A 54,473-nucleotide genomic window follows, 5' to 3' on the forward strand; every position below is an offset into this window, starting at 1 on the left:
GCCCGTGTTTGGGCACGTCAATTTGGGCATCATACTGGGGCTGGCACAGTTCGTGACCACGTTCGCGATCACCATGTGGTACGTCTCGTTCGCCAACCGCAAGCTTGACCCGGACTCGGAGCACCTGCGTGCAGAGCTGACCGCCGCGGAGCAGACCGTCACCGCAGGCAAGGGGGAGTAGAACATGACCGATGTGCTGATTCAGAGCAATGCGGTGACCGAGAACAACCCGATTCTCAACATCATCATCTTCATGCTGTTCGTCGGCGTCACGATGTTCATCGTGATCCGTGTGAGCCGTAGAGGCAACAAGTCGGCTGACGACTTCTACGCCGGAGGCCGCGGATTCAGCGGCACTCAGAACGGTACGGCCATCGCCGGCGACTACCTGTCGGCGGCCTCGTTCCTGGGCATCACCGGTGCGATCGCCGTGAGCGGCTACGACGGGTTCCTGTATTCGATCGGGTTCCTGGTGGCGTGGCTGGTCGCGCTGCTGCTCGTCGCCGAGCTGATGCGCAACACCGGCAAGTTCACGATGGCAGATGTGCTGTCGTTCCGCCTGAAGCAGCGCCCCGTGCGCATGGCTGCGGCGATCAGCACGCTGGCGGTGACGTTCTTCTACCTGCTGGCGCAGATGGCTGGAGCGGGTGGCCTGGTGTCACTGCTGCTCGGCATCAGCGACAAGCTCGGTCAGTCGATCGTTATCACCATCGTCGGCGTGCTGATGATCGTCTATGTGCTGATCGGCGGCATGAAGGGCACCACTTGGGTGCAGATCATCAAGGCGATCCTGCTGATCGCTGGTGCCGGCGCGATGACGATCTGGGTGTTGGCGCTCAACGGATTCAGCCTCGACCTGCTGCTGGGTCGTGCCGTCGAGGCGGCGAACGGCAACGAAGCCATTCTCGCACCCGGTCTGAAGTACAAGAACCCGGCCGACTTTATCTCTCTGGGTGCCGCACTGGTGCTGGGCACCGCTGGTCTGCCACACGTGCTGATGCGCTTCTACACGGTTCCCACCGCCAAAGAGGCCCGCAAATCCGTGGTCTGGGCGATCTGGCTGATCGGCCTGTTCTACGTCTTCACCCTGGTGCTCGGCTACGGTGCCGGCTACCTGATCGGCCCTGACACCATCAAGGCTGCGCCCGGCGGTGTCAACTCCGCAGCTCCGCTGCTCGCCATGCAGCTCGGCGGGCCTCTGCTGATGGGCTTCATCTCGGCGGTGGCGTTCGCGACAATCCTGGCGGTGGTGGCCGGCCTGGCGATCACTGCGGCGGCCTCGTTCGCGCACGACATCTACTCCAACGTGCTCAAGAAGGGGCAGCACGTCCCGCCTGAGACCGAAGTCAAGATCGGTCGCAACACAGTCGTGGTGATTGGTGTGCTCGCAATCTTGGGCGGCATCGGCGCACAGGGGCAGAACGTGGCGTTCCTCGTCGCGCTCGCCTTCGCTGTGGCGGCCAGCGCCAACCTGCCGACGATCGTGTTCTCGCTCTTCTGGAAGGGCTTCACCACCCGGGGCGCGGTCTGGAGCATGTACGGCGGTCTCATCGTCACGCTGCTGCTGATCATCTTCTCTCCGGTGATGAGCGGAACGTCCACGTCGATGCTGGGAGACGGCGTGAACTTCGCCTGGTTCCCGCTTGAGAACCCAGGCATCATCTCGATCCCAGCGGGCTTCTTCCTCGGCTGGCTAGGATCCGTCATCCCGGCCAAAGAGAAAGAAGATCCCAAGCTCGAGGCCGAGATGGACGTGCGATCCCTCACCGGCTTCGGTGCTGAGGGCGCGGTCGAACACTGATCGCAGGCGCGTGATCGCATGATCGCGTGAGACACCAGGGGCGCAGCATCCGTGCAAGACGGGTGTTGCGCCCCTGCTGCGTGCCTGCCGGGTTCGGTGTATGCAGGCGAGGCAGGTTCTCGTTCGCGTGAGGCCTCGGCGTCAGTGGGAGAGGCGACGGCGTCGATCGACTCGGCGCCAGACGAAGAATCCCGTCAGGGTGAATGCTCCATAGAAGATGTACATCACTGCGGTCGCATAGTATCCGGCGCTCAGCAGCAGGGGTACGCCGACGACGTCGACCGCGACCCAGATCAGCCAGAACTCGACCCATCGGCGAGCCATCCCGTAGGTCGCCAGCAGAGACCCGACGAACGTCCAGGCATCTGCCCACACCGGCTCATACGACCCAAGCAGCCGGAACAGCGGAGTCAGTGCGATCGTGCCCACCACCATCAGGGTCACCAAGGCGGCGCGCTGACGTGCGGTGGCCCATACCGGCGACACCCCGGCCTCGCCGTGGGACTTTGTGCTGTGCTCGGCCTCGGCTCCAGTCGGCGTGCTGACGCGCAGTCGGTCGGTCGCCACTGCCTGTCCGACCAGACTCGCCGCCTCCGCAGCACTGGTCCCGTCGGGCCCGGTCTCCGCACTCGCCGAGGCCGGTCTGCGCTGGCGCGAACTCTGATGCCACTGCCGCCAGCCCCAGATCGAGACGGCGATGAACATGATCTGCCGTCCAGCCTGCCCCAGCAGGGTCGCTGCCTCACCGTGCGACAGAATTGCACCGAGAAAGACCGAGAAGAGCAGGGCATTGCCGATGATGCCCACCGGCCATGCCCACACTCTGCGACGCATGCCTCCGAGGGCGCTGGCCAGACCGAACACGTTGCCCACGACCTCGCGCAGCACCAGGGGTTTGAGATCGCCCAGTGGAATCGTCGCGTTGTAGAGCCAAGAGATGCTGTCGATGAGAGACACTGTCGCCTTTCCGAGCCGAATGCCGAGCGCCATGCTACACCGGGCGGCTCGCGGCAGATCGACTGCTACCGTGAGTTCCATGTTCGCTCATTCCGCTGGCTGCGGCCGCTATGCGCCGAGTCCCAGCGGAGACCTGCACATCGGCAACCTGCGCACCGCCGTGCTCGCGTGGCTCTTCGCGCGCTCGACCGGCCGCCGTTTCGTGCTGCGTGTCGAAGACCTCGACCGTCAGCGCTCGCGTGACCCTCAGCCTCAGATCGACGATCTCGGCCGCCTCGGCCTGGACTGGGACGGGCCGATCTCAGTGCAGTCCGAACACCTCGATCGGTTCGATGCGGCACTTGACGACCTGCAGCGCCGCGGGCTGGTCTACGAGTGCTTCTGCACCCGTCGTGAGATCGCCGACGCCGTGCGGGCACCGCATGGCATCCCCGGTCAGTACCCGGGAACCTGCCGAGAGCTCAGTGAGGCCGAACGCATCCGTCGACGTCGAGACCGGCCGCCTGCGCTGCGTCTGCGTGCCGACACCGACGCCGCGAGCGTGCACGATCTGCTGCACGGTGACGTCACCGGAGCGGTCGACGATTTCGTGCTGCGTCGCGCCGACGGCGCCTACGCCTACAATTTCGCGGTGGTCGTCGACGATGGATGGTCGGGTGTCGACCAAGTGGTGCGCGGCGACGACCTGCTGACCTCGGCACCGAGACAGGCGATGCTGGCGAGGATGCTCGGGCAGCGCCCGCCCGAATACGCGCATGTGCCGCTGGTCGTCAATGCCGCAGGGCAGCGACTGGCCAAGCGGGACGGCGCGGTCACCCTCCGTCGGCTGGAGGCGGCCGGTCACACGAGCGGTGAGGTGCTCTGCTGGATCGCAGGCTCTCTTGGCACGGCGGTCGATGTCGGCGAGAGCGCAGCCGCGATCAGACGAGAGGCCCCTGACCAGGAGCCCGCGGCTCTGCTGCGACGCATGCTCGAGACTTTCGACCCGGGCGCACTGCCTCTGCAGCCGTGGACGTTCGTCAGCCCCGACGCAGCCTGACCGCGTGGCAAGATGGAGGCGCAAGCACCGCATCCGTCTGCGAACAGGAGAGCACGTGTCAGAACAGAGCCATGAGCCCATCGACCTCGAGGCGGCCCTCGGTCTGCCGCAGGCGACGATCAGCGCGCTGATCGCCGCGGTTCGAGCCCAGCAGCCACGGGCGCTCGCCGAGCTCGGCGAGCTGGTGGCCTTTCCCTCGGTCGCCGACCCGGCGCAGTTCGACTGGCAGCACTCACGTGATGCGGCACAGTGGCTGCTCGCCCAGCTGCGCGAGGCGGGCATCGACGACGCACACACCGTCGACACCGTCGACGGCAGCCAGACCGTCGTCGGGCACGCCCCAGCACCGGCCGGAGCTCCGACGGTGCTGCTCTACGGACACTACGATGTGCAGCCGCCGCTTGACGAGGGGCTGTGGCAGACACCGCCCTTCGTGCTCACCGAACGCGACGACGGACGGCTCTACGGGCGTGGCGCGGCCGACTGCAAAGGCAACCTGGTCGCACATCTGGCCGTGCTCCGTGCGCTGCGCGAGCAGTTCGACGGGCTGCCCATCGGCGTGCGGGTGATCTTCGAGGGGTCGGAGGAGCAAGGCGGCAGCGGACTCGCCGACTACCTGAACCAGCACCCCGAAGACTTCGCCGCAGACGTGATGATCATCCTCGATTCGGGCAATGCGGCAACCGGTGAGCCGACGCTGACGGTGTCGCTGCGCGGAGTCGCCGACCTCACAGTGAGCGTCGACACCTTCCCGGTCGCTCTGCATTCCGGGCAGTTCGGCGGCGCTGCGCCAGATGCGCTGCAGGCGCTGATACGCATGCTCGACTCACTGCGAGACGAGCACGGAGACCTCACTGTCGAAGGCATCGACGCGACACAGCACTGGAACGGCGTCGCCTACCACGAACAGCGGTTCCGCACAGACGCCGGGCTCGAGCCGGGCGTCGAAGTGGTCGGCTCGGGCAGTGTCGCCGACCAGCTCTGGGCCCGCCCGACAGTGACGGTGCTCGGTGTCGATGCGCCCTCGGTCGTCGGCTCGACGGCCGCGGTGCAGGGTCACGCGGCCGCCCGTCTGAACCTGCGCGTGCCGCCGGGCATGTCGGCGTCAGCGGCGCAGGATGCACTGGTCGCGCACCTCTACGCGGTCGCGCCGTGGGGTGTGCAGGTGAACGTGACCTCAGGCGGAACCGGTGAGGGCTTCGCGGCAGACACGACGACGCCCGCCTATGGCATGCTCGGAGCCGCGCTCAGCCGAGCCTTCGAACGCGACGTGGTCTTCGCAGGCAGCGGCGGCGCGATCCCGCTGACCAACGAGCTCAGCGAACGCTTTCCCGACGCCGAGATCGCGCTGTTCGGCGTCGAGGATCCGGCGGCCGCGATTCACGCACCGAACGAGAGCGTCGCTCCCAGCGAGATCGAAGGGGTGTCGATCGCCGAGGCGCTCTTTCTCGCCGGTCTCGCGTCGCGACCTGTCGCCGCTGCCTGAGCCGTCGCTCGTCGCCTGCGGGTAGTATGCCCGGTCACGGGTCTGCGCGCGCTCGTCCCGCCGCCCGATAGACTGAGCCGGTGCGCGCCTGCAGCAGGCGTGGGGAAGGATCGCTGTGCCCACTCCGGAGGACTCACTCTGGCTGAACAACACCGTCACGATCGCCGCCGGGCAGTTCGGCCCGACGACCGACAAACAGGAGAACCTGCGGCAGATCACGATGTATGTGCAGGAGGCCGCCGACCGTGACGCCTCACTGATCGTCTTTCCCGAGTACGCCTCGTACTTCAACGGGCGTCTGGGCGCAGACTACGTCGCCAACGCAGAACCGCTCGACGGACCCTTCGTCACGACTCTGGGGCGCCTTGCTCGCGAACATCGAATGCACATCGTGGCGGGACTCGTCGCCGAGAGCGGGGTCGCCGACAAGTTCTCGAACACCGTCGTGGCCGTCGGCCCAGACGGAGACATCGAGTGTTCGTACAGCAAGGTGCACCTGTTCGACGCGTTCGGGCACAGAGAGTCCGACTGGGTGGTGCGCGGTTCGCTGGAGGGCAGCGCTCCGGTGTTCGAAGTCGACGGCGTCTCAGTGGGGCTGCAGACCTGTTATGACCTGCGGTTCCCGGAGCTGACTCGACGCATCGTCGATGCCGGCGTCGAGTTGGTGGCGATCCCCTCGCAGTGGGTGGGCGGCCCGCTGAAAGAGCATCACTGGAACACGCTGGTGCAGGCCCGTGCCATCGAGAACACTGTCTATGTGCTGGCAGCAGGGCAGTCGATCCCACACGGCATCGGTCGCTCGCTGATCGTCGATCCCATGGGCGTCGTGCTTTCGGCCACCGGCGCGGAGAGCGCCTTTCTCAGCACCGAGATCAGCTTGGAACGCATCGCCCAGGTGCGTGCGAACAACCCTGCACTGCAGATGCGCCGCCTCGACGTCATCGTTCCAGACGACGGCTCAGCCGCGCAGTCGCTCTAGGCGCTCGGCGGCATCCTGCAGCACGGCATCCCGCTTGCTGAATGCGAACCGCAGATACGGTCGGTACAGCTCCGCGTTCTCGGGCGCTGCGAAGGCAGTGAGCGGAATCGCGACGACCCCGCAGCGTTCGGGCATGACGCGCGCCAGTTCGGTCGCGTCGTCGAAGCCCAAGGGACTCCCGTCGGCGACGCAGAAGTACGATGCGGCGGCGGGGCTGCTGTCGAACCCAGCTGCGACGAGCCCGCCATGCAGGATGTCGCGGCCGTGCTGCAGCCCGCAACGTATCTGCTCGTAGTCGCTGTCGGGCAGCCGCAGCCCGGTCGCGACAGCAGGCTGGAACGGTGCGCCGGTGGTGAACGTCAGGAACTGTTTCACCGTCTGCACCGCTTGACGCAGACGAGCGGGAGCGGTCAGCCAGCCGATCTTCCACCCAGTCACCGAGAAGGTCTTGCCCGCAGATGAGACCGTGATCGAACGGTCGGAGGCCCCTGGAATCTGCGCGATGCTGGTGTGCCGGGCATCGTCGAAGACCAGGTGTTCGTAGACCTCGTCGGTGACGATCAAAGCGTCGAAGCGCTCGGCCAGCTCGACGATGCGGGTCAGCGCGGCACGACCGATCACGGTGCCGGTCGGGTTGTGGGGGTTGTTCAACAGGATGATGCGGGTGCGTTCGGAGAACGCCTGTTCGAGTCGGTCGAGATCGAGATCGAATGTGGGCGGCGTCAGGGGCACGCGCACTTGACGTGCGCCGGCCATGGCGATGAGAGCGGTGTACGCGTCGTAGCAGGGCTCGAGCGTGATGACCTCGTCACCGGGGCCGGTCAGTGCGAGCAGCGTCGCTGCGAGCGCCTCGGTGGCGCCTGTGGTGATCAGCACCTCGCTGTCGGGGTCGACGTCGAGACCGTAGAAGCGTTGTTGATGCTCTGCGACGGCCAGACGAAGATCGGCGAGGCCTGGGCCCGGCGCGTACTGGTTCACACCATCGGCGATCGCCTGCCGGGCCACGTCGAGCACGATCTGCGGGCCAGAAGCATCGGGGAAGCCCTGACCGAGGTTGACGGAGCCGGTCTCGATTGCGAGATTGGTCATCTCTGCGAAGACCGTCGGAGCTGATTGGCCTTTGTCGTTCAGCAGACCGACCGCTGCCGCAACGTGTCGCCAGGGCTGTGTGCGCTCCTCGTGCGGGGCGCAATCCTCGTGTGAAGTCATGGCCATAACTCTAGACTCGGTCGCAACAGGTTTTTGCTCAGCTTTGACACAGGCGCTTCATAACATGCAGGTGCACGGTGGGTATGTACGAGAGGAACGATTCTTATGACTCCGGAAGATCAGGACGCTCGGTCGCCCCAGGCCGAGCCCGCACGCCAAGAGGCCGCAGCGTCGCAGCAGGTTCCCCCTCGCCAGCCGTTCCACGAGCAGCCGACCACTCCGCTGCCCCCGGTCTATGCTGCGCCGCCGACTTCGGCACCGGCCTTCGCGTCGAGCCAGTCAGACTCTGCCGGCGCACCGGCGCAGCCGACGGCTCAGACGCCCCAATACCCCGGGCAGCAGACGCAGCGGTTTCCGACCGATGCGTACCCGACCCAGCAGTTGAACGATCCGAGCGCGTCTGCCGGTGGCGGATTCGGCGGCGGAGACGGTCCCAGCGGCGGCTCTGCCGACGGTACAGGCGACCAATCCGGCACAGCGAAGCGCAGCGGCGGTTCGATCGCCAAAGTGGTCGGCATCGCGGCGCTCGTCTCGGCGCTGGTCGGCGGCGGCGCAGGTGCCGCCATCGGCTGGCAGGTCTCGAATCATGGCGAGCCTTCGGTGAGTGCCAGCTCGGGCAGCTCGAACGTCACGATCAACAACCCGCAGAGTGTGACGCAGATCACCGCCGCAGCCGCGAAGGCGAGCCCCTCAGTGGTTACGATCTCGGCCACCACCGGCAGCGAGTCCGGCACCGGCTCGGGGGTCGTGCTCGACAACTCCGGCCACATCGTGACGAACACGCACGTGGTCACCCTCGACGGCGCGTCGTCGAAGGCGCAGCTCAGCGTCACCCTGAGCGACGGCAGCATCTACGAGGCGTCAGTCGTGGGGCTCGATCCGACCACTGACCTCGCCGTCATCCAGATCAAGAACCCGCCGGCACTGACCCCGATCACCATCGCCGACTCGGCCAAGCTCAACGTCGGCGACACGGCGGTGGCCATCGGCGCCCCACAGGGGCTGCAGAACACCGTCACCAGCGGTATCGTCTCGGCGCTCAATCGTGCGATCTCGCTGAGCTCGTCAGCCGCTCAGGACGGAAACGAGGGCGAAGACGGCAGCACCGATCAGGGAAACGGCTTCGACTTCTGGAACAACTTCGGCTCAGGCGGCGGCAGTCAGCAGCAGCAGCCTCGCTCGCAGAGCGGCAGCTCGTCGGCGGCAGACAACTCGATCTATCTGTCCGTGATCCAGACCGATGCGGCGATCAACCCCGGCAACTCGGGTGGGCCGCTGGTGAACGATGCCGGCGAGCTGATCGGGCTCAACGTGGCGATCGCCACCGCCACGAGTTCGTCCGGGCAGTCGAGCTCGTCAGGCAGCATCGGTCTGGGCTTCGCAATTCCGGCCAACGTCGTCAAGCGTGTGACCGGCGAGCTCATGGAGAGCGGCAAGGCGGAGCACGGGCAGCTGGGCGCGACGGTCAGCAGCGCCACGGCCCAGGACGGCGCCACCGGCGCTCTGATCAAGGATGTGACCAGTGGAGGGCCTGCAGATCAGGCCGGTCTGCGTGCGGGCGACATCATCACCAAGGTCGACGACGTGCGCATCACGAGTTCATCGCACCTCATCGGCACTGTGCGTCAGAACGGTCCCGGCACTAAGATCACGGTTGAGTACGTGCGCAACGGCCAGACGCAGAGCACCGAGATCACCCTTGAGGCTTCGGCGCAATGACGAAGTCCGGCCGAGGCGAGCACGGCTCGGACGGAAGGAACCGATCATGACGTCGATCACGGATCACTCTGGAGACGACGATCCGCTGCGCGAGCTCGAGCGTGAGTTCGATTCGGGCAGCGTCGCCGTGCTCGAGCGTGAGATGCAGGAGCTCGAAGAAGACGGCGACCACGATCGCTTTGCACACTATGTGCAGAAAGAGAAGATCATGGAGTCGGCCGTCAACGGCACTCCAGTGCGCGCGCTGTGCGGCAAGATCTGGACGCCCGGGCGCGACCCGAGCAAGTTTCCGGTCTGCCCTGAGTGCAAAGAGATCTACGAGCGCATGCGCGACGAGTGACCGCTGACCTCTGTCGCGTCAGCGGTCGCTCGTAGAGACCGGTCGCTCGATAAGACGGGTCACTCGAAAAGGCTGGGGATGGCCGGGTCGCCCTTCGAGAGACGGCGACCGTTGGCCGGCAGCTCCTGCAGCACCTCTTGGTGGTGTTCGCGCGCAGCGCGTGTGCCGTTCACCCCGACGTACGCCTGATTGGCCTCGCCCTTCGTGATCAGCGGCACCAGCAGCGAACGGTCGTTCGCGTCGCGGGCCGCAGACTTCTCGACCGCGATGATCTCGGCTGTTGCGCGCCCTCGCGCGCTGATCCGACGTGCGGCATCCTTGCGCCCGCCTTGGTGCGCCTTGCCGGCACTGGTCTTCTGTACCGGTGTCCAGGAGCCGTCGGCGTTCTGTCGGCTGGTCAGTTTGTAGACCATGCCTGCCGTGGGATGCCCTGAACCGGTCAGCACCGACGTGCCCACGCCGTAGCTGTCAACCGGGCACGCCTGCAGCGCGGCGAGCGCGTATTCGTCCAGATCGTTCGTGACGGTGATCTTCGTCTCGGTGGCGCCGAGGCTGTCGAGCTGCTGACGAACCGCGGCGACCGTGCTGGAGAGGTCTCCGGAGTCGATGCGCACCCCGCCGAGCTTCGGTCCGGCGACGCGCACCGCGGTCTCGACGCCCTGTGCGATGTCGTAGGTGTCGACGAGCAGCGTCGTATCGACGCCCATCGCTTCGATCTGGGCACGGAACGCCGCCTCCTCGCTGTCGTGCAGCAGCGTCCAGGCGTGGGCAGCGGTGCCCATCGTGGGGATGCCCCAGCGGCGTCCTGCCTCGAGGTTGGAGCTGGCCGCGAAACCGGCGATGTAGGCGGCACGAGTGCCGGCGACGGCCGCGATCTCGTTCATGCGTCGCGAGCCCATCTCGGCGAGTGGGCGCCCGTGGGCTGCGGTGAACATGCGGCTGGCGGCGCTCGCGACGGCGGAGTCGTAGTTGTACACGCTCAGCGCCAGAGTCTCGAGCACGACGCCGTGAGCGAAGTCGGTCTCGAAGGTCAGCAGGGGGGAGTGGTTGAAGTAGAGCTCGCCCTCGCAATAGCCGAAGGCGTTGCCGTCGAAACGGTAGTCGGCCAGCCAGTCGACGGTATCGGGGCGCACCACTTTGCCGTCGCGCAGAAAGCGCAGCTGGTCGTCGGTGAAGCGGAAGTCACGCACCGCCTCGAGCAGGCGGCCGGTGCCGGCGACCACGCCGTATCGTCGCCCGTTCGGCAGGCGGCGCGCGAAGAGCTCGAACAGACTCGGGACGTCTGCGGTGCCGTCGTGCAGGGCTGCGTCGAGCATGGTGAGCTCGTAACGGTCGGTGAGCAGAGCGGTCGATGCCGCTGTGGTGATGGAAGACACGTTCGTGGTGTGCATGAAGTCACTCTACACGCAAGTGCACCTGTTCAGACATGTATTCTAGAGTGCGTTCTCGTCGTGCCTCGACATCGGCCCGTGAGACAATTGGCCGCATGGGCCAGTCATTGATTCTCGCCAGTCACAACGCGCACAAGCTCACAGAGTTTCGCCGCATCGTCGCTCAGGCACTGCCTGGCGCCGAAGTCGAGTCGTACGAGGGGCCTGAACCCGTCGAGAGCGGGGTCACCTTCGAAGAGAACGCGCTGATCAAAGCCCGGGCCGCCGCCCGTCACGACGGGAGACCCACGTTCGCCGACGACAGCGGCATCGCCGTCGACGTGCTGGGCGGGTCGCCCGGCATTTTCTCTGCGCGCTGGGGAGGAGCACAGGCCGGCGACGAGTTCAACCGTCGACTCCTGCTGCAGCAGCTCGCCGACGTTCCCGACGAGCATCGTGCAGCCGAGTTCGTCTGCGCCATCGCGCTGGTGATTCCCTCCGAAGCAGGGCTGCCCCAGCGGGAGCACACCGTCGTCGGGCGCTGGCCGGGCAGTCTGCTGCGTGACGAGCGCGGCGACGGCGGCTTCGGCTACGATCCAATCTTCCTGCCGCGCGGCGAGCACCGCTCGTCGGCAGAGCTCAGCGCCGACGAGAAGAACTCGCTCTCGCATCGCGCCCGTGCCTTTCGGGCGCTGGTGCCGATTCTGCGTGACGAGTTCGGAGCCTGAGCCCGACCGCTCAGCTCACTGCGGGGGTGCTCGTTGCGAACAGCTGCTCGCGCACCGCACGGCGCAGCACCTTGCCGAGCATCGAGGTCGGCAGAGACTCGACCACGACGAACGCGCGCGGCACCTTGTACCGCGCCAGCGTGCGCCGACAGTGCTCCGCCAGCGTCTCGCGGTCGAGAGCGGCCCCGTCGCGCAGCACCAGAGCTGCGGTGACCCGTTCGTTGCCGCTCTCAAGTCGCTCTCCGACGACGGCGGCGGCACGAACGTCTTGATGGGTGCACAGCACCGCCTCGACCTCTGAAGGCGAGACGTTGAAGCCGCCGGTCACGATGAGCTCTTTGCTGCGGTCGACGATGCTGAGGTAGCCGTCTTCGGCCTGCACCACGATGTCGCCGGTGCGCAGCCACTCGCCGTCGATCAGTGTCTCTGCGGTGAGCTCCGGGCGCTGCCAGTAGCCGGCGAAGACCTGCGGGCCGCGCACCAGCAGCTCGCCCTCGCTGCCCGGCGCGGCATCCGCGTGCGGGTCGTCAATCTCGGCGATGCGGATGTCGGTGCTCGGAAACGGCACGCCCACGGTGCCCGGGCGGCGGCTCGGGCCGATCGGATTGCCTGCGATGATCGGCGACGCCTCGGTCATGCCGTAGCCCTCGACGAGCAGCCCGCCGCTGAGACGCTCCCAGCGGTCGACCAGATCGGCGTGCAGCGTCATGGCGCCGCTGATCGAGAATCGCACCGAGTGCAGATCGACGCGACCGGCTTCGGCCGCCGAACAGAGGCGATCGTAGATCGGCGGCACTGCAGGCAGAAAGGTGATGGGTCGTCGACGCTGTGCGGCGATCAGCAAGTCGAGGTCGAACTTGGGCTGCAGCGCCAGCGTCGCGCCCATGGCGATGCCGTAGGCGAGGCAGAGGGTGAGCCCGTAGGCGTGGAAGAAGGGGAGCACGCAGGCGAAGACCTCCTGGCCGCGTCGCAGGCCCGGCACCCAGGCCTCGCCCATCAGCTCGTTCGAACGCAGATTGCGGTGAGTCAGCATGGCCGCCTTCGGACGGCCTGTGGTGCCAGAGGTGTACTGCAGGGCGGCGAGATCGCCGAGTGCCGGCATCGGCCAGTCAGCAGGGATCGGCGCGGTGAGCTCGGTGAGGTCGTGAAAGCTCAGCACGGCCGCCTCACCTGGAGATGACAAGGCGGCGCGCATCGTGCGCGCCCGGCTGATCGGCAGGCGCAGTGCGAGGCGGGAGCGCAGCGGCAGCGCTTCGATGAGGTTGACCGCGATCAGATGCTCAGGGCGACGGTCGGCCGGGAAACCGGCGACGAGGTCGGCGACGGAATCCCACACGATCGCCACTCGGGCGCCGTGGTCGGCGAACTGTGCGCCGAGCTCTGCCTCGGTGTACTGCGGGTTGTGCTCGACCACGACCGCACCGATGCGCAGTACGGCATAGAACGCGACGACGTGCTGCGGGCAGTTCGGCATCACGAGGGCCACGCGGTCTCCGCGCTCCACTCCGAGGTCGAGCAGGGCCTGTGCGAGCCCATGCACCTGGGCGCCGAGGTCGGCATAGGTGAGCGTGCCGCCGAGGAAGTCTGTGGCGACTCGTTGGGAATATGCCGTGACGCTGCGCTCGAAGGCGTGCGAGAGCGTGTCATAGCGCTCGGGAATGTCAGCGGGGACGCCCTCAGCGTAGGAATCGATCCACGGGCGAGATGTCATGGTCACGGATACCTCCAGATGTGCGTGTCGAAGAGGCGGGGACTCGGCCGTCTCCGCTGACGTCGACCTGCTTTCAGAGTATCGGGGCACAACTTGTGAGATTCCTGTCTTTGCACAGAAACTCCGGTCTGTGTTCGGAGATTACCTCCAAAGTCGTCCTGTGAGGAGCCTTCGGCGAATCAGAGCCGGAAGATCGCAACGACCGCGCCGACGAGCAGCGGCAGCGCGAGCAGCCCAAGCATCGTGACGTTGAGCGCCAGACTGTCGCGCAGCACGGCGATGAACTCACGGATCGTGGCGCTGGGGCGATAGTAGCGAGCTGTGTGGCCGCCGACCGCCTGCCCTGGGATGCCCAGACGGCGCAGCAGCATTGCGGCACGAAACGCGTGGTAGTCGCTGGTGGTCGCCACGATGGGGCCGCGTACGTCGCGTGCCTGCAGCAGATCTTGAGAGAACCGCAGGTTCTGCTCTGTGGTGCGGGAACGGTCTTCGATCGCGACCTGATCATCAGGCACGCCGAGCGCCCGCAGCCGCTCAGCCATGGCATCCGCCTCGCTGCGCGGCTCGTCAGGCCCCTGCCCGCCCGACGCCACCATCAGCGGGGCCCGCCCATCGTGCTTCAGGCAGCGCTCGCGCACCCTGAGGCCGGCCCGAATGCGCTGTTCGATCAGGGGAGTGACCTCGCCGTCGCGCAGACCGGCGCCCAAGACGATCACCGCGGCCGCACGCTCGGAGCGATGCCACGCCACGGAGGCGTAGACCAGCGAGTAGAGCAGATAGGCGGTGAATGCGAAGGCCACGTAGCCGATCGGCGGCAGCAGCAGAATCAGCCAGATCATCGTCCACTGGCTCTGAGCCAGAACGGCAGCGACGCAGGCTGCGATGTATGCCAGCATCGCGAGGCCGGTCGCCAGCGACAGCAGATTGGCGAGTGTGCGCTGCTCGCGTCGCAGCATGGTGAGACCGTTGACGATGAGGTAGAGGGTCAGCACCAGCACCATCAGCAGCATCGCTCCCAGCAGAGAGAGCATGACCCAGCCGAGAATCGGAGAGCCGCTGTCGCTCTCGCCTGCGGGGCGCACCAGAGCGATTGCGGCGGGCACGGTCATCGCGAGAGCCGCGAGCCAGAGCACCCCGGTGCGCAGCATCCGGGCATCGCGCACGAAGCAGAACACGCCACTGGCAGCGAGCACGATGGGAACGATCATGATGAGCCTCTCTGTGGAACGCCCCTCAGCGTATGGTCTGGGGCACACGGACGGATCGTTCTCAAGGATGAGACGCAGAGATCAGTCTGCAGGCCGATGTGCCGCTGAGCGCGACGGCGGATTCTGGAACCATGCATGATACGAATTCGCAACCAGCCGGCGACGCGCGGCTGACCGCACTGAACTTGGTGAAGATCTATCACGACCCCGAGCACCCGGAGACACAGACCCCAGCACTCAACGGTGTGTCTCTGGTCGTGCGGCCAGGGGAGTCTCTGGCGATCATGGGGGCCTCGGGGTCGGGCAAGACGACTCTGCTGCATGTGCTCGCCGGCATCCTGACGCCGGACAGCGGGCAGGTGCTGCTGCATCTGCCGCAGACCGACGCATCGATCGAGGTCAGCGGACTGAACGAGCGAGACCGCACGCGGCTGCGACGCGAGCGCTTCGGCTTCGTCTTTCAGCAGGGGCTGCTGCTGCCCGAGCTCACTGCGGTCGAGAACGTGGCGATGCCGCTGATGCTTGACGGGGTCGGTCGACGCGAGGCTGAGTCGCTCGCAGCCCAGTGGCTCGTCTACCTCGGCCTCGCCGGCATGGAGCAACGGCGCATCGGGCAGCTCAGCGGCGGCCAGGCCCAGCGCGTCGCCATCGCCCGTGCACAGGTCACCGGTGCGGCCGTGATCTTCGCGGACGAGCCGACCGGCGCGCTCGACTCAGAGACCTCGGCCGAGGTGCTCGCCGCATTGCTCGACTCGACAGTGGCACAGGGGCGCACGCTCGTCATGGTGACGCACGATGCCGCTGTTGCGAGCAGATGCTCGCGCACCGTGCACATGCACGACGGCCGGCTGGTCAGCGAGCAGGTGGTGTCATGAGCGGGACAGACGTCGCACCGGCGCTGGCCTCTCCTCTGCCTGCACGCCGTCGTCGCGCCCGACTCTTCACCATCTGCTGGGTGCTGTGCCGGCCTGCTCGCAGCGACTGGGCCTCGCTGCTGCTGCCGGCGGTCGCGTTCGCAGTGACCACGGCGCTGGGGCTGACCGTGTTGGGCGGCACGCTGATGTTCTGGAGCTGGCAGACCGAGATCGCGCCGGTGTATCAGATGCTCAGTCTGCTGGCCGTGGTGCTGCTCGCCGTGCCGCTGGTGAGCCTGGGCGCTGCGGCCGCACGTCTCTCGGCTCGGCGACGCGACGAGCGGCTCTCATCGCTGCGACTGATCGGGGCGCCTGGCTCGACCGTCACGCTGCTGACTGTGTTGGAGTCGACGGTGACCGCCATGGTGGGCGCACTGGCGGGCTGCGTGCTCTCGACGGCGTGGCTGCCTCTGGTGGGGCTGCTGCGCTTCGGCGGTGCGCCCATTGGGGCCGCCTCGCTGTGGGTCGGGCCCGGACGGCTGGTGATCGCAGTCGGCGTCGTGGGCGCGATCGCGGCGATCAGTGCCGTGGTCGGCCTGCGTCGAGTGATCATCTCACCGCTTGGCGTGCGGATGCGACAGACCGCTCCGAGAATGCGCACCCGCCGGCTGGTGATCAGCCTGATCGTGCTGGCCGCCGCCGCGCTGGCCGCAAAGCTGGCCGGTGCGGCGACAAGCGTCGCGATCGTCGTCGCCGTGGCGCTCGGCTCGTTGATGATCGGGCTCATGATCCTCAACCTGCTCGGCCCATGGCTGCTGTCTGCCACCGCTCGACGCGGTGTGCGGCGCGCCACGACGGCCGACCGGTTGATCGCAGCGCGAGACACCCTGGAGTCTCCGGCGGCGGCCTGGCGGCAGGTCGGTGGTCTTGCGTCGATCACGTTCGTGGCGGTCATCGCCGGTGCGGGGCTGGCGATGGCAGGTGCTGCCAGCGCCGATGCCGGTGCAGAGGATGCCATGCTCATCACCGACATGCGCACCGGCGTGCTGCTGACGCTCGCGATCGCCTTCATGATGGTGGCCTGCTCGGTCGGTGTGAACCAGGCGGCTGCCGTGCTGGACCGTCGTGACCTGTACCAGGCGATGTCTGCGATGGGCATGGATCGTTCGACGATGGAGGCTGCCCGCCGCCGTGCGGTGTTCTCTCCGCTGACGACCGTGGTGGTGGTCTCAGCCCTCTGTGCTGTCGTGGTCGCGGGGCCGATCGTCGGCGTCGGCCTGTTCCTGCAGCCATTGGCGGTGCTCACCGTCGCACTGACCTTCGGGCTCGGGTTTGCGATCGTGTGGCTCGCGCTCGCGGCCACCCGGCCGCTGCTGCGGCAGGTGCTCGTTCGCGAATAGAGGTGCGTCAGCTGCGCCAGAGCGTGCCAGCGGGCTCTGATATCATGAGTGCGGAAGGCGGGACTTGAACCCGCACGCTCGAAAGCACAGGAACCTAAATCCTGCGTGTCTGCCAATTTCACCACTCCCGCGTGGCAGCGGGTGTGGTGAAACAGAGAACTGAGCCACCACTCCCGCGATGCAGCGGTTTCGGGCCGCTGAGACGTGGTGATTCTAGCAAAGCACCGTGGCCGCTGCCGCTGGGAGCACCGGACGTCTGGAGGTATTGACTGCCTGGTCAGCGTACTATCGAGAGCAGGTCAGCCTGCCGCCGATCGGCCGGCAGAGATGGGGTCACAGATGGTGTCGCGCAGAATCTACGCAGATCGAACCGAGCAGTCGTTCGAGAGCGCCGAGGAACGTCGGGCTCAGGGCAAGGCGTATCGAAAAGAACTGCCGATCGAAGAGCTGGGGCGGTACGTTCGCAGCGATCGAGACCCCGTCGCCATTTTGAAGAAGCAGGACGAAACGCGACTGCCCGATCTGGTGCCGCTTCGACATGAGCGCATGTCGGCATCCCCGTTCACCTTCTATCGCGGTTCGGCGCGCCTGATGGCCTTCGACCTGGCCCAGCAGCCGAACACCGGTCAGCAGGTCGTGGCCTGCGGCGATGCGCACATCAGCAACTTCGGCTTCTTCGCGTCGCCCGAGCGACGTCTCGTCTTCGATCTCAACGACTTCGACGAGGCCGCGCCAGGCCCGTGGGAGTGGGATGTGCGGCGCATGGTGGCGAGCGTGGTGCTTGGCGCGAAGGATGCCAACTACAGCGACGAAGACGTGCAGCATCTTGCCCAGCAGACTGCGCATGCCTATCGAATCGCCATTCGCAGTCTCTCTCAGCAGTCTGCGCTGGAGCGCTACTACCAGTCGATCGACGAACAGCTGATCGTCGACCGTCTCGATGCCTCGTCGCTGCCCGCCTTTCAGAAGGTGGCTGCGAAGGCACGGCGGCGCACCTCGGTGCAGGCTGTGACCAAGATGACCGAGCTCGACGAGAACGGTCGACTGCAGTTTCGAGAGGACGCGCCGGTGCTCACGCACCTCATCGATGCGCCTGCCCGCGATCTGCGCAAGCTCTATCGGGAGTATCTCGCCTCGGCCTCTCCCGACATCCGACTGCTGCTCGAGAAGTATCGACTCATCGACGGGGCCAGGCGTGTGGTCGGCGTCGGCAGCGTTGGCACTCGCTGCTACGTCGTGCTGCTGCAGGACGCCGTCGGCCAGCCGCTCGTGCTGCAGATCAAAGAGGCGGTCACTTCGGTCGTCACGGAGTTCAACAAGCCGAACGCGTCGACTCCCGACACGCTGCAGCGCCGAGAGCATAACGGCAAGCGCGTCGTCGATCATCAGCGCATCCTGCAGGCGGTGTCCGATCCGTTCCTCGGCTGGGGATCCGCAGGCGGGCATGACTTCTATATTCGTCAGTTCCGCGACATGAAAGGGTCGATCGACCTGTCGAAGCTCAACGCCCGCGGATTCGAAGAGTACGTCACAGGTTGTGGTCTGCTGCTGGCCCGCGCGCATTCGCAGAGCCCGGCTCTGCACTGGATCGCCGGATACCTGACGAAGGGTGTCAAATTCGACAAAGCGATGACTCGATGGTCGATGGCATACGCCGAGCAGGTGGACGAGGACTACAAGCGGTTCGTGGCCTGAGCATTGCCTGAGCAAGCCGCTCGCAGAGGGGATCAATCGCACAGGAGTGAGTCGACCCCGGTAGAGTAGTGGGGATATGGCTGACCTCGAAATCTCTGAACGCATTGACGCACTCCGTTCCACATACGGCGACATTCGCCAGGTGGTCGACCCCGAATCGCTGTCCCGGCGCATCGAGGAACTCAACGAGCAGGCTGCTGCGCCTGGGCTCTGGGACGACTCCGAACGCGCCCAGAAGGTGACGAGTCAGCTGTCGCACGCGAAGTCGCAGCTGCACAAAGTCGAGTCGGTCGGCCAGCGCATCGATGACCTGGAGGTCTTGGTCGAGCTCGCCAACGAAGAGAACGACGAGGCTTCGAAGCGTGAGGCAGAGCACGAGCTCGAGCAGTTGCAGAAGTCGGTCGACGACCTCGAGGTGCAGACGCTGCTGAACGGCGAGTACGACGAGCGTGGTGCCGTCGTGACGATTCGCGCCGGTGCCGGGGGTGTGGATGCGGCAGACTTCGCCGAGATGCTGCTGCGGCAGTACACGCGGTGGGCTGAGCATCACGGCCTCAAGCCCACGATTCTCGATACGTCGTATGCCGAAGAGGCGGGCATTAAGTCGGCCACCTTCGAGATCGATGATCCATACCTGTTCGGCAAGCTCTCGGTCGAGGCCGGTACGCACCGGCTGGTGCGCATGAGCCCGTTCAACTCGGCGGGCAAGAGGCAGACCTCGTTCGCCGCCGTCGAGGTGGTTCCGCTCGTCGCACCGACCGAGCACATCGACATTCCCGACGCCGACATCCGCGTCGACGTCTTCCGCTCGTCCGGTCCAGGCGGGCAGTCGGTCAACACGACCGACTCCGCTGTGCGCATCACCCACCTGCCCACCGGCATCGTGGTGAGCTGCCAGAACGAGAAGAGCCAGATTCAGAACCGCGCCGCCGCGCTGCGTGTGCTGCAGTCGCGCCTGCTCGAGATCCGCCGACAGGAAGAAGAGGCCACGAAGAAGGGCCTCGCCGGTGACATCAAGGCCAGCTGGGGCGACCAGATGCGCTCCTACGTGCTGGCTCCGTACCAGATGGTCAAAGACCTGCGAACCGGCTATGAGGTGAACAACCCCGACGACGTCTTCGACGGCGATCTCGACGGGTTCATCTCAGCCGGCATCCGCTGGCGCAAGGGAAGTGCACGGCAAGACTCATGATGATCAGTTTCGAGAACGTCTCCAAACGGTACAAGAAAGCCGACCGACCGGCCCTCGAAGACATCACCCTCGACATCGACAAGGGCGACTTCGTCTTCATCGTGGGTGCGAGCGGCTCAGGCAAGTCGACGATGATTCGACTCATTCTGAAAGAGGAGAAGGTCAGTGCCGGCGACATTCACGTGCTCGGCTACGATCTGCGTGCGATCTCGTCGCGGCGTATTCCGTTCTACCGCCGCAACCTCGGCGTCGTCTTCCAGGACTTCCGTCTGCTGCCGAGCAAGACGGCCTACGAGAACATCTCGTTCGCTCTGGAGGTGACCGGCAAGTCGGCCGGCTACATCCAAGAGGCCGTGCCAGACGTGCTGCGCCTGGTCGGGCTCGACGACAAAGGCGATGCCATGCCGCACGAGCTCTCCGGTGGCGAGCAGCAGCGTGTCGCGATCGCTCGCGCAGTGGTGACCAAGCCTGCGATTCTGCTGGCGGACGAGCCGACCGGCAACCTCGACCCTGACACCAGCGCAGGCATCATGAGCGTGCTCGAACGCATCAACGCCGGCGGAACGACCGTGCTGATGGCCACCCACGACACGACGATCGTCAACCGCATGCGCCGTCGCGTCATCCAGCTTGAGAACGGGCACCTGGTGCGCGACGAGCGGGACGCAGGCTACCTCGAAGAGAGCCCGGTCGTGGCTGCGGCTCAGGCGTCTGCTGCGGCTCGTGCCGCACATCCAGAGACACCCGCCGCCGCCGAACCGCAGCGCCGACGGTCGGCAGCGCCGACGTTCACCGCCGCATCGCTGCAGAGCGAGACGAAGCCCGCCGCCCGCGGCCCGCAGCAGGCCGACCGAGGCGCCGACGCATCCTCAGAGCGTGCCCAGCAGCCGCCGAAGACTCAGACGAGCAGCCAGCTGCCCGCCCAGTCTGGCAACCCGCTGCCCGCCCAGTCTGGCAACCCGGTCGAAGAGGCGCGGCAGTTCACGACCGAACGCATCGTCATCGAGACCGAACCCGTACTCGACGGGTCGGCACCTCCGCAGCAGGTCGACCACCTGCCGCCGCGCGTGCGGATGCCTCATCAGCCCACGTCGAACGGCACGACGGCGACTCCGCAAACGGATCGGCCGGCCACGCAGCCGACGACCGCGCCACGAGCCGCAGAGCCAGCACAGCCTGAGACCGGGCGCCTCGAGCTCGACGCCGAGGAGGACATCCAGGTGATCGCCTACGAATCGCAGCCGCTGACCGAGCGTCTGGGGCTTGTGGGCGGCAGCCAGCCCGCACCGGCACCCGCCGAGCGTGGGGCGCAGCAGGCGAACGATGCGCGATCAGCAGACGGGCGCGTCGATGACCAGCCCCGCGGCGCGCAGGGCGATGAGAGCGAGGAGCGTCGGTGAACTTCCGTCGAATTCTGGCTGAGACGCGAACCGGACTCAGCCGCAACATGTCGATGGTCGTCTCGATCATCCTCGTCACCTTCATCTCGCTGACCTTCGTCGGTGCGGCCGTGGTGCTGCAGCAGCAGATCAACTCGATGAAGACGTTCTGGTACGACAAGGCTCAGGTAGCGATCTACCTGTGCTCTGACACCTCGTCGGTCGATCGCTGCCCGCAGGGTGCCGTGACCGACGACCAGAAGCAGGCCATCGAGCAGAAGCTCGACTCGCCGCTGTTCTCGGAGTACGTCGACCGACACTACTTCGAAGACCAGCACCAGGCCTACGAGAACTTCAAGCAGCAGTTCTCGGACAACCAGGCGCTGAGCTTCGTCACCGAAGATCAGCTGTGGAGCACGTATTGGATCAACCTGAAAGATCCCACCCAGTCGCAGGTGATCATCGACGCATTCACGCAGGAGCCCGGCGTCGACCAGGTGCAGGATCAGAAGGCCTATCTCGACCAGATCTTCTCGGTGCTGAACGTCGGGTCGCTGACTGCGCTCGTGATCGCCGGCCTGATGCTCGTCGCCGCCATTCTGCTGATCACCACAACGATTCGTCTGTCGGCGTTCTCGAGACGAAGAGAACTCGGCATCATGCGACTGGTGGGCGCCTCGAACTTCTTCATACAGACGCCGTTCGTGCTCGAAGGTGTGGTCTCTGCTCTGATCGGCTCGGTGCTCGCCAGCGGCGCGCTGGCGGCCATTGTGAAGTTCTTCGTGCAGGGGTATCTCGCCAACGCGATGCCGTACACGGCGTTCGTGTCGCTGCACACCATCTGGCCGGTGTTCCCGATCGTCATCGGGGTCGGCGTGGTGCTCGCCGCACTTGCCTCGGGCTTCGCGATCAGACGCTATCTGCGAGTGTGACCTGATGTCGAGAGATCAGGGCGAGCAGCTCATCGCCAGCAACAAGAAGGCGCGACACGACTACACGATTCTCGACACCTATGAGGCGGGGATGGTGCTGACTGGCAGCGAGGTGAAGTCGCTTCGCGAGGGTCGCGCGACCCTCGCTGACGGCTACGCGTACATCGATCGCGGCGAGATGTGGATCGACAACGTGCACATTCCGCAGTATCTGAACGGCACCTGGACGAATCATGCGCCCAAACGCAAACGGAAGCTGCTGCTGCATCGTCAGGAGATCATCCGCATCGGGCGCGGGCTTGACTCGGCTGGCACGACGCTGGTGCCACTCAAGCTCTACTTCAAAGACGGTCGGGTCAAGGTCGAGATCGCTCTGGCGAAGGGCAAGCGAGAGTACGACAAACGCCAGACGCTGCGCGAGCGCCAGGACCAGATGGATGCCAAGCGTGCGATGGCGAGGATCAACCGGCGGAACGATCCCCGCTGAGCCGCGTGTTGTCGGTGTGCTGCGCGTGAGTTCGCGGTGCCCTCTCATCGGGTTCTCGGTGGCCTCGCGTTCTACGCGGCACTGGCCGCAGACATGGGGGCTCTTCCTGTCTGGTCTCGATGCCCTCCCACGAGATCGGGTGGTCCGCGAGAAAGTCACTGCAACTGCTTGATTGTCTGCCTTAGGTGAGGGTAGCCTTATTCGTGGTAGTGACGAAGTCTTCGACCAGATCGCCTCACACTTTGATCTGGCTCGGTGGCCAACTCTCGTGATCGGCGCGGTTCTTCAGATGCGCTGCCGATGCCACAATTGAATACTGGACGCACGTGAGGCCCCGCGAGAGCGGGGCCTCGCCATTTAAGGCGGTGTTGCCGGTAGATCGTTGTGGGTTGTGGGTTGTGGGTTGTGGGCTGTTGTGGGCTGTCGGCTGTGGGGTGTGGGGTGTGGGGTGTGGGGTGTGGACTGTTGACTGTGGCGTCGCGGTGGTCTCGCCGCGGGTGGATTCTAGTGGCGGATTCTTGTGGTGGATTCGTAGCCGCCGGGCCAGCTGTCGCCTCTGGGCTGTATCCATCCTTGCCCAGTGTCTTTCTGGTTCGTCGAGCCGTGCCATGTTCTTTCAACGCATCGAGTCATGCCAAATGCTCTCCCAATGCATCGAGTCATGCCAAGTTCCATGTCTGGATGGGCTGTGGCGGCATTTCTCATGTCTGGATGCGGGCGGGTCGCGAGAAGCTGGCTGTGCTGGAGCCGGCATGGGAATGCAACGGCCGATCTGGCGTTGTAAGATGATGAGTCCACCGTTCGGAAGCGATTTCGCACGGCGGCCAGTTGAAAACTGAAGAGGGGCCGATCGGTTTCGACACTGTCTTGATGATTGTGAGAAGCGGGCCGAGAAGGCGTGGATGATCTCGTAAACCAAGTCACGCAACCCAATAGGTGCCAACAACAAACGCACCGATTTCGCCCTCGCTGCGTAAAGCGAGCTAGAAATCCGTTCAACTGAGCATGCCTTCGCCTCAGACCTGAACGTCATTTAGAAGGCTTGCCGCCGCACCAAGTGGGAGGGTGCGTCGGGACTCTTCAAACCCACTGGGCTCGTCAGCCAGGCGTCTGTCACGACGGCTGGGGCCAAGTAGAACGCTAGACAGACTACGCCCGTAGAAGTCGCATGAAATGAGCAGTGGACCCGGGTTCGATTCCCGGCGGCTCCACTAGAAAACACTGGGCTCTCTTGCCTGATGTTGAAAAACTAGCCACCTGCGTTGAAAAACGTCGGTGGCTAGTTCCATGATTAGGGCATGGCATCCATTCGCGAGTACACGCGCAAAGACGGCTCCCGCACCTGGCGGGTGCTCTGGCGTGACCCCGACGACGGCGGCCAGCACTCGACCAGCTTCACCCGCGAAGCAGACGCGAAGCGGTTCAAGATCGTGCTCGAGCAGCACGGCGGCTCTTTCGAATCGGCGGGGCTCGCGATCGACCGAGCTCAGCGCGAAGGCGTCACCATGGGGCAGCTCTTCGACGCCTACATCAAGTCGCTGACCGCCCCGAGCGAGGACACGGTCGCTGGGTATCGGTCGATCCGCAAAGTGCATTTGCAGGAGCAGCTCGGCGCTATCCCGGTCGTCGACCTGAGCGCTGACGACCTGGTCTCCTGGATCCGGTGGATGCAGGGGCGTGCGAAGAGCGTGAAGACCATCTCGAACGCTTGGGGGAGTGTGCTCTCGCCGGCGCTGCGCTTCGCGGTGCAGCGAGGCATGCGCGAGGACAATCCATGCGACACGGTGCGACTGCCGAAAGAGCATGCGCGCACCACGCGTCGCATCAGGCCTCTCACGAAAGCCGAATATGACCGGCTCGAACAGGCGATGTGCCCGCAGTACCGGCTCTTCACCCGATTCCTCCTCGAGACAGGGATGCGATTCGGGGAGGCGACCGCGCTCACCTGGGAAGACATCGACCTCGACCCCGAGGTCGGGCAGCCGGTCGTGCGTGTCACGAAAGCATGGAAGGGCAGCTACGGGCATCAGGTGATCGGAGCGCCGAAGAGCGAGCACGGTGTGCGTGACATCGCGATCCCGCGCAGTCTCGCTGCGAAGTTGAACGCGCTGCCGCGGCCGCACCGCTCCGAGTTCGTCTTTACTAACCGCGCGGGAGGACACCTGACATCGTCGCTTTATCACCGGTTCGGGTGGAAGCAGGCGATCGAGACTGCTCGGCTGCCTGATGTGCGGCCGCATGACCTGCGGCACACGCATGCGTCGTGGCTGCTGCAGGCGGGGGTGGAGTTGTTCAAGGTGTCGAGGCGGCTCGGGCATGCGTCGGTGTCGATCACGGAGAAGGTCTACGGGCATCTAATGCCGCAGGCTCAGCAGGATGCGGTGGATGCTCTTGAGCGGATTATGGGTGCCTGACGATTCCCCTTGTCTACAAGGGGATCCTGCGAGCGCTGCTGCGCGATGCTGACTGCATGATGATTGATCCTGCTGTGGAGGCCGCGCACACTGATGATGAGATCGCGGAGCTCGAGGAGCGGCTGGCCTGGCTGAGGCGGTACCGGGCGCTGTGTGTCGGCGGGCCGGTGACGGTGGAGGTGTGGGGGCGGCGGGTGACGACGCTCGAGCAGGCGGTCGAGACCGTCACGCTCATGCCGAAGCGGTGAGGGTCAGTGATCTATGTCGTCAGTGATGATGGGCGTCCAGCCGCCGAGTGCCTCGACGGAGAGGCAAGTCTGGCAGCAGACGAGCCCGAAGCTCAGCGCCTCGAGCAGCAGATCGCGGTCGTGCCCCGTGTGCCAGTCGCCGGTTCGGGCGTCAGGTCCGGGGATCGCGCCGCAGTACGGCAGCAGGTCGCCGGGATTGCTGTAGAAGTGATGCACGACGTCGGTGGTGTGGTCGGTGGGAAGCATGTCTCCATCGTCTCACCGGGGTCTGACAACGTGTCAGACGCGGGAGGACACGCCGATGTGCGGCGCTTTGAAGGCAAGGCTAAAGTTAGACGGAGTCCGCGTTGCGCGCTTGCGCTGCCAGCGTGGACTTCTTTCGGACAAGCAAAGGATGGAGATGTCGCGTCTATCGGACCTGCTCCACATCGCGAGCAAGCTTGACCCGCAACTCGCGAAGGATTTGGAGAGGGAGATCGAGCCGCTCCAGAAGCGCCTCCCCTTCGGTCTGAACTTCGAGCGCCATGCGCCCGAGGCAGTCGAGCTGGCGGGCCATCGCATCCGCAAGGGAAACAAGGTCCGTGTGCTCCCTCCCAGGGGCTCGACGGAGCGGGGCGATCAGCGCCTCTGGCACGTCGACTCGATCAGTAGCGGCATAGCCGAGATCTCGACGCCGAACGGCGAGGAACGCGAGACGCAGTCCGTGCCTGTCGAGGACCTGGTCCTCGTCGCGGAGTTCCGCGACCGCATCTACCCCGGCCTCCGGCCCGACGGTTCCGTGGAGCGTGGCGGCGACAAGCCTTTCCACACGGTGATCAACGGCGAGAACTTCCACGTTCTTGAGCTGCTTACGTTCACGCATGAGCACTCGGTGGACGCGATCTACATCGACCCGCCCTACAACACCGGCTCCCGCGACTGGAAGTACAACAACGACTACGTCGAGGGTGATGACCTCTACCGGCACTCAAAGTGGCTGGCGTTCATGGAGCGTCGTCTGAGGCTCGCGAAGCGGCTGCTGAAACCCGAGGACTCTGTCCTGATCGTCACCATCGACGAGAAGGAGTACCTTAGGCTTGGATTACTGCTGGGGCAGGTGTTTCCGGGCGTCCCAACACAGATGCTATCTACGGTAATCAACCCCAAGGGAGCATCGCTAGGTCGAGATTTCGCCAGGGTGGACGAGTATGTCTTTATTCTGTACATCGGTAGAGCCGGCGTCCATGCAGAAACTCGCGACATGCTCGATGAGGGAAAGAACAATGCGCCCAGCACTTCGGTGAAGTGGTCGAGTCTCATTCGCGGAGGAGCTCAGGGGATCAGAACTGATAGTCCTGGCGCGTACTACCCTGTATTCGTTGATCCCTCAAGGAAACGCATCCATTCTTTCGGCGAGGCTTTGCCTTGGGATCGAAAGAGAAGCCAAGTCAAAGCCCCGCCTGGGACTGTCGCGGTGTGGCCGCCGAATCATCCGAGCGGAGTGGAAGGTCGATGGGGTATCGGCCCAAGCAAGGCCGCAGAGCTCTACGCAATAGGGGCGCTGCGCCTCGGAAGGATTGATCTGGAGAATCAGCGGTTCCCGCTTTCCTACCTGTCCTCAGGAATCATGGCGAAGGTGGAGAGCGGAGAGATTATCACCGAAGGCCGATCTAGTGATGGAACGCTAATCGTTCGCTACCCTGCCGGCAGCAAGACAACCCAGCCGAAGAGCGTTTGGAAGATGCCCAGCCATAACGCTGGTGAGTACGGCAGTAAACTGCTCTCAGCTATGCTTCCACAGCGCAAGTTCCCGTTTCCCAAGGCGCTATATGCCGTCGAAGATTTACTTCGCTTTTTTGTTTCTGAGAAGCCAAATGCTGTCATCCTCGACTTTTTTGCGGGATCTGGAACAACAGCACACGCCGTGATGCGTATCAACAAGCAAGATAGCGGACGGCGCCAATGCATTTCTGTGACGAACAACGAAGTGTCCGCCGACGAGCAAATCAGATTGAGAAGCCAGGGCCTACGTCCAGGTGACCTGGAGTGGGAGAAACTCGGTATCTGCGAGTACATCACCAAACCGCGCATCCGTGCGGCGATTACGGGCCTCACGCCGGAGGGAAGGTTCATCGAAGACAACTACAAGTTTGTCGATGAGTTCCCGATGGCTGAGGGGTTCGAGGAGAACGCCGCCTTCTTCACTCTGACGTACGAGTCGAAGTGGCTCGTCGGCGTGGACCGCGCGTTCGCGGCGATTGCTCCGATGCTGTGGCTACGCGCCGGTGCGGTCGGCTCTCGCATCGACTCGATCGAAGGCGGATGGGCGATCGCTGACAGCTACGGCATCCTTCGCGACCTTGACCAGGCCGCCGACTTTGTCGAGGCGCTGCGCGGGAGAGGCGGCATTCGGATCGTGTACGTCGTCACGGACGACGAGGGGCGGTACCAGCAGGTCGCCGACGAGATCCGCGGCGTCGAAACCGTCCGCCTATATGAAGACTACCTCCGCAACTGCGAGATGACGGGGGACTTCTGATGCGCTTCACGCTGAAGGACTACCAAGCGGACGCTGTCGGTGACACGCTGCGCGAACTGACCTCTGCGCGGGACTTCTACCGCAGCGCGAGCAGGCGAGTCTCGTCGGTGGCGCTGACGGCTACGACGGGCGCCGGTAAGACGGTCATGGCTGCGGCCGTGATCGAGTCGCTGTTCTGGGGCAGCGACGACTTCGACGTCGTGCCCGACGAGGGCGCCGTGGTGCTGTGGTTCAGCGACGATCCCGCCCTGAACCAGCAGACTCGGCACCGGCTTGAGCAGGCCTCGGACCGCCTGCGGAACAAGCTCGTCACCGTGGAGCATCCGTTCCGGTACCCGAAGCTGCTTCCGGGCCGCGTATACTTCCTGAACACGTCGAAGCTTTCGCGCAACAGCCTACTCGTGCGCGGGCACGACGACTCGAACACGCTCGACGGCATGCAGTCGCACCCTGACACCGTGCCGTTCACGTTCTGGGACACGCTGCGGAGCACCATCGAGGATGACGACCTCACGCTCTACATGGTCCTCGACGAGGCGCACCGCGGCATGGGCAAGCGCCCGTCGGACACGCCGACGATCGTCAAACGACTCATCAACGGTCATGCCGACGTACCTCCGATACCGATCGTCTGGGGCATCTCAGCGACTGTCCAGAGGTTCGAGGAGGCGATGAGTGAGGCGGAGGTCCATTCGAATCGCGTTCACCTCGCCACGGTTCAGGTTGATCCTGTGCGCATCCAGGAGTCTGGCCTGCTCAAGGACGACATCGTTCTGGACTTCCCAGCAGAGACCGGCGACTTCAGCACGGTGCTCCTGCGCCGCGGTGTGCGCAAGGTCAAGGCGATATCGGAGGCCTGGGCCGCGTATGCCTCTCGACAAGGCGAAGATCCAATCAGGCCTCTGATGGTGCTGCAGGTACCGAACAAGCCGTCGCCGACAGAGGTGGCGGGGGCCATCGACGTGATTCGCGACGAGTGGCCGGAACTTGAGGCGGATGCGATCGCACATGTCTTCGGTGAGCATACGGCGCAGGCCTTCGGACCATACAGTGTGTCGTACGTGTCGCCCGAACGGGTGCAGGATGCCTCGCATGTCCGTGTGCTGCTCGCCAAGGATGCGATCAGCACAGGCTGGGACTGCCCGCGAGCAGAGGTGATGGTGTCGTTCCGTCCGGCGAAAGACGAAACGCACATCACTCAGCTGCTGGGTCGGATGATCCGCACGCCCCTTGCGCGACGTATCGAAGGCGATGACCTCCTCAATAGCGTCGAGTGCATTCTGCCTCGGTTCGACCGGACGACCGCAAGCCGTGTCCTCGAGAGGATCATGGGCAACGATCTGACATCCGGCGGCGATACCGGCCAGCGCGTGCTGGTGGATCCGCAGCTGATGGTGCCCAATCCAGCGGTGCAGGACGAAGTCTGGGAACTGTTCCAGAAGCTGCCGGCGGAGACCTTGCCTCGCAAGCACGCGAATCCGATCAAGCGGGTCACGAATCTCGCACATGCGCTGGCTGCAGATCGGCTGCTTGCCGACGCAGGGAAGCTCGCTCATGAACGACTTCACGGTGTTCTGGATGGGCTGTCCGCCCAGTACGCGCGGGATCTCGCCAAGGCCGTTGACGATGTGCTGACTGTTGCTGGAGGCACTGTTCGCGGGCAGGCACGGCACGGACTTCGGCAAGACAGCTCCTGGCAGGAAGTCGCTGATGACCGCGCGATCCAGGATGCCTATCGAACGGGAGCTCGCACGATTACGCCTGATGTCGCGCGAACCTATTTAGAGCATCTTGCCGCCGAGGCTGACGATGAGGATGCTTATCGAGATGCGAATGTGCGTGTTGCCGCACTTGCGACGTTGCCGCAGACGCGTCCTGCACTTGACGCGGAGGCAGACCGTATTGCCCAGGAGTGGCTCGGGCGCTATCGCGTTGCGATCAAGGATCTCCCTGAGTCTCGGCAGAGTCTGTATGCCGAGATCACTGCGATGAGCACTGATCCTCAGCTGATATCCATGGCCTTGCCGAAGAATCACCAGGAGGAGACGAAACGCGTTGTCGATGATGTTGAGCAGCTGCTCGAGTCTCGATCGCTGCACCTTCTCTCCGATGAGGAGGGGATGTTCCCTGTCGGCAAGCTCAACCCGGATGAGATAGAGGTACTCGATACCGAGATGGGGCGTTCCGGTGCTCTGGCCTGGTATCGCAACCCGATTGGCGGCCGGGACTCGATGAGTATCGCCTACCAGGATCGCCACGGCGAATGGCGGACTCTTCGTCCTGATTTCCTGTTCTTCAGCGATAGTGATGAAGGCGTTCGTGCGAGCATTGTCGACCCGCACGGCCACTGGCTGCCAGATGCAACGTGGAAGCTTCATGGCATGGCGCGGTTCGCTGCGCTATACGGTGATCAGTTCCATCGAATCGAGGCGATTTCGCGGATCAACGGCAAGCTGCGAGTTCTTGACTTCCAGCTGGCAGAGGTTCGTGAACAGGTGCTTGCTGAATCTGACGCGAGTTTCGCCTATGACCGGGCTTCTGTGGAGTACTGAGCTGGCACGCTGACGTCAGCGCCGGCTTACTGCTGAGGTCGAGTGGCGCGGCCACGCCACCTGCTGCCACCAGCCGTGGTTTTCCGGAGCTCCACCCGCCACCCCTCGACGAGCATGGCGCGCTGCACGTCGGAGACACGGCGTGCACGAATCACCCAGCGGCCGATGAGCACACCGCCGTGGCTGATCTCGAGACGCATCACCCCGTCGCTGTAGTCCCCGGTCGCGTCTGCCTGCATGAGACCAGAGTGACAGCACCCCCGGACATGCAGAAAACCGCCCCGCACCCTCCGGAGAGGAATGCGGGGCGGAACTGCGGCGGCGGACGGTTATTCGCCGTCGATTGCTGCGGTGAGCACGGCACGGTCGCCGCCACCAGCAGTGAATGTTTGTGCGAGCTGCGCGACCTGCTGCGGGATTTCGGCCAAATTCGCGCGACGCTCCTGCTCGGTGAGCACGTCGATGCGGTGCTGTGCAAGCTCTTCATCTGTAAGGGTTTTGAGATCCATGGTCTTCCTTTTCTATGCGGGGGTTCCGGGGAGCGATGTCGGCCACGCGTCAGAGGTGACCGACTGCAACTGCATCTCATAGGACGCCCCAGAGTTAAACCGGGCCCATCCAAACAAGGCCGAATTTCCGTTGAGGCCGATGTACGTTACGCCTGTAGAACGGGCGACAGGAAACATCGTGTTCCCTGGGGGCCGCCACCCGCCGCCGAGCGGGGTGATAGCGATGTCATTCGTCGCGTTAGCCGAACTCAGACCGACGATGAACCAGGCCACGACACTGCCGAGCCGTCTGACTCGCAGTGTCGTGGCCACCCATCCGTTGACGAGCAGACCGGTGATGTCACGCCACCCGGTGTCGCCGTAGAGCATGGTGTCGACCCCGCCGATTGTGGCGATGACCCGCTCACCGACGGTCGTGTCGCGCCGCAGCGACGCACCATTCAGAGTGCCGAGCGTGAGCGGTGACGCGGCAGTGCCAGCCCCGCTCGTGGTGAGCCCCGTGCCCGCCTGCACGACCGTGCCGCCCGTGTCGCCCTTCGGGCCGCGCACGTTCCCGGCTGTCATCTGTGTGCCGTCCAGCGTGGTGAGCACAAGGTTGTCGCCCGACACGGTACCTCCGACGACCATGCCTCCACGTGCAGCCTCGACAGCATCCACGGCGGCCTGCCACGCGGGCAAATCCTTGCCCGGGCTGGCGGGCACCTCGATGACCGTCGTCAGGTCGATGGTCTGCCCCTCGGACAGGGTGAACGTCGTGCTGATCGTGCCGATGGTCGGGCCTGTGATCGTCGCCGTCCACGTCCACCCCGACGGCTGCAGGTCGGGGTCATCGGTGGCGATCAGCCGGATCGACGCGTTGCCGTCCGGGTCGGTGAGCACACCATCCGCATCAGTCACGGCCTGCACGGTGTCGAAGATGATCGTCACCGGTGGTGTCGCGGTCGAATCCTTCGCCCGGCTGATCGACGACCGGAAAACGATCTTCAGCCCGTCGAGCGGCACACCATCCGGATCCGAGTCGCTGTCCGACGTGCTGTCGGCCGTGGCGCGGATGAAACGCCCTGTGACCGTGCCGAACCCGACGTTCGAGGGGAGAGCCATGAGTGGTCCTTTCAGTCGGCGGCGTGCTTGCCGTCGGCGACCACGCCGGCGGTGAAGTCGGCGTTCCCCACGGAGGTGAGCACGGAGACGAGGGTGGCGAGTCCGGCGACAGACAGGGCCGACAGCCAGTCGACGTCGAGGATGCCGAGCGCCCCGGTGCCGATCACGGCGACCAACGCCTGCGCGAACGTCTTGATGGCGCGTTCGCCGAGGCCTTTCCAGAATGCGAGAGTGAGCAAGATGGTTCCTTTCAGTTGACGCCGCCGAGGATGACGACGAGTGCGATGTGCAGGAGGGTGAGCATGCCGAGAGTGACGACGGCTGCACCGGCCAGGAGCAGGGCCACGAGTCTCACCCAGTCAGGCATCAGAACGCCCCGGTGTTGAGACGGCGCTGCAGGGCGGTGGCCGTGTCAGGGCCGAACCAGCCGTCCGCGGTGACCCCGAGGCGACGCTGGATCGCAGCGATCGTCTGCGGGCCGAGGAACCCGTCCTGTGCGACGCCGACGATGCCCTGCACCCGCTTGACCAGATCAGACTGCCCGGTGCCGGCGTAGCTGATCGACGCGAGTCGGGCGTGATGAGGCTTCGAGGCGGCGGCCTGCCCGGAGATCACACCGTCGCGGTACGGGCTGCCGACGGCGGCCTGCCATGCGCGCACGCTGTCCGGGCCGATCCACCCGTCAACGGCCAGACCGGTCGCCGCAGCCGGTGCCGCAGCAGGTGCAGGGGCAGGTGCGGCACCGCTGCGCGCGGCAGCATCGAGCCGCCCCAGCTGGTCGAACCACCGGCCGGGGCAGGCGGTGTTCATGTACTCACGGTGCCCATGCAGCGGCAGGTCCCCCCACTCAGCACGGATCGCCCGGATCAGCCCAGCCACCGTGGCGAAATCGGCGTCCGACATTTCCGGCCGGCACTCGATCCCGATGCCGTGCGGGTTGCCGAGGCTCCCTGCGTGCCATGCCCGGTCGTAGTCGTGCACCAGCTGGGTGACACGACCTCCGCTGGCGACGTAGTGGGCGCTCGATGTGCCGTTCGTGCGGCACAGGAAATCGACGACGGTCTGGTGGTTCTGGCCGTCAGCGCCCCAATGGTGAATCACGATCTTGTCAGGGTTGCCGGCAGGGCGGCCTGCGGAGAAGTTTGGCGACCATTTCGAGTCGGTGACGGCGGCGTTGAGTGCCATGAGAGTTCCTTTCATTGGATGGTGCAGCCGGGCGCCGTGATCGACCCCGGTGTGGCGAGCTGGATGGTGGTCTGCCCGTCGAGGTGGTGTGTGACGGTCTGCCCGTCATGCGTCGCGGTGACCGTGCACGTGCCGGTGATCGTGAACGTCACCGGCGGCGGCGAGCCAGCGGGTGCGACCTTGATGGTCGGGCGAGACAGCGCCACGGCAGCGGACATGAAGATTACCGCCACCAGTACGGCCGCGACCGTCACCAGCAGGCGGATCATCTGTTCACGCATGTGTGCTCCTTTAACGACGAAAGCCCCGCGACAGCGAGGCTTGGTGGGGATCAGTGGGGCGGTCAGACGGCGAGTTTGATGAGCAGCCCGATCAGGCCGATCGTGCCCGTCAGGCCAGCGATGAGCGACACCCAGAGTGACACCCGCTGCGGCATGGTCATCGGCTTGGCCGCCTCCAGCAGCGCGACGCGCAGTTTCAGATCGGTCACGTCATCAGCGATCTGTTGTTGCGACACCGCCGACTGAGCCAGCTGCTCCAGGATCAGGTCTGCCTTGTCCTGCCTGCGGCCAAGGGCATCGACCTTCCCATCGACGCCCTTGAGCGTGCCCTGCAGGTCGGACAGCACCTCACCGAGAGGGATGCTGTAGCTGCCTGTCGACGTGACTTCTGATGGCATTGAGACTCCTGTCTCGGGTAGATTCATGGTGGCGGCACAGTGCGGAATGCCCCGCGGATACTGGCGATTACGTGTCCTCCGCAGGGCTGTGGGCGCGCAGGCAGACGCCCGCGTCGATCGCCACAGTGGGCGCCTGGACGGCCCCGCGCACGCTGCGCGCCACGGTCGCAGGCGGCATCCTCTTCATCAACGGGGCCGTGCTCTTCAACGACGCCAGCTCCACGATGCCATCCTGGGCGGCATGGAAAGTCGCGCAGGTTTCCGGCGTGTCAGTCCTGCAGACGGCACGCATCTACGGCCCGTCGAACATCGCCCCAGCCCAGGATATGTTCGTGGAGATCCAGCCCGGCGGCGGGGTATTCCTGCAGTCGAAAGAGTCCATCAGCATGGGAAATGGGGTGACTGCTGTCAGCCTCGACGGGCTATACGTGCCCATCGAGTAGGGCACAACCTGCGAGTCACAGGCGGTCCACCGTGAGGAATGCCGACAGCACGCCTGCGCCGGGCACAGGGTTCTGCAGTCCCGGCCAGAACACGCCAGCTGATCCGCCGACCTTACCTTTGCGTGTGATGAACGTGTGCTGTCCGGCTGTGAGATGCACGACGGCGGAAGCATAGGCGACGTTTGCGGTCGAATCCTGTGGCGTGTTCCTCAGTACCAATCGCTCAACACCGTCGATCTTCGCCACGATCGCCACTTGGCCGGGGCCGTTGTAGGCCATTCCGATGCTCACGAGGCAGGGCGTGTTCTCCCCGAGGTTCACGGTTTGCGCGGCGTCATCCTGATACGTGGTGCTGTAGTCGCCCGTGTAGCTGTCGGTGTACGCATAAAGACGTCGGCCGACCCAGACCCCTGCGGAGCTCACGTAATCGCCATTACTGGCGGTGGTCGGGTCGGCGATGACGCGGGCTTTCTGCCCATCCCAGCCGACCCACGCCTGCAGGTCGGTTTTCGTGCGGAACGTCAGGGGTGCGCCCTGCGTGGCCGTGAACGGGTACCGCTGTGTGATCGTCACACCCGACGAGTTCGTGGCCGTCGCCGTCGACGGGATCTGCACGTCAGCGAGGCGCATCGCACCGGCAGGGATCGCCGGTGCGACAGGTGACGTGGACGCGGTGCCTTTCGCCACGCCGAAGACGGGCCCGTTGGCGGCGTCCGAGACGGGGGAGGCGGTCTCCTGCTGACGCACCCAGACACTGTCGATGCGTTGGTTCGCTGTCGGTGCGGCCGTCAGCGTCACCTGGTCGACGCCCTCGTGTCGGACGAAAACCGGGCCGTAGCGGTCGAGCACCGCGTCGAATGCGGCGACGTCGACTTTCATGTCTGTGCGGGCAGACACGAGCGCGGACTGCGTCTGCGCGTTCACGGCCACACCCGTCTTCACGTTCCCGGCGGCGTCTTGTGCGACGGTGGCGCGCAGCCCAGCCCGAATGTCGAACTGCGATGCGGCACCACTAACGGCGGGCCATCCTGGTCGAAGCGTCATTTGCTGCCCCTTTCAAGAGCGTCGATTCGTGCAGAGAGGTCAGTGATCAGGTCGGCCTGAGCGGTGCCCGTGGCGGTGAGTGCGTCGACCCGGTCGGCGACGATCTGACCGAGCCGCCACGCGAGGACACCGCTGAGCGCGTATTCGAAGCCGACGACGGCACCTTCTTCGTCGCGGTACAGCATCCGGTCGGGGACGTGGCCCTCTACCTGCTCGGCGATCACACCGACCTCCACAGGTGCGGCGTCACCCTGTGCCTCGACGGCCGCAATGTAGCGGAAGTCGACGATTCGCGCGGCCCGCAGGTCTGCTTCGGTGACCGAGGTTGGGGTGATGTCCTGCTTGATCTTCTCGGAGGAGAGTGCCGTGCCGAGCACACCCGCATCGGACACCCACGACGCACGCCGGGTCGTGGAGCCAAGGTCGATGTTGTAGGAGTTTCCGGACCCGGTGCCGCCCTTGCCGGGCGACAGCACGCTGAACGCTGGCTCGCGTGCTCCGGCCGCCCCATCGGCGTAGGACTTCGCCTGTGACAGCACGGAGGAGTCTTTTGAGTCGATCTGCGCCGCAGAATATGACGTGCGGCCGATCGCGCCGGCGACGATCGTGTCGATGTTGTTCACGATGTCGAGCATCCGGTTCACCAGCTGGTTGAACTGAGACCCGGAGGGTTTCTCCAGCTCGCGCAGCCGCTGTGCGAGGTCGCGCAGCATCTGCCGCAGATCGCCGAGATCGCCCGCCGGCACTTGTGGGTCAGCCATACTGTTCTCCTGTGATGATCTTGATGTCGTCGCTGTCACTGCCGCCAGACATGGCCATGATGCGGCGCGGGTACTTCCCGTCCGGAATGAACGGGTCGTCCTTGAGTTTCAGCGCGCACGGGTAGCCGGCCTGGTAGACGCCGAGATATGGGTCTCGGCGCACGGAGAATGGCCACGCAGCGGTCGGGGTCTGCGATGTGCGCAGCGCCTCCGTGGCGTGTTTCTTCGCCGTCGCCGCCTCCACCACAGACGTCGACAGCGACGAGACCGTCTCCAGCAGCGGGTAGCCCTGCTGCACGGTCGACCAGTCCGTGTCACGCTCGATGAGCGCCTCGTCGACGCCGCGCCCGCCCGACACCCAGGAGATCGCCGCCATGCCGGACGCGTCATCCGTGGCCGTGAAATTGGTGATGTTGTTCTTCGGTACGGACATGTCGAATGTCGTGACCGTCTCCGACGTGATGCGCGGAGCCCCGACGATCATCAGCCATTCGTAGCCGAGCCCATCCTGTGTGCGACGCGGCACGAAACGAATGTCCGGGCCCTGCTCCACCCCGGTCAGGTTGCGGAGCATGTCACCGATCAGGTTCAGCTCCGCGCCCACATAATTGCGCTCGAAAGCACCGGTGGTGTCGTCAGGGAGGACGATCGGCAGGCTGCCGCCGAGCCACTGCATCGACTGGGCGACGATCCGTTTCGCGATCGTCAGATACGAGGTGGCGGTGATCGAAGTGTTGAACGCGGGGTCGGCTTTCCCGTCAGGGAGCGTCACCCGCGCACTGTCAGCGAGCACGGGCAGGAGGGTGCGGTGATCCCAGTACGACCACATGCCCTTGCCGATCAGCTCCACCGTGCCCGCGTCGCGGTCATAGGTGCGTGACCAGATCGGCCCGCCCACGGTCAGCTGCTCGTCCTCGACCACGATGAACGTCTTGCCCGGCAACGACGCGTTGTACAGGTCGAGCTGCCGAATCTGCCGGTCATTGAGTGTGACTTTCGCGCGGATGTCTTCGGCATCATTGAGCACGTCAGTCCACGACGCGGTCATGAACGGCAAGTCGAGAATGCGCCGACCACTGCGCAGGTCACCGATACGAACATGCATCCTGTCTCCTTAGAACCACGCTGGGGCGCCGGTGACCTGCAGCTGCGGGCTGCCCGTCACATCGCCCAGCGCCTCGAATTGGATCGTGCAGGTCTCGCCCGGGCCGACCTGCCACCAGTCGTCATCGGTCAGGAACCCCGAGACGGGCGACACACCGTCGAGCATCGCCGTGCCGTCAGACGAGTCCAGGGTCACCGAAGACCCCACCGGCAGCGGCCGCGACAGAGTCAGCACGTCAGAGGATTCGATGCACTTCAGGGAGAACCCATCTGACATGCCACCCGACACCCGGAACCGCAGCGGCGTCGGGGCGGTGCCCTCGTTCACGAAGACCACCCGGCCCGGGTCGCCCGGGGTACCGAAATCGGCAGGGAACGCGAACGGGAACTGCACGCCCGTGCCCGCCGTCGGCAGCCCCGTCACCGCCGACACCTCCGTGCCGTACGCGCACGGGTCAGGTGCCAGCAGGTCGATCTTGATGCCGGTGACGAACGGGAGGTTGTAGACGGGCGGGGCGTCGATCCGGCGGATAGACACCATCCTGTGCGTGACGCCCGACGGCAGCGCCACCTCGCACCGGACGAGGGTGTTCGTCCCGGCGAGCCCGTTGAGTGTGCGCAGGGCGCGCTCGACCTCCGCCGTGGAGGCACCGGCGTAGCCGGCGGTGAGCGTGTGCACCGACCCCGCCCGCCAGTCCGTGCCAGGGTCGAACGACCCGTGCGCCTGCGGGCGTGCCACAGACTCGGCCTTCGAATCCGGCAGGGAGAACCAATCTGTCAGGTCGTCGAGCATCCAGCCATGCACGGGATATTGCCCGTCGAAGACGATGCCACCGAGCGTCACCTGCGCGATCTCTGTCATCGGATGCCACCTCCTGCGAACGCTTTCTCGGCCTCGCGCGCCCACTGACGGGCCTGCACGCGGGGATCGTCCTGCTGTGTCGTGATCCGCTGGGTCACGCTGACCACCTGGGGCGCACCCTGAGCGGAGGTGTCCACGGGCTTGGGATGTGCTCCGACCGTGCCGCCGTCTGCGAATGCGACACGGCGGCTGCCTCGCGGCACGAGGTCGTAGCCGAAGATCGCCGCCGTCTGGCCGAGCAGTGCCGCCGACCGCACCCGCTTGGACGCAGCCAGCGGGATGTAGGCTTCGCCGCCGGTCTCTTCCTCGTTGAACACGCGCCGCATGCCGCCACCGGCAGCAATGTGGGCGGTGTGCGTCTCGATCCCGCCCCACGCGTAGTGCCTCGTGGGCTGCGCGGGAGCGTAGACGTTGCCGTCTGCGTTGAAGAGCCCGCCGACGAAGTCGCCGACCTTCTGCGCTGCGATCGTGATTGTGCGAGTCAGTGGGATTCTGTTGATCCAGCCGAGCACGGTCGATGCGACGCTTGACGCATTGTCCTGTGCGTTGATCGCCGTGTCATGCCACCCAGGCACACGGTTGATGTTCCCAGTCGCACCAGCTGTGGCTCCGCCAGTGTTGTTGCTGGCGTTCAACTGCGCGTTGCGGTCCGGGATGCCGTTCACATTCCCCGTCGCACCAGCCGTGGGTGCGGCCGTGTTGTTCGACGCGTTCAACTGGCTGTTCCGGTCAGGGACACCCGTGATCATGGACGCCGCCGACGCGGTCGGTGCCCCCACGTTGTTGTCAGCGTTGATGTCTGTGTTCCACGACTGGGGGATCGCGTTCACCGCGTCGAGCGCGTCACCGGCCGGCGCTGACGCCTGATCGTCAGCGGTCAGCGTGGAGTGCCCGTCAGGCATCGTCTCAACTTTGTACGTGACACCGTCGATGACGACGCTCGCCTGGTCTTTCGCGATCAGGGTGGTCTTACCGTCGGGCAGTGCGGCCACCGAGTAGGTGACACCGTTGATGACAGCAGTGGCCTGATCTTGTGCGATCAAGGTCGACGACCCGTCAGGCAGGGTGGCGAGCAAGTACTCGACGCCATTGATTGTTGTCGTCGCCTGATCCTTGGCCGTCAGGTCGAAGCTTTGGTCTTGTCCGATCTGATCTTTCAAGTTCGACACGTCGTTGAGGTCGCGTTTCGCACCGTCGGCGTTCACCTTGACGAGCACGTTCTTGCCGTCGATTTCCTGCACCGCGTACTGGATGCCGTCGATCGTCTTGAGCGCGTCGTCACCCTGAGCGACCAGAGTGGTCTCGGTGGTGCCGGGAATCTGCATCAGCTCGTAGGTGACGCCGTCGATCTCCTGTGTCGCGCCGATCGTGTTCGCGGTGATCTCGACCTCGCGGGCGACACCGTCATGATCGATGTAGCGCAGTTTCCCGTCGACGACGTCGATCTTCCCTGATGCCTGATCGACGGCCACCATGGTGGTGGTCTGCTGGCCGGGGATCTTCTGCAGCGCATAGGTGACGCCATTGACCTGCCGTGTCGTGCCATCGGCAGCCAGGCCAGTGTCGCCGAGCGCCTGTGCCATGAGTGACTGCTGGGTGACGACACCGCCGGCGGCGGTGATCTGTCGCTCGAGCTCGGCCTTGTAGGCGGGCATCTGATCGAGTGCCTGTGCCAGCTGATCATTGTTCAGGCCGTAAGTCGCAGCCATGCGTGCGAACGCATCCTGTGCTTTCGGCAGGTCGGCCTCGGCGACCTTCCCGAGCGCCTGGCCGAGCTGGTCGAGCGGCTCGGACAGTTTGCCGTTGCCGAGGTCGCGGGCGACTGTCTGCCAGCTGGACCCGAGCAGCTCGGTGCCACCCTTGGCGTCCATGACAGCTTTTGTGATCCGAGCGACTGCCTGCTCGCCACTCTCACCAAGTTCTGTCGAGCCTGCCATGGCGAGAACCATGGCAATTTCGAGACCCGCGACACCGACTTTCGCGGCTGAGAGTTTGCCTGACAGGCCGTCGACTTTGCCGCCGATGCCGTCAATGGAATCGCCTGCGCCTTTGAGTCCTTTGAACGCACCCGAGAGGTCTTTGATGGTCTCGATTGTGTTCGAGACTCCGGTCACGAGTTTGGTGAGCGCACCGACGCCGAGCCCAATTCCGGCGACCCATCCTGCGATGGTGACCGCGTTGTTCAGTGTGTCAGTGTCGAGGGTGCCGACCCAGTCGACGACGTCGCCGATCTTCTGCACCATGTCACGGAGAACTTCATTTGCTCCCGAGCCAGATTTCAGGAAGACCGACTCGAATGAGCCGCCGAGTTTCTCGAGGTCACCGGCGAGGTTGTCCTGCATGGTGGAGGCAGTGTCAGCGGCGTAACCGGCGTCGTTGACAGCGTCAGTCCACTGATTGACGCCGTCGGCACCGCCCTCGTAAAGGATGGTCGCCGCGCGCACCGCATCGGAGCCGAAGATCGTCTTGAGGGCCGCGTTGCGCTGCTCCTCGGACAGGCCGGACAGGCCATCCTTGAGCTTCTGCGCGTACTGCGACAGCCCGACGAATTTACCCTGCTGATCGTAGGCCTGAATGTTCAGGTCTTTCATCAGCTTGGCGGCCTCTTTGCTGTTCGGGTTCAGCGCCTGCAGCATGCTCTTGAAGCTGGTGCCGGCATCAGATCCGATCAGACCCTTGGACGCGAACATCGCCAGGGCGCCGGTCGTTTCGTCGATGTTCAGGCCCGTGTTCTTGGCGACGAGCGCGCTCTGATTCAGAGCCTGCGACAGGTCGTTGACGGAACCCTGTGCTTTCCCCGCACCAGCAGCGAGCAGGTCGGCGACGTGCCCCATCTGGTCGCCGGACAGACCGAAAGTGCTGAGCGCGGTAGCTGCGATCTCGGCCGCTTGCCCGACGTCGAGAGAGCCTGCGGCGGCAAGATCAAGGGCACCTGACAGGCCACCAGAGAGGATGTCCTGCGTGGACACGCCAGCTTTTGCGAGCTCGTCAATGGCCTGCGCAGACGACGTGGCAGAGAATGAGGTTTTCGCGCCGGCGTCGACAGCTGCGTCGCGCAGCAGGTTCATGTTGTCTGCGGTCTCGTGCGTGTCCGCCTTGACCTGTGACATGGACTTCTCGAAGTCCATGTTCGCCTTGACGATCACTCCGAGGCCGGCGGTGGCCAGCAGCCCTACACGGGTGAATGTGGAGCCGACCGCGCTGATGGACTGCTCGTGCTCCTGCACGGCGTCCTGAATCTGCGACAGTTTCGCCTTCACGTTCGACGCGGCCGCACCGATCTTCGACGGCCACTCTCGGGCGGCGTCGCCGATGCGAGAGAGGATGCCACGCGATTCTTCGCCCGCGGAGGCCACCTGCTTCGTGCCCGACACTGCGCGGGTAGCACCGGCGGCGACCTGCTCACCGGCAGCCTTCCCCGCCTTGCCCTGGGCGTCGAGCTTGCCCTTCGCGTCGTCGGACGCGGTCCCGACCTGCTTCTGCGCGGCCGCGCCCTTCGTCGCCGCCGACGCCAGATCGCTGCCGGCCTTCTGCGCAGCCTTGCCCTGGGCGTCGAGCTTCGACGACGAGTCCTTGCTGGCTTGCCCGACCTTGGCCATGCCCTGCTCGGTCTTCTTGATGTCGGCGACAACCTTGTCTGCGCCGACTGACTCGAAGACCGCGCGGAGACGCCCGACCTCAGCTGCTGCCATGCTCTGCCTCCAGAATGCGGTTGATGCGTGTGCGGGGGATGTCGAGCAGTGCCATCAGGCGGCGGTAGCACCAGTGCCAGGAGCGCTGCTCGGTGGCGGGGTCATCGACGTCGATGCCGAAGTGCTGATGCAGGTCGGCGGCAATCGCGTCATCCCAGTGGATGAGCGCCTGCCGTTCGATGTCGGCGATCTGCAGCCGGAGCCCCTGTTCGGCCGCCTGTGCGTCGCGGGCTGCGCGCTCTGTTTCGTGCTGCCTGCGGGTCAGTTCGTCTTTGACCCACTGGGGGATGCGGTACCAGACGGTTCCGTCTGCTCGGACGACTCGGTATTGCTCGCGATCGAAGCTCTCAAGGTCGCGAGCTTCTCCGGTGTCATCCCCACCTTCGCCAGGTAGGCCTCTGCTACTTTTGGGAGCGGTTCACCCGCCTGCAGCTGCTGTGCGAGGTCGATGCCGCCACCGTGCGCCTGCCAGAAGAGAGCGCCGTTGACGAGCAGCTCGTACTCCGCCGGGCGCAGTTCGCCGTCGCCGGTGATGTCGCCGTCGACGATGGGGCCGAGGGCGCGGGTGAAGTTCTCCTCGCCGAGTGCGGTTCGGTATGCGTCGAGCACCTCGGCGTCGGTGGCGATCCCGAGGCCCATGCCGATGGTGACGTCGAGTAGGTGCTTGCCTGCCTTGATGTTGACGGGGGTGATGTTGTAGACGAGTGCGTCGTCTGCGCCGCGATCGCCGATGGTGACGGTGAGGTTACGGCTCTGCTCTTCGAAGTGGATGTTGGTCATGCGTGTGCTCCGTTCAATGGGTGTGGCCCCGGCGCATGGATGCTGCCGGGGCCACGAGGGTGGTTGCTGAGTCGACCGGTTACGGGGCGACGGGCTTGTTCGGGTTGGTGATGGGTGTCACCTTGCCGTCGGACTGCAGGGTGAACTGGTCGGTGGCGGTGTCGTCGTCGCCGGTGCCCTGGCGTTCCGGGTGGCCGACGAGGAAGACGCCCTGGTATGCCTCGTCCGCGCCGAGCGCGTCGTACCAGCGGATGCCGATCTTGTTGGCCTCGCCGTCGGCGTCGGCACGCGACTTGAGCGCCAGGTATTCCGGCACCCATTCGACGCCGCCTGCGACGCGGCGCTTGGTGACAGTGAACGACGTCTCGACGACGGTGCCGTTCTTGTTCTTGCCAGGGTTGCCCTTGTAGGAGTAGTTCGTGATCTCCTTGATCGTGTCGGTGAACTTCGGGTTCAGGGCGCTGATCTCGGGGTAGTTGAGCCACTTCGCCGGGTCGACGGTGCCGCCGGGTGCGAGGTCGGCGATCTCGCCGGTGTAGATGTCGAGGATGAGCTCGTAGCTGTTGGCGACGTCTCCGGTGCCCGGCGCGATCGACGCGTAGTTGGTTCCTGTCGTTCCTGCCATGATGGTTTCCTTTCAGGCGGGTGGGTGTGGGATTGATCAATCCCCTTGCGGGGTGTGGATCGGCTGCAGCCAGCGCAGGCCGGTGAGCCGAAAGTTCGAGGTGTGCTCGTACAGGTCGTTGGTGGTGTCGCGGCCGAGATCCATGAGCGAGGTGCGCACGCAGAGGCCGATGGTGACATCGCCGAGGCTGAAGTGTGACCGGCGGTGCAGCAGGTCGCGCAGATGGTCGGTGACGTCGAGGCTGGCGAGGTAGGACTTGGCGACGCGTGTGGCGACCTGCACATACAGGTCGGTGACCATGCCCGCCCGGATGACCTCGTCGTAGGCGTTGAGCTTGATTGCTGTGGCAGGTGTCTTCGGCCAGGCACCGAACACGATGCCGACGTCAGAGGTCGCGTACCCGGCCGGCTTGTAGGCGCCGATGTCGTTGTCTGCGAGGAGCTGCGCGAGGCCGACGAGCACCTGCCGCGTGTATGTGCTGACGTGGTCGGTCATCCGAGCTGCTCCTTCACAGCCTGCGCGATGATCTGCAGCGACTGGGCTTTGGACGCGTTGAACGGCTTCTCGAGGTATTTGGCGCCGGTGCCGGGCTCGGTGAAGTGCACGCCGGTCTCTTCGTGGCGGCGCACCGCGTAGACGGTGTCGTAGCTGACAGTGGCCTCAAGATCACCGGCGCTGGCCTGCGTGACCTGCTGCGACCCACGCAGGTCGCCGTCGAGCAGAGGGGTGAGGGGGATGGCTTTTGCTGCGACGTCGGCGGCGGCACGGTTGAGGCCGGTGGCGATGGCCTGCTCGATGCCGGCGGTGTTGATGCTGCCGGGAGTGAAGTCGAACCTGATGCCCATGATGTCACCTCATTCGCAGTAGAGGGTGGCGTGATTCGGCGTGGCCGCCGAGTATTCGGCGCGTGCGGCGGCGATCACCTTCGTGCGGCGCTCCTGCGGGGTGCCCGCCCACACTGTGATCTCCGACCCGGCAGTGCACAAGTAGTTGAGGGGTACGGCCACCTGACAGGTGGAGGTCGCTTCGACGCCGTCTTTGTCGCGCACGATCATGACCTTGTCGACGATGAGCGCGCGCGGCACGGTGAGCTTCAGGTAGTTGTCGCCGTCGGGGCCGGAGCCCTCGTAGAGGTGCTCGGTGACGAGGTTTCTGTGCGGCAGGTACCGGTCGATCCTCATCGGTGACTCACGATCATGCTGAGCAGGCCAGCCGCGTGCAGGATGCCGACGGCCTCGGGGGAGATGCGCACATCGTCGCTGCCGTCGCTGCTGCTGGCGCGCTTCGACAGGGTCACGTCGAGGATGCTGACTGAGTCGTAGAGCCCGGCAGCACCAGATGGGTCGCCGTCGGCGGTCTCGACCCACCATGCGGCCTGCGCGCAGGTGGCGTCGCGCAGCGTCTCGGCGATGTCGAGGTCGTCACTGTCGACGACCACCCCGCGAGGGAGGTAGCCGTCGACAGTGAGAGAGGCACGGCGGAGCAGGGCGTTGAGTTTCGGCTCGGTGAAGCCGTCGGGTAGATCCTCGCCAGTGAAGTCGAGGTAGTCCTGCGCGACTGCGTGAGGCTGGTAGCTCATTGCCCTGCTCCTGTCGTGCTATTCGGCCGGGACGAGTGCGGCGAGCAGCTCGTCCTTCTTCTTCGCGTCGCCGAGGTCGACGCCGTGCGCGGCCGCGTAGGCGGTCAGCTGTCCGACCGTCCACTTGTCCGACGGGTCGCCCTCGGGCAGTGCAGGCTCTTCGGCCTCGTCCTGGACGACCGTGTAGCCCTGCCTGCGGAAGTAGGCGAGCGCGGCCAGGCTGTCGGTCTCGCCGATGCCGTTCTCGAATGCGACCCCGGCGACATGGCCGGTGAAGCCCTCGACGGGGGTTGCGATCTTCGCCATCAGGCACCACGCACCTTGATGTTGCGCAGCACTGCTGCGGCCTTCGTGGCGCGCAGCTCGACGCCGATGGGGCCGAGCTCGACCTCGCCCTTCTTCACCGCGTTCGACGTGGTGAAGTCCGGCAGCCACGTCTTCACAACGGTGCCGCCGATGGTGGTGACGCCGTAGAAGCCGTCGGGGCCGACACGGTACGCGTACAGGCTGGTCTTGCCTGCGACGGTCGGGATGATCGGGTCGTTGGTGCCCGCCTTGTTCCCGGCGTCGACGAGGATGATGCCGTTGCCGATGGTCTGGCGGACGATCGGGCGACCCGACGGGCCGTTCAGGCCATCGACGGGCGACTCGACGTACTGGTTGGCGCGGCGTGCGGCGGCGCGCAGACGTGCGAGCACGTCACGGTTGCCGACGATGACGGTGGGTGTGCCGTCGAGCAGCGACAGGAAGTCGTCGAGCTGGTCGTAGATGCTGAACACCTTCTCCTGCGTGGACAGGTCAGCCCAGTCGTAGGTGCCGGTGCCGTCGGCGTTCACCTCGGTCGAAGAGCCGGTGAGGGCCTTGTCGAGGCCGTCGAATGCGTTCGCTTCGGTGGCGGTGTCGCCGTTGATGACGGCGTCCTGGAACTTCGTGGTGGTCGCCTTGATCTTCTGCAGGAGGTTGACCTGCACGGCGCCGGATGCGGCCGCACCGAGCCCCGCGATGACACGGTCGACTTCGAAGCTGCCACCGAGCACGGCCAGTGCGCTCGACTTGATCTCGGTCTCGACGTTGCTGGCCGTGTACTCGCTGTTGAGCGCACGGAACGCCGAGGTCGGCTGAGTCTTCAGTCGACGGTACGAATGGCTCAGGACGCCGCCACCGCCGGACGTGGCGGACACGACATCGTCGAACCCGAGGGTGTCGAGGACGGCGGATTCCTTGCGGAACTCGTCGATGACGTTCGCGTCGAGCGGGGTGAGGGTGTTGTTCTTGGCTTCTGCCAGGGAGACGGGCATGGGTCAGTTTCCTTTCGGGGTGAGCTGCGCCTCGATCTGCTGGGCGATGGACTGCTGCAGGTTCGGGGCCTTGGTGGTGTGCCCGCCGGTGTGCGTGGCGCTACCTGAGCTGCCGGGCACCTTGGGGCTGTTCTTCAGATCGGGTCGTGCTTCGAGCACTTCCTTGACCGCTGCCTCGACGGCGGCGGTATCAGTCGGATCTACCGACTTGAGCTTGTTGGTGAGCGCCCGCGAGTCGAGCAGGGCGGATGCGTTGCCGTTGATGTCGGGCTTCGCGGCGATCGTGCGCACTGCGGCGTCGACCTGCAGCTGCTTGAGCTGGGCTTCGAGGTCGGCGGCGTGCTTCTCGGCTGCCTCCTTGGCATCGGCGGCCTGCTTGGCGGCAATACGGCGCTCGGCATTCTCCTCGCGCAGCTGCTTGATGTACGGGTCGACCGTGTCGCCCTTGGGTTCGGGCTTCGCCGCGGCGGCCGGGGCCGCCGGGGCGGGCGGCTGCGGTATCGGTGCAGGTGCGCCAGCGGGCGGTGTTGCAGGTGGTATGCTGCCGCCCTCGCCGTCTGCGGCGCCCTCAATGAAGCGCAGACGGGGGCGGTTCCAGATCAGCGGGCGTGCCGCCACTGCGGGACGTGGTGTGCGTGGAATGAGTGTCATGGTGTCTCCTTGCTCCGGTTTCTCCGTGAGGGTGGTGCTCTCGCCCGTCGAGACGGAGCAAGCCCGACGGGCGAGAGGTTTCTATGCGGCGTGGCCGTCCGAGAACCACAGCTGCTCGCGGCGGCTGCGGCGCGGGAGATCGTGCTCGGCGACGTGCGAGCGGATGCGCGCCTGCTCGTCGTGGGCGCGGCGCTTCCACTTGGCCGCGTCGGCGTCGTCCTCAGCGGTGGCCGCACGGCGCTTGAATGAGCGCACCCGCCGCTCCATGTACCGCTGCTTGTCGCGGGCGGCCTCGGCGTCGGGGTCGTAGCGGGTGAGGTTCGTGGCCGTCGACGTGCCGCCCGGGATGTACGGCACGAGGAAACAGCGGCAGTTGGGGTGTTGCCAGCCTGCGGCGCGCGCCTCGTCGACGGTGCCGTCGACATGCACGGTGACCGCCCCGTCGCCGAGCATCGACGGCATCTGGTAGTCGCCCGCCGGCGTGCCGTCGGTGGAGAGGATCTTCCCGGCCCAGGCACCGCAGTGAGAGCAGGCGGTGTGCCCGATGACGACCTGCGCCAGGTTGATGCCGGCCTGCTGTGACTGCCAGACGGTGGCGTCCGTGTAGGCGCGTGTGACGGCGGTGCGGGTGGCCATCTCCGCGTAGGTGCCGATGCGCCAGCGTTTCCCGGCAATGTCGGTGAATCCTGTGACGCCCTGGTCGAGGAAGCGGCGCACGGCCAGCCGACGGGCGGACTCTTTGACCTCGGCGTTCATGAGCGGCCCGGTGACGGTCTGGGCGATGGTGCGCTGGTAGACGTCGCCGGCGGGGCCGAGCCACCGTCCGAGCTGGTCGACCGGGTAGCGGAGGATGCGGGAGCGCACCTGATCGAATGCGTTGGTCAGGTCGGCTTGCACGGCGGCGACCGCATGCTGCATGGCCGTGGTGGTCGGCACGGTCTTCGAGCGGACAATCTTCGCGGCGCCGAGTGTGGCCGCAGCGGCAATCGTGCCGTGCTCGGCTGCGATCGCGATCACCTGCGCGGGCAGGTCGTCGGGCAACCCTGCGACGAGCCGCTGCGTGTAGTAGCGCAGTTCGGCGATGATGCGTGCACGGTCGGCCTGCGTCCACGTGTTGCGGCCTGCGCGGAGTTTTTTGGCGACTTGTTTGAGCAGGCGCAGCTCGAGGCGGTTGTACACGTCGGCGATGTCCGCGCCGAGCTGCTCGATCAGGTCGGAAGGGTCGGAGCCTACGGGCGGCACGTACAGAGGCATGGGCTAGGCCGGGTCGTATGTCTTGGCGAAAATGTCCGGCTTGCACGGGTAGAACTCGCCATTCACGCCCTTGATGACGTAGTCGCCGAAGTCTGCAAACATCTCGCCTTCGAGAGTGAAGATTGAGAGCCCATCGACGTCCTGCAGAATATCGCGGCCGGGGCCGAGCCATGCTTCGGCGGCGCTGTCGGCCCATGCCAGCACGTCGCTGATGTTCTGACGAGTGAGCTGCATGGCCTCGATCTCGATGGGTCGTTTACGGTACTTCGTTGCCAGTGTCATCTTCTGCTCCGTTCTCGTCGGGTTCGTAGCGTCCGAAAGTGCCCGGGTCTGCGGGCGCTTCCGCGGCGAGCCGATCCATCTCCGCACCCACCTGCTCGTCTGTCCAGTCGGGGTTGGCCATGCGCACTGCCGTCTCACGTGAGAGCACTTCGGCGGAGCGCAGAAAGCTGATCTGCTGCGCCACCTGCGTCGGGTCTGGGGTGGCCTGCGCCGTGAACTCCACGGACGGCGGGGCGATCGACTGCCCGCCCTTGCCGGGGTAGACGGCGGCGTCGACCTCCATGAGTGCCTGCGACAGTGCGCTGAGTCCGGCCTGCCAGTTGAGGCCTTTGCGGTCACGGGTGCGCTCGGACTGACTGCGCCGGTCTGTCACCTCCGTGGCCGTCTGTGCCGAGCTCGCATACTGGTCGAGGTCGGAGAGGCTGTAGCCGGCGGCGAGGATGATCTGCGCGCTGATCGCCGACGCCGTGTCCGCGTGTTCCTGCGTGCGAATCAGGAACTGCTGGGCGTTGATCGCGTTGTCGCCGATCATGTTCGGCGGTAGGTTCAGCGTCTGATACACCTCGCGGTCGGGGTCGAACTGGCCGGTGCGGTCGAGGGTGCCCTCGGGCACCATGAGCCGTGCCTTGGCGAGGCGAATGTCCCGCATCCACGACGACCAGGTTTCGTCGAGCGCGTCGAACATTCCGTCGAGGCCTTCGAAGTCGGATCGACCGAGATCTTTGAGTACGCCGTCGCGCCGCCAGTCTTTGGCCGACGCGTTCGGGATGTACACGGCGGTGAGCTTGCGGCTGCCTGTCGGGATGGCCGGCTGCCCGCCGATCTCCTGCTCGGTGAGTGCTGCGAGGTGTTCGGTCTCGGGGCGCACGGTGAGCGGCACCATGCGGCCGAGGTTCGTGGCTGTGCCCTCGTACAGGCCGTGCAGGATGTAGCCAGGCACGTGCTGCTCGAGGTGACGGAACACGGTCGCCGAATTGTCGACCGGGTACTCGGTCCACATGGTGAGCGCTGCGAGACGCCCGGCATGGTGCTCGGGGATGACGAGGTCCGCGCCGGCGGCCTGCACCCAGGGGGTGTCTGCGATGTCGCGATCCCATGCGATGGTGAACGCGGTGCCGCCGAGTGCTGCGCCGATCTCTGCGCCGTCGAGGAGCGCTGCACGGAACTGCGGCTGGTTGACGATCTCGTCGAGCCGCTTTCCTGCCCGGCCGTCGTTGTCGTCGACCAGGTTGATCGACGGCGGTGTTGCGAGCAGCAGCTCGGCGGAGAGCCGCGCGAGATTCCCGGCGAGGGGCGCGTGCAGGCGTGTGCGGTGCTCGCCCGGGGCGACAGGTCGGCCGACGAAGAAGTTCACCAGCGACGACAGGATGCCGCCTTGGCGGGTGCGTCCAGCGGCACGGGTCTGCCCGGCGTAGAGCTCGGCGAGCTTGCCCATGTCGCCGCGATACCAAGCGTCCCAGACGGTGTAGCGCTGGTAGGCCTGGTCGTAGGGCTTCGGTGGCCAGAGGGTGTCTTGCTGTGGCAGCATGTGTGCCCTCCTTTGGTGGGTGGCCCGCCGGTGACACGCTTGGGCGCGGTGTGCGGTGTGTGTTCGTCCGGTCGTCGACCGGCGGGCGGTTCGTGGTGTGGTCAGCGCAGGCCGATGGCCCGTTGCCACAGGTGCTTGGTGCTACGGACGACGTACCTGGCGCCGTCCATGGAGTGGTCGGCGACCTTGAGCGGCTTGTCCAGCCCTTTCTCGGTGGCTTTGGGGTCCCAGCTGTAGGCGGGTGCTTCTTTAATGAAGCCTTTGCACCGGTCGGTGACGATGAGCCGGTCGAGGGCGAGCAGCGAGGCGACGTCGGCGAGGCCTTCGGTGACGTCGTTGTCGGCCGGCCAGGTGCGCACGCCGTCTTTCCACAGCTGCTCTGAGAACGATGCTGCGGACGGGTCGAGGAAGATGTGCTCGGGTTCGAGCACGCTGCCGTCCGGGTGCCGCAGCCCGGCCAGCCAGGCGCGCAGACGTTCGGACAGCTCCACGTCGGTGAGGCGCACATCGGTTTCGCGGCTGTCGTAGCGCCACTCGTCGATGAGCACGAGACGTGGCTGCTCTTCGGTGGTGAGCCCGAGTGCGAGGGCGACGGTGGCGTTGGTGGTGCCGTAGTCCATGCCGACGCCGAGCACGCGCTGCAGTGGCGGCAGATCTTCCCAGGCGATGACGTGGCGTGCGGGCGACCACATGGGGTAGATGGCGCCCTCGGCGGCCACCCATTCGCTCTCGATCATGCGCCGGTACCACAGGCCGGTGTATTGCTTCTTGAGCTCGGCGATGTACTCGGGGTTGTTCTTGACGAGCCACGTGTTGTCGTCGAGCAGGAAGGTGACGCGGAAGAGGTTGAGGACGTCATCGCCAGCGGGCTTCTCGTGTTCGACGCCGTGCTTGTCGACCCACAGGCGTGCACGCTGCAGGTATTTCTTCAGCAGCCAGTGCTCGGGCCCCTCCGGGTTGCAGGTGAGGAACAGGCGCGCGCCCGGCACCGATAGGCGGCTGATGAGCATCTGGAATGCGGACTCGGGGACGACCGCACCCTCGTCGAGGAGTGCACCGGCGAGCGTGAGGCCCTGGATCTTCTCGCGTGAGGACTCGTCGTTGAAGCCGACGACGAGGCAGTCGCGGCCGAAGATGTTCACCCGGCCAGTGGCCCTGGTATAGACGATGCGTTCGGGGCCGAAGATTTCTTGCAACGGCAGGATGAGGTTGTTGGCGATGGTGCGTTCGGTGCGGCCGCCGATGAGCAGCAGCCCGTCGGGGCCGTGCAAACAGTACGACGCCCACATGAGCAGTTCGCCGGTGGTCTTGCCTGAACGGACTGCACCGTCATAGGCGACGATGCGCGCCCAGTCAGGGATGCGTGCAGCGCGTGCAGCTTTGCCTTGCAGGGCGACGGGTTGCATACGCCCTCCTGGCTGTTACGTTGTGCCTCCGATGGCGCCGATGCCGAGCGTGTCGAGGAACTGGTCGAAGGCTGGCTTGTTGAGGTCGGTGCGCTGGTCGATCTTCTCGAGGTCGAGTGATTTGGTGACGGCGATGCCGATGCTGGTCATGATGTTGCGTTGCACGTCGGCGGGTGGCCGGGGCAGCGTGTGCTCCCGGTAGATGTTGTCTTTGCCGCCGAAGCTGAACACTGTGGTGCGGTCGAAGAGTTGGCCGCGCAGCTGCTCTGCGTCCTGCAGGAGCTTCAGCTTCAGGGCTGCGCGCAGTGCGGCGGCGTCGGCTTGCTTGGCCTGTGTGGCGGCGCGGGTCTGTGAGCGTGACGCCCATTCGAGGCCGAGGCGTTTCGCGTGCTTCGAGATTGTGGCGCGTGAGTAGCCGAGGTGTTCGGCGATCTTCGTGAGCGACCAGCCCTCGGTGTGCAAGGTCTGCAGTTTGCGGGCGTCGTCGTCGCTGAAGTGGTGTTGTTGCGGCATGGTGCACCTCCCGCGGGCCTGCCGCGCTACCGGTGTCGATGGGTCATGGAAGAATAAATGTTGTGGGGATTCAAGACTGGGAAACAATCGCAAAGACCGTTGGTGTCGCATGGCCTGTACTGGTCGGGATCAGGGCCATCTTTCGCGACAAGGGCAACAGATTGGCCAAGAAACTAGGCCAGCACAGTGCGCTATTCAGGGACATCCCCCCAAACTCTGCGGCAGCTAATCGCCTACAGGAACTCTTGGACTTGGAAGCACAGCAACTTGCCGAAGTCGAGTCGAAGCGGCTGAGTCGAACGTTTAACTGGGCCAATTTCACACTTGCCTTAGTTCTCAGCGGCATCATTAGTCTTTGCTCGTGGGGGCTGTTGACCTGGGCTCTGAGTGCACAAGAGGGCTGGTTGGCTGTTCTCGCCTGGTTCTGCACAGGCACAGGGATCTTCGTGGGGGTGGTCGTGGTCGCAGCCGGCTGGAGCACGCTATATCAACCAACCAAAAAGAAGAACAAGTAAGGTACGCCGACAGAGCCTGTGGCGAAGGCGTCCTAACTCATGTAGCCCCGCCGGGGCCGCGTTCTTTACAGAGTGCCTACCCTGGCGGGGCGCCCGTTCAACGGAGGGCCAGCACCGTTCACTGTGCAGAGTTGGTCTGTGTGGTGTGAAGTGGAGAACGCTACCGGCGCACCGGTGGCATCCTCGCTAGCGATTGTCCAGCGTTTCTAGGTCACTGTCCAGCGTGTGACATGGGTTGTAGTTTCCGCTCCGCAGCGGTCAGCCGCGCAGCTGTCTTCGACCGCTCCACGTCGAGCAGGTCGGGCAGGTTCAGCCAAAGCTTGCGGCCAGGCCGCCATGTGCGGATGTTGCCCTCAGTGAGCCATGCGTAGATGGTGGCTCGGCTACGGCCGACGCGTGCTGGTGCATCGGCGGCGAGGATCCAGTCAGAGGCGGTCACGGTGCGATTCTAGTGGTGTACCTGCTCAACCCAGAGAACGACAACGCGAGCGTCGACTGCGTAGCTGACGATGATGGCCATAAGGTCGACTACGAGAACTCCTCTACGCTGAACGACAACCTTGAGCGGCGCGATAACACGGCTGTAGCCGGACGCTAGTCGCAAGGTTTTCGACAACGGACCTCGTGGCGTGTCGGGCGGGTTCACAGGTGTCGAGGCCCGTGTTTATATGGAAGAGATACCTTATTGTAATTACACGGGTGTCACCCTACATCTAGTGGTGGGTTGCGCAGTGCGCCACAACATGTAGTGTTTTTGTGGGCCGGCAAACCTGCTGGCCTGAGAAACTGCGGGGCAGGTCGATCAACTTGCCGGTAGACGACCTGCCTCGCCATCCTGAAAGGATCCATTTCTATGGATACTGTCCGATTCGTCTACACGGTACACCCCTTCAGCGGCACCCAGCAAGATCCAGCAACAGTCCGACGTACGACGTGGGGGGTGCGTGACGTGGTCAATCTGGCCGGGGCCCTGACGGCCTTGCTGCGCGCTCTGATGGACACGATGCGACTCGTCGTCTCGGTCGCTTCGTAGCCAGTCAGGCAACGGCGTGGGCTGTGTGTTCGTCGATGACGAGTCGCGCGTCCCACGCCACCATCTCGGGTGTCTCTAAATGCCCGCACATTGTGCACACGACCCGGATGTCGTCGCCCGCGAAGGCCGGCGGCTGCCACTCCAGGGCGAGCCGCCCGCACTGCCGGCAGCGCACATAGACGACCTGGTGTGGCTTCTCCTCGGTCGGCCAGTTGCGTGCCGCCGACTCGACCTCCTGCCACAGGCACCTGCACAGCCACTGACCTTGTAGGTCTGCTGCGGCGTCGCGCAGGTCATCCCAGGGCTGCAGCCGGTTGAGCAGGTCGTCGATCGTGTGCGCCGCCACCCAGGTGGCCGGGATCGGGAGCGGTGCTTCGGCGCGGCTGCTGCGCCCAGCCTGTTCGGTGGCGATGTGGCCGGCGGCGTACAGCCAGGGCACGAGCCACCTGCTGGTGCCGATGGCGCGTTCGAGGCGGTCGTACTGTCGCGGGGTGAGGTAGCCGACGGTCTCGGTGGGGTCGACCTCGGTGTACGTGTCGGTCACTTGGTTCCTTTCGATGGTCGCCCGGGGTGGCGTTTGATGCCGGCTTCGCAGCGCAGTTTGCGGATGGTCTCGCGGCTGCCGCCGACCTGTGTGGCGATGTCGGTGTCGGGGATGCCGGCGCGTGCGAGCTCGAGTACTCGTGCGGTGTATTCGGGGGTGATCTGGATGGCCGGGTGGTCGGGGTCGGGGTTGACGCGCAGGCCGAGGCGTCGGCGGTGTTGGATGACGAGGTGGACGGTGATGCCGAGCCGTTCGGCGATGACGCGGTCGCAGTGGCCGGCGGCGTGTAGGCGTCGCACGTTGATGCTGGTTGCGGCGGTGGCGCGGGTTGCAGGGTCGCGGGGTGTGTTGCGTGTGGCGCCGGCGGCCAGGTGCTCGAGCAGGTGGTGTACTTGGCAGCCTTTGGCGTCGGCGATGGCGCGCAGTGTGCGGTAGATGGCGGGCTTGAGCCTGACGGGTACGGTGACGGTGTTGTCTAGAACGGGCATTGGTCGAGCGATTCCTCTCTGGCCACGTCTGCGGCCTCGAACAGGTCTGGTTGGTGTGATGGGGCGACTGTCGGCTGTGCGGGCGTCCTGCGGGCTGTGGCGGCTGCTGGCAGGCATGTGGTGAACCGTCCGCCGCACAGATGCTCGGGGAGTACGACGGGGCGTGTGGCCGGCGTCTCCTGGTCGTGGCCGCCCCAGTAGAGCACCGGGTCGCGCAGGTCGAGCCGGTGGACAGCGAACTGCCACGCCCACGCCCAGGTGGGGCGCCCGGTGAGCACGCAAGCGGTCTCCTCCGGCAGGCTGATCGGTGTCGGGTCGACGAGCCGCTGCCCGGTGATCACGGTCGGCAGGGACTCTTCGGTGTCGGTGGCGAGCACGA

58 protein-coding genes, 1 tRNA gene and 1 other RNA gene (2 of these 60 running past the window's edge) are annotated in these 54,473 nt (G+C 65.3%); 23 read left to right on the plus strand and 37 right to left on the minus strand.

Annotated elements, in window-relative coordinates; genetic code table 11:
• Together F8O06_RS02520 and F8O06_RS02525 are read left to right on the plus strand one after the other, a co-directional pair.
• Positions 1-181, plus strand: the end of a protein-coding gene (locus tag F8O06_RS02520; protein WP_192496756.1) for a DUF485 domain-containing protein. Its footprint begins 188 nt before the window's first position; 181 of the gene's 369 nt are visible here — the last part of the coding sequence; the start codon falls outside the window, past its left edge; the stop codon is at positions 179-181.
• Positions 182-184: 3 nt separating this feature from the next.
• Entirely contained in the window at positions 185-1,801 is a 1,617-nt protein-coding gene (locus F8O06_RS02525) for a cation acetate symporter (protein ID WP_158032051.1), read from the plus strand.
• Positions 1,802-1,942: 141 nt separating this feature from the next.
• Here the strand turns inward: F8O06_RS02525 and pnuC are convergent, their stop codons facing one another.
• A complete protein-coding gene (pnuC, locus tag F8O06_RS02530) occupies positions 1,943-2,749 on the minus strand; it encodes a nicotinamide riboside transporter PnuC (protein WP_225733372.1) in 807 nt (268 codons plus the stop codon).
• Positions 2,750-2,837: 88 nt separating this feature from the next.
• Between pnuC and gluQRS the strand changes: the two genes are divergently transcribed.
• The 3 genes from gluQRS (at position 2,838) to F8O06_RS02545 (ending at position 6,262) form a co-directional block, all read left to right on the plus strand.
• The gene (gluQRS, locus tag F8O06_RS02535; protein WP_158037596.1) at positions 2,838-3,797 is read left to right on the plus strand and encodes a tRNA glutamyl-Q(34) synthetase GluQRS; all 960 of its coding nucleotides are present in this window, start codon (positions 2,838-2,840) and stop codon (positions 3,795-3,797) included.
• A gap of 55 nt (positions 3,798-3,852) precedes the next feature.
• Positions 3,853-5,283 carry a dipeptidase gene (locus tag F8O06_RS02540; RefSeq protein WP_225733341.1) on the plus strand — a complete coding sequence of 477 codons (1,431 nt, stop codon included), beginning with the start codon at positions 3,853-3,855 and terminating at the stop codon, positions 5,281-5,283.
• A 115-nt stretch (positions 5,284-5,398) separates the two neighbouring features.
• Positions 5,399-6,262, plus strand: coding sequence for a carbon-nitrogen hydrolase family protein (locus F8O06_RS02545; protein WP_225733342.1), 864 nt, complete (start codon positions 5,399-5,401; stop codon positions 6,260-6,262).
• Here F8O06_RS02545 and F8O06_RS02550 read toward each other — a convergent pair.
• Positions 6,242-7,471: an aminotransferase class I/II-fold pyridoxal phosphate-dependent enzyme gene (locus tag F8O06_RS02550; RefSeq protein WP_158037294.1), complete on the minus strand. Its 1,230-nt coding sequence runs from the start codon at positions 7,469-7,471 to the stop codon at positions 6,242-6,244. The two genes, F8O06_RS02545 and F8O06_RS02550, sit on opposite strands and share 21 nt — an antisense overlap.
• A gap of 105 nt (positions 7,472-7,576) precedes the next feature.
• On the opposite strand from F8O06_RS02550, the gene F8O06_RS02555 reads away from it, so the two are divergent.
• Both F8O06_RS02555 and F8O06_RS02560 read left to right on the plus strand, forming a co-directional pair.
• Entirely contained in the window at positions 7,577-9,190 is a 1,614-nt protein-coding gene (locus tag F8O06_RS02555) for a S1C family serine protease (protein ID WP_158037295.1), read from the plus strand.
• A gap of 46 nt (positions 9,191-9,236) precedes the next feature.
• Positions 9,237-9,530: a DUF3039 domain-containing protein gene (locus F8O06_RS02560; RefSeq protein WP_158037296.1), complete on the plus strand. Its 294-nt coding sequence runs from the start codon at positions 9,237-9,239 to the stop codon at positions 9,528-9,530.
• A gap of 59 nt (positions 9,531-9,589) precedes the next feature.
• Here F8O06_RS02560 and F8O06_RS02565 read toward each other — a convergent pair whose 3' ends face one another.
• The gene (locus F8O06_RS02565; RefSeq protein ID WP_158037297.1) at positions 9,590-10,921 is read right to left on the minus strand and encodes a nicotinate phosphoribosyltransferase; all 1,332 of its coding nucleotides are present in this window, start codon (positions 10,919-10,921) and stop codon (positions 9,590-9,592) included.
• 95 nt (positions 10,922-11,016) lie between these two features.
• On the opposite strand from F8O06_RS02565, the gene rdgB reads away from it, so the two are divergent.
• Entirely contained in the window at positions 11,017-11,628 is a 612-nt protein-coding gene (rdgB, locus tag F8O06_RS02570) for an RdgB/HAM1 family non-canonical purine NTP pyrophosphatase (protein ID WP_158037298.1), read from the plus strand.
• Positions 11,629-11,638: 10 nt separating this feature from the next.
• On the opposite strand, the gene F8O06_RS02575 is transcribed toward rdgB, so the two are convergent.
• Both F8O06_RS02575 and F8O06_RS02580 read right to left on the minus strand, forming a co-directional pair.
• Positions 11,639-13,339 (minus strand): long-chain-fatty-acid--CoA ligase, encoded by a 1,701-nt coding sequence (locus tag F8O06_RS02575; protein ID WP_158037599.1) that lies wholly within the window; start codon positions 13,337-13,339, stop codon positions 11,639-11,641.
• A gap of 179 nt (positions 13,340-13,518) precedes the next feature.
• Positions 13,519-14,547, minus strand: a complete 1,029-nt coding sequence (locus F8O06_RS02580) for a YdcF family protein (RefSeq protein ID WP_158037299.1) — start codon at positions 14,545-14,547, stop codon at positions 13,519-13,521.
• Positions 14,548-14,678: 131 nt separating this feature from the next.
• Here F8O06_RS02580 and F8O06_RS02585 point away from each other — a divergent pair, with 131 nt between their 5' ends.
• On the plus strand, positions 14,679-15,422 hold the full coding sequence (locus tag F8O06_RS02585; RefSeq protein WP_158037300.1) for an ABC transporter ATP-binding protein: 744 nt from the start codon (positions 14,679-14,681) through the stop codon (positions 15,420-15,422).
• Positions 15,419-16,801 (plus strand): permease, encoded by a 1,383-nt coding sequence (locus F8O06_RS02590; protein WP_225733343.1) that lies wholly within the window; start codon positions 15,419-15,421, stop codon positions 16,799-16,801. Before F8O06_RS02585 ends, F8O06_RS02590 begins: the two co-directional genes overlap by 4 nt.
• 49 nt (positions 16,802-16,850) lie before the next feature.
• Here the strand turns inward: F8O06_RS02590 and F8O06_RS02595 are convergent.
• Positions 16,851-16,932: transfer RNA gene (locus F8O06_RS02595), tRNA-Leu, on the minus strand.
• 208 nt (positions 16,933-17,140) lie between these two features.
• On the opposite strand from F8O06_RS02595, the gene F8O06_RS02600 reads away from it, so the two are divergent.
• From F8O06_RS02600 to F8O06_RS02635, 8 genes are all read left to right on the plus strand, one after another.
• Positions 17,141-18,496: a DUF2252 domain-containing protein gene (locus F8O06_RS02600; RefSeq protein ID WP_192496808.1), complete on the plus strand. Its 1,356-nt coding sequence runs from the start codon at positions 17,141-17,143 to the stop codon at positions 18,494-18,496.
• Between the two features lie 76 nt (positions 18,497-18,572).
• Positions 18,573-19,688, plus strand: a complete 1,116-nt coding sequence (gene prfB, locus F8O06_RS02605) for a peptide chain release factor 2 (RefSeq protein ID WP_158037302.1) — start codon at positions 18,573-18,575, stop codon at positions 19,686-19,688.
• The gene (ftsE, locus tag F8O06_RS02610; protein WP_225733344.1) at positions 19,685-21,088 is read left to right on the plus strand and encodes a cell division ATP-binding protein FtsE; all 1,404 of its coding nucleotides are present in this window, start codon (positions 19,685-19,687) and stop codon (positions 21,086-21,088) included. The genes prfB and ftsE overlap by 4 nt, the downstream gene beginning before the upstream one ends.
• Positions 21,085-21,999 (plus strand): permease-like cell division protein FtsX, encoded by a 915-nt coding sequence (gene ftsX, locus F8O06_RS02615; RefSeq protein ID WP_225733345.1) that lies wholly within the window; start codon positions 21,085-21,087, stop codon positions 21,997-21,999. The genes ftsE and ftsX overlap by 4 nt, the downstream gene beginning before the upstream one ends.
• A 4-nt stretch (positions 22,000-22,003) precedes the next feature.
• Complete coding sequence (smpB, locus tag F8O06_RS02620; RefSeq protein WP_158037303.1) at positions 22,004-22,486, plus strand: SsrA-binding protein SmpB; 483 nt, start codon at positions 22,004-22,006, stop codon at positions 22,484-22,486.
• Positions 22,487-23,328: 842 nt separating this feature from the next.
• Positions 23,329-23,700: a transfer-messenger RNA gene (gene ssrA, locus F8O06_RS02625) on the plus strand.
• A gap of 84 nt (positions 23,701-23,784) precedes the next feature.
• Positions 23,785-24,900 (plus strand): tyrosine-type recombinase/integrase, encoded by a 1,116-nt coding sequence (locus F8O06_RS02630; protein ID WP_158037304.1) that lies wholly within the window; start codon positions 23,785-23,787, stop codon positions 24,898-24,900.
• Positions 24,901-24,956: 56 nt separating this feature from the next.
• Positions 24,957-25,148, plus strand: a complete 192-nt coding sequence (locus F8O06_RS02635) for a hypothetical protein (protein ID WP_158037305.1) — start codon at positions 24,957-24,959, stop codon at positions 25,146-25,148.
• Positions 25,149-25,151: 3 nt separating this feature from the next.
• Here F8O06_RS02635 and F8O06_RS02640 read toward each other — a convergent pair whose 3' ends face one another.
• Positions 25,152-25,394 carry a hypothetical protein gene (locus F8O06_RS02640; RefSeq protein WP_158037306.1) on the minus strand — a complete coding sequence of 81 codons (243 nt, stop codon included), beginning with the start codon at positions 25,392-25,394 and terminating at the stop codon, positions 25,152-25,154.
• 148 nt (positions 25,395-25,542) lie between these two features.
• On the opposite strand from F8O06_RS02640, the gene F8O06_RS02645 reads away from it, so the two are divergent.
• Complete coding sequence (locus F8O06_RS02645) at positions 25,543-27,666, plus strand: DNA methyltransferase (protein ID WP_225733346.1); 2,124 nt, start codon at positions 25,543-25,545, stop codon at positions 27,664-27,666.
• Complete coding sequence (locus F8O06_RS02650) at positions 27,666-30,218, plus strand: DEAD/DEAH box helicase (RefSeq protein ID WP_158037307.1); 2,553 nt, start codon at positions 27,666-27,668, stop codon at positions 30,216-30,218. Before F8O06_RS02645 ends, F8O06_RS02650 begins: the two co-directional genes overlap by 1 nt.
• A gap of 26 nt (positions 30,219-30,244) precedes the next feature.
• On the opposite strand, the gene F8O06_RS02655 is transcribed toward F8O06_RS02650, so the two are convergent.
• The 7 genes from F8O06_RS02655 to F8O06_RS02685 form a co-directional block, all read right to left on the minus strand.
• On the minus strand, positions 30,245-30,457 hold the full coding sequence (locus F8O06_RS02655; RefSeq protein ID WP_158037308.1) for a hypothetical protein: 213 nt from the start codon (positions 30,455-30,457) through the stop codon (positions 30,245-30,247).
• A gap of 90 nt (positions 30,458-30,547) precedes the next feature.
• Positions 30,548-30,727 carry a hypothetical protein gene (locus F8O06_RS02660; RefSeq protein WP_158037309.1) on the minus strand — a complete coding sequence of 60 codons (180 nt, stop codon included), beginning with the start codon at positions 30,725-30,727 and terminating at the stop codon, positions 30,548-30,550.
• Between the two features lie 12 nt (positions 30,728-30,739).
• Positions 30,740-31,828: a hypothetical protein gene (locus F8O06_RS02665; protein WP_158037310.1), complete on the minus strand. Its 1,089-nt coding sequence runs from the start codon at positions 31,826-31,828 to the stop codon at positions 30,740-30,742.
• An 11-nt stretch (positions 31,829-31,839) separates the two neighbouring features.
• On the minus strand, positions 31,840-32,067 hold the full coding sequence (locus F8O06_RS02670) for a holin (protein ID WP_158037311.1): 228 nt from the start codon (positions 32,065-32,067) through the stop codon (positions 31,840-31,842).
• Between the two features lie 127 nt (positions 32,068-32,194).
• Positions 32,195-33,013 carry an N-acetylmuramoyl-L-alanine amidase gene (locus tag F8O06_RS02675; RefSeq protein ID WP_192496809.1) on the minus strand — a complete coding sequence of 273 codons (819 nt, stop codon included), beginning with the start codon at positions 33,011-33,013 and terminating at the stop codon, positions 32,195-32,197.
• An 11-nt stretch (positions 33,014-33,024) separates the two neighbouring features.
• Positions 33,025-33,294 carry a hypothetical protein gene (locus F8O06_RS02680; RefSeq protein ID WP_158037313.1) on the minus strand — a complete coding sequence of 90 codons (270 nt, stop codon included), beginning with the start codon at positions 33,292-33,294 and terminating at the stop codon, positions 33,025-33,027.
• Positions 33,295-33,356: 62 nt separating this feature from the next.
• On the minus strand, positions 33,357-33,692 hold the full coding sequence (locus tag F8O06_RS02685) for a hypothetical protein (RefSeq protein ID WP_158037314.1): 336 nt from the start codon (positions 33,690-33,692) through the stop codon (positions 33,357-33,359).
• A 71-nt stretch (positions 33,693-33,763) separates the two neighbouring features.
• Between F8O06_RS02685 and F8O06_RS02690 the strand changes: the two genes are divergently transcribed.
• Positions 33,764-34,135 (plus strand): hypothetical protein, encoded by a 372-nt coding sequence (locus F8O06_RS02690; protein ID WP_158037315.1) that lies wholly within the window; start codon positions 33,764-33,766, stop codon positions 34,133-34,135.
• A gap of 15 nt (positions 34,136-34,150) precedes the next feature.
• Here F8O06_RS02690 and F8O06_RS02695 read toward each other — a convergent pair whose 3' ends face one another.
• The 19 genes from F8O06_RS02695 to F8O06_RS02785 form a co-directional block, all read right to left on the minus strand.
• Complete coding sequence (locus F8O06_RS02695; protein WP_158037316.1) at positions 34,151-35,179, minus strand: hypothetical protein; 1,029 nt, start codon at positions 35,177-35,179, stop codon at positions 34,151-34,153.
• Positions 35,176-35,940 carry a tail fiber domain-containing protein gene (locus F8O06_RS02700; RefSeq protein WP_158037317.1) on the minus strand — a complete coding sequence of 255 codons (765 nt, stop codon included), beginning with the start codon at positions 35,938-35,940 and terminating at the stop codon, positions 35,176-35,178. Before F8O06_RS02700 ends, F8O06_RS02695 begins: the two co-directional genes overlap by 4 nt.
• Positions 35,933-37,045, minus strand: a complete 1,113-nt coding sequence (locus F8O06_RS02705; protein WP_158037318.1) for a hypothetical protein — start codon at positions 37,043-37,045, stop codon at positions 35,933-35,935. The genes F8O06_RS02700 and F8O06_RS02705 overlap by 8 nt, the downstream gene beginning before the upstream one ends.
• 9 nt (positions 37,046-37,054) lie before the next feature.
• Complete coding sequence (locus F8O06_RS02710; protein WP_158037319.1) at positions 37,055-37,906, minus strand: hypothetical protein; 852 nt, start codon at positions 37,904-37,906, stop codon at positions 37,055-37,057.
• Positions 37,903-41,598 (minus strand): phage tail tape measure protein, encoded by a 3,696-nt coding sequence (locus F8O06_RS02715; protein ID WP_158037320.1) that lies wholly within the window; start codon positions 41,596-41,598, stop codon positions 37,903-37,905. Before F8O06_RS02715 ends, F8O06_RS02710 begins: the two co-directional genes overlap by 4 nt.
• Before the next feature lie 261 nt (positions 41,599-41,859).
• A complete protein-coding gene (locus F8O06_RS02720; RefSeq protein WP_158037321.1) occupies positions 41,860-42,378 on the minus strand; it encodes a hypothetical protein in 519 nt (172 codons plus the stop codon).
• A gap of 79 nt (positions 42,379-42,457) precedes the next feature.
• On the minus strand, positions 42,458-43,003 hold the full coding sequence (locus tag F8O06_RS02725) for a phage tail tube protein (protein ID WP_158037322.1): 546 nt from the start codon (positions 43,001-43,003) through the stop codon (positions 42,458-42,460).
• A gap of 36 nt (positions 43,004-43,039) precedes the next feature.
• The gene (locus tag F8O06_RS02730) at positions 43,040-43,498 is read right to left on the minus strand and encodes a minor capsid protein (RefSeq protein ID WP_158037323.1); all 459 of its coding nucleotides are present in this window, start codon (positions 43,496-43,498) and stop codon (positions 43,040-43,042) included.
• Positions 43,495-43,848 carry an HK97 gp10 family phage protein gene (locus F8O06_RS02735; RefSeq protein WP_158037324.1) on the minus strand — a complete coding sequence of 118 codons (354 nt, stop codon included), beginning with the start codon at positions 43,846-43,848 and terminating at the stop codon, positions 43,495-43,497. The genes F8O06_RS02730 and F8O06_RS02735 overlap by 4 nt, the downstream gene beginning before the upstream one ends.
• 9 nt (positions 43,849-43,857) lie before the next feature.
• The gene (locus F8O06_RS02740; protein WP_158037325.1) at positions 43,858-44,184 is read right to left on the minus strand and encodes a hypothetical protein; all 327 of its coding nucleotides are present in this window, start codon (positions 44,182-44,184) and stop codon (positions 43,858-43,860) included.
• A complete protein-coding gene (locus F8O06_RS02745; RefSeq protein ID WP_158037326.1) occupies positions 44,181-44,582 on the minus strand; it encodes a hypothetical protein in 402 nt (133 codons plus the stop codon). The genes F8O06_RS02740 and F8O06_RS02745 overlap by 4 nt, the downstream gene beginning before the upstream one ends.
• A gap of 18 nt (positions 44,583-44,600) precedes the next feature.
• Positions 44,601-44,888: an Ish1 domain-containing protein gene (locus F8O06_RS02750; RefSeq protein ID WP_158037327.1), complete on the minus strand. Its 288-nt coding sequence runs from the start codon at positions 44,886-44,888 to the stop codon at positions 44,601-44,603.
• Positions 44,888-45,880 (minus strand): major capsid protein, encoded by a 993-nt coding sequence (locus F8O06_RS02755; RefSeq protein ID WP_158037328.1) that lies wholly within the window; start codon positions 45,878-45,880, stop codon positions 44,888-44,890. The genes F8O06_RS02750 and F8O06_RS02755 overlap by 1 nt, the downstream gene beginning before the upstream one ends.
• A gap of 3 nt (positions 45,881-45,883) precedes the next feature.
• Positions 45,884-46,531 (minus strand): hypothetical protein, encoded by a 648-nt coding sequence (locus F8O06_RS02760; RefSeq protein WP_158037329.1) that lies wholly within the window; start codon positions 46,529-46,531, stop codon positions 45,884-45,886.
• An 81-nt stretch (positions 46,532-46,612) separates the two neighbouring features.
• A complete protein-coding gene (locus tag F8O06_RS02765) occupies positions 46,613-47,785 on the minus strand; it encodes a phage minor capsid protein (protein ID WP_158037330.1) in 1,173 nt (390 codons plus the stop codon).
• 3 nt (positions 47,786-47,788) lie between these two features.
• Entirely contained in the window at positions 47,789-48,067 is a 279-nt protein-coding gene (locus F8O06_RS02770) for a hypothetical protein (protein ID WP_158037331.1), read from the minus strand.
• Positions 48,042-49,595 (minus strand): phage portal protein, encoded by a 1,554-nt coding sequence (locus F8O06_RS02775; RefSeq protein WP_158037332.1) that lies wholly within the window; start codon positions 49,593-49,595, stop codon positions 48,042-48,044. The genes F8O06_RS02770 and F8O06_RS02775 overlap by 26 nt, the downstream gene beginning before the upstream one ends.
• A gap of 101 nt (positions 49,596-49,696) precedes the next feature.
• Entirely contained in the window at positions 49,697-51,001 is a 1,305-nt protein-coding gene (locus F8O06_RS02780; RefSeq protein WP_158037333.1) for a PBSX family phage terminase large subunit, read from the minus strand.
• Positions 51,002-51,016: 15 nt separating this feature from the next.
• Positions 51,017-51,514, minus strand: coding sequence for a helix-turn-helix domain-containing protein (locus tag F8O06_RS02785; protein WP_192496810.1), 498 nt, complete (start codon positions 51,512-51,514; stop codon positions 51,017-51,019).
• Positions 51,515-51,576: 62 nt separating this feature from the next.
• On the opposite strand from F8O06_RS02785, the gene F8O06_RS12135 reads away from it, so the two are divergent.
• The gene (locus F8O06_RS12135; RefSeq protein WP_192496811.1) at positions 51,577-52,029 is read left to right on the plus strand and encodes a hypothetical protein; all 453 of its coding nucleotides are present in this window, start codon (positions 51,577-51,579) and stop codon (positions 52,027-52,029) included.
• 211 nt (positions 52,030-52,240) lie between these two features.
• Here F8O06_RS12135 and F8O06_RS02790 read toward each other — a convergent pair whose 3' ends face one another.
• Complete coding sequence (locus F8O06_RS02790; protein ID WP_158037335.1) at positions 52,241-52,468, minus strand: hypothetical protein; 228 nt, start codon at positions 52,466-52,468, stop codon at positions 52,241-52,243.
• A gap of 414 nt (positions 52,469-52,882) precedes the next feature.
• Here F8O06_RS02790 and F8O06_RS02795 point away from each other — a divergent pair, with 414 nt between their 5' ends.
• Positions 52,883-53,062 carry a hypothetical protein gene (locus tag F8O06_RS02795; protein WP_158037336.1) on the plus strand — a complete coding sequence of 60 codons (180 nt, stop codon included), beginning with the start codon at positions 52,883-52,885 and terminating at the stop codon, positions 53,060-53,062.
• A 4-nt stretch (positions 53,063-53,066) separates the two neighbouring features.
• Here F8O06_RS02795 and F8O06_RS02800 read toward each other — a convergent pair whose 3' ends face one another.
• The 3 genes in view from F8O06_RS02800 to F8O06_RS02810 are tightly spaced (each overlapping or abutting the next) and all read right to left on the minus strand, a layout consistent with a single transcriptional unit that may run on beyond the window.
• On the minus strand, positions 53,067-53,606 hold the full coding sequence (locus tag F8O06_RS02800; protein ID WP_158037337.1) for a hypothetical protein: 540 nt from the start codon (positions 53,604-53,606) through the stop codon (positions 53,067-53,069).
• Positions 53,603-54,094: a hypothetical protein gene (locus tag F8O06_RS02805; protein ID WP_158037338.1), complete on the minus strand. Its 492-nt coding sequence runs from the start codon at positions 54,092-54,094 to the stop codon at positions 53,603-53,605. Before F8O06_RS02805 ends, F8O06_RS02800 begins: the two co-directional genes overlap by 4 nt.
• On the minus strand, positions 54,082-54,473 hold the 3' portion of the coding sequence (locus F8O06_RS02810; protein ID WP_158037339.1) for a hypothetical protein. It continues 49 nt past the right edge of the window; only the last 392 of its 441 coding nucleotides appear in the window; its start codon lies beyond the right edge, outside the window; it ends in the stop codon at positions 54,082-54,084. Before F8O06_RS02810 ends, F8O06_RS02805 begins: the two co-directional genes overlap by 13 nt.

Source organism: Pseudoclavibacter sp. CFCC 14310 (assembly GCF_008831165.1).
In the GTDB taxonomy this organism is placed as follows: Bacteria; Actinomycetota; Actinomycetes; order Actinomycetales; family Microbacteriaceae; genus Pseudoclavibacter_A.

Excerpts from the sequence above, each read along its gene's own strand:
- F8O06_RS02710 (WP_158037319.1), bottom strand. The coding sequence starts at position 37,906 with ATGACAGAGATCGCGCAGGTGACGCTCGGTGGCATCGTCTTCGACGGG.
- F8O06_RS02580 (WP_158037299.1), bottom strand. The coding sequence starts at position 14,547 with ATGATCGTTCCCATCGTGCTCGCTGCCAGTGGCGTGTTCTGCTTCGTG.
- F8O06_RS02650 (WP_158037307.1), top strand. The coding sequence starts at position 27,666 with ATGCGCTTCACGCTGAAGGACTACCAAGCGGACGCTGTCGGTGACACG.
- F8O06_RS02740 (WP_158037325.1), bottom strand. The coding sequence starts at position 44,184 with ATGAGGATCGACCGGTACCTGCCGCACAGAAACCTCGTCACCGAGCAC.
- F8O06_RS02775 (WP_158037332.1), bottom strand. The coding sequence starts at position 49,595 with ATGCTGCCACAGCAAGACACCCTCTGGCCACCGAAGCCCTACGACCAG.
- ftsE (WP_225733344.1), top strand. The coding sequence starts at position 19,685 with ATGATGATCAGTTTCGAGAACGTCTCCAAACGGTACAAGAAAGCCGAC.
- F8O06_RS02645 (WP_225733346.1), top strand. The coding sequence starts at position 25,543 with ATGGAGATGTCGCGTCTATCGGACCTGCTCCACATCGCGAGCAAGCTT.
- F8O06_RS02735 (WP_158037324.1), bottom strand. The coding sequence starts at position 43,848 with ATGGGCATCAGGTTCGACTTCACTCCCGGCAGCATCAACACCGCCGGC.
- gluQRS (WP_158037596.1), top strand. The coding sequence starts at position 2,838 with ATGTTCGCTCATTCCGCTGGCTGCGGCCGCTATGCGCCGAGTCCCAGC.
- F8O06_RS02640 (WP_158037306.1), bottom strand. The coding sequence starts at position 25,394 with ATGCTTCCCACCGACCACACCACCGACGTCGTGCATCACTTCTACAGC.
- F8O06_RS02705 (WP_158037318.1), bottom strand. The coding sequence starts at position 37,045 with ATGCATGTTCGTATCGGTGACCTGCGCAGTGGTCGGCGCATTCTCGAC.
- F8O06_RS02660 (WP_158037309.1), bottom strand. The coding sequence starts at position 30,727 with ATGGATCTCAAAACCCTTACAGATGAAGAGCTTGCACAGCACCGCATC.
- F8O06_RS02750 (WP_158037327.1), bottom strand. The coding sequence starts at position 44,888 with ATGGCGAAGATCGCAACCCCCGTCGAGGGCTTCACCGGCCATGTCGCC.
- rdgB (WP_158037298.1), top strand. The coding sequence starts at position 11,017 with ATGGGCCAGTCATTGATTCTCGCCAGTCACAACGCGCACAAGCTCACA.
- F8O06_RS02785 (WP_192496810.1), bottom strand. The coding sequence starts at position 51,514 with ATGCCGCAACAACACCACTTCAGCGACGACGACGCCCGCAAACTGCAG.
- F8O06_RS02590 (WP_225733343.1), top strand. The coding sequence starts at position 15,419 with ATGAGCGGGACAGACGTCGCACCGGCGCTGGCCTCTCCTCTGCCTGCA.
- F8O06_RS02665 (WP_158037310.1), bottom strand. The coding sequence starts at position 31,828 with ATGGCTCTCCCCTCGAACGTCGGGTTCGGCACGGTCACAGGGCGTTTC.
- F8O06_RS02525 (WP_158032051.1), top strand. The coding sequence starts at position 185 with ATGACCGATGTGCTGATTCAGAGCAATGCGGTGACCGAGAACAACCCG.
- F8O06_RS02600 (WP_192496808.1), top strand. The coding sequence starts at position 17,141 with ATGGTGTCGCGCAGAATCTACGCAGATCGAACCGAGCAGTCGTTCGAG.
- F8O06_RS02765 (WP_158037330.1), bottom strand. The coding sequence starts at position 47,785 with ATGCCTCTGTACGTGCCGCCCGTAGGCTCCGACCCTTCCGACCTGATC.
- F8O06_RS02780 (WP_158037333.1), bottom strand. The coding sequence starts at position 51,001 with ATGCAACCCGTCGCCCTGCAAGGCAAAGCTGCACGCGCTGCACGCATC.
- F8O06_RS02760 (WP_158037329.1), bottom strand. The coding sequence starts at position 46,531 with ATGACACTCATTCCACGCACACCACGTCCCGCAGTGGCGGCACGCCCG.
- F8O06_RS02755 (WP_158037328.1), bottom strand. The coding sequence starts at position 45,880 with ATGCCCGTCTCCCTGGCAGAAGCCAAGAACAACACCCTCACCCCGCTC.
- smpB (WP_158037303.1), top strand. The coding sequence starts at position 22,004 with ATGTCGAGAGATCAGGGCGAGCAGCTCATCGCCAGCAACAAGAAGGCG.
- F8O06_RS02685 (WP_158037314.1), bottom strand. The coding sequence starts at position 33,692 with ATGCCATCAGAAGTCACGTCGACAGGCAGCTACAGCATCCCTCTCGGT.
- F8O06_RS02550 (WP_158037294.1), bottom strand. The coding sequence starts at position 7,471 with ATGACTTCACACGAGGATTGCGCCCCGCACGAGGAGCGCACACAGCCC.
- F8O06_RS02700 (WP_158037317.1), bottom strand. The coding sequence starts at position 35,940 with ATGGCTGACCCACAAGTGCCGGCGGGCGATCTCGGCGATCTGCGGCAG.
- F8O06_RS02630 (WP_158037304.1), top strand. The coding sequence starts at position 23,785 with ATGGCATCCATTCGCGAGTACACGCGCAAAGACGGCTCCCGCACCTGG.
- F8O06_RS02585 (WP_158037300.1), top strand. The coding sequence starts at position 14,679 with ATGCATGATACGAATTCGCAACCAGCCGGCGACGCGCGGCTGACCGCA.
- F8O06_RS02770 (WP_158037331.1), bottom strand. The coding sequence starts at position 48,067 with ATGACACTGGCAACGAAGTACCGTAAACGACCCATCGAGATCGAGGCC.
- F8O06_RS02575 (WP_158037599.1), bottom strand. The coding sequence starts at position 13,339 with ATGACATCTCGCCCGTGGATCGATTCCTACGCTGAGGGCGTCCCCGCT.
- F8O06_RS02635 (WP_158037305.1), top strand. The coding sequence starts at position 24,957 with ATGATGATTGATCCTGCTGTGGAGGCCGCGCACACTGATGATGAGATC.
- F8O06_RS02680 (WP_158037313.1), bottom strand. The coding sequence starts at position 33,294 with ATGCGTGAACAGATGATCCGCCTGCTGGTGACGGTCGCGGCCGTACTG.
- F8O06_RS02725 (WP_158037322.1), bottom strand. The coding sequence starts at position 43,003 with ATGGCAGGAACGACAGGAACCAACTACGCGTCGATCGCGCCGGGCACC.
- F8O06_RS02565 (WP_158037297.1), bottom strand. The coding sequence starts at position 10,921 with ATGCACACCACGAACGTGTCTTCCATCACCACAGCGGCATCGACCGCT.
- prfB (WP_158037302.1), top strand. The coding sequence starts at position 18,573 with ATGGCTGACCTCGAAATCTCTGAACGCATTGACGCACTCCGTTCCACA.
- F8O06_RS02730 (WP_158037323.1), bottom strand. The coding sequence starts at position 43,498 with ATGACCGACCACGTCAGCACATACACGCGGCAGGTGCTCGTCGGCCTC.
- F8O06_RS02795 (WP_158037336.1), top strand. The coding sequence starts at position 52,883 with ATGGATACTGTCCGATTCGTCTACACGGTACACCCCTTCAGCGGCACC.
- F8O06_RS02655 (WP_158037308.1), bottom strand. The coding sequence starts at position 30,457 with ATGCAGGCAGACGCGACCGGGGACTACAGCGACGGGGTGATGCGTCTC.
- F8O06_RS02695 (WP_158037316.1), bottom strand. The coding sequence starts at position 35,179 with ATGACGCTTCGACCAGGATGGCCCGCCGTTAGTGGTGCCGCATCGCAG.
- F8O06_RS02805 (WP_158037338.1), bottom strand. The coding sequence starts at position 54,094 with ATGCCCGTTCTAGACAACACCGTCACCGTACCCGTCAGGCTCAAGCCC.
- F8O06_RS02675 (WP_192496809.1), bottom strand. The coding sequence starts at position 33,013 with ATGGCACTCAACGCCGCCGTCACCGACTCGAAATGGTCGCCAAACTTC.
- F8O06_RS02555 (WP_158037295.1), top strand. The coding sequence starts at position 7,577 with ATGACTCCGGAAGATCAGGACGCTCGGTCGCCCCAGGCCGAGCCCGCA.
- F8O06_RS02560 (WP_158037296.1), top strand. The coding sequence starts at position 9,237 with ATGACGTCGATCACGGATCACTCTGGAGACGACGATCCGCTGCGCGAG.
- F8O06_RS02745 (WP_158037326.1), bottom strand. The coding sequence starts at position 44,582 with ATGAGCTACCAGCCTCACGCAGTCGCGCAGGACTACCTCGACTTCACT.
- F8O06_RS02715 (WP_158037320.1), bottom strand. The coding sequence starts at position 41,598 with ATGGCAGCAGCTGAGGTCGGGCGTCTCCGCGCGGTCTTCGAGTCAGTC.
- F8O06_RS02720 (WP_158037321.1), bottom strand. The coding sequence starts at position 42,378 with ATGACCAACATCCACTTCGAAGAGCAGAGCCGTAACCTCACCGTCACC.